Raw genomic sequence first — 57671 nt, 5'->3', positions numbered from 1 at the left:
CGTGCCCAGCGAGCCGAGCCCCACGAAGGCGGCCAGGTTGACGTTGGGATAGAAGGCGGCCTGGGCGCTGGCCACGTCGTGCCGGCTGGCCTGGGCGCGCAGCCGCGCGGCGACGATGTCGGGGCGATGCGCCAGCAGCGCCAGGGGAACATCCCGCGGCGCGGCGGGCGGCACGGCTGCCAGATCGGCCGGGCCGATGGTGCGCGCCAGGTCCGGGCCGGCGCCGGCCAAGGCCGCCAGCTGGTTGCGCAAGGCGGCGATGCGGGTGCGCACCTGCACGGCCTGCACGCGCGCCTGGGCGTGGGCGGACTGGGCCTGCCGGGCCTGGACCTGGGTGTCCAGGCCGGCCTCGAAACGTTCCTGGGCCAGGCGCGCCACGCTTTCGCGCTGCGCCACCGTCTCCTGCAGCACGGCCTGCTGCGCATAGGCGGTCTGCAGGTTGAGGTAGCTTTGCACCACGGCGCTGGCCAGCATGGCGCGGGCCGCCTGCGCGTCGGCCTGGGCCGAGGCCAGCCGCGCCTGCTCGGCCTGCCGCGCCTGGCGGCGCTTGCCCCAGAAGTCGATCTCGTAGTCGAAGTCCAGCGACAGGCTGTTGTCGGTGCCGACCGAGCCGGCCAGCGGCTCGGGGATCGCGCCGTTGGCCGTATAGCGCTGGCGCGTCAGCGTATAGGCGGCCGAGACTTGCGGCAGCTGCGCCGCCCGGGCCTGTCGCAGCGCGGCGTTGGCCTGGGCGATGCGGGCTTGCGCGGCCAGCATGCCGGGACTGCCGGCCATGGCCCGCGCCACCAGCGCATCCAGCTGTGGATCGCCGTAGCGCCGCCACCAGCGCAGCTCGGGCCATTGCACGGCGGTGTCGCGCAGGCCCAGCGCCTGGGCCTGCACAGGACTGGCCGGCGGCTGGCCGGGCTCCATGATCGCGCAGCCGGCCAGCACCAGGGCAAGCAGGGAAATCGGTAGGGCTTTCATGCTGACAATTGGCTTAAAATCATTGATCGGTCTGTATCTGACTAGTCAGTTAAATGGCGAAAAAAATAGGCCGAGGAAATCGGCGGACCTGGCCCTTCAGCCCGGACAGCTGCCGTTGGCGATCATGCGCCGCAGCAGGCCCGACAGGGTTTCGGCCTCTTGCACGGTAAAGCCGCGCAGGTGCGGGTCCAGCGCGCGCGCGAGCACCGGCGGGATCTGCGCACAGGTGGCCAGCCCGGCTTCGGTGATTTCCAGCCTGACCACGCGCCGGTCCTCCTGGCAGCGCACCCGCCTGAGCAGGCCCTTGCTTTCCAGGCGGTCCAGCGTGCGGGTGATGGCGCCGGTATCCACGCCAGCCAGGCGGGCCAGTTCGGCCGGGGTTTCGGCCTGGCGCTTGGCGATCAGCAGCAGCGGGCGCCACTGCATGGCGGTCAGGTCCAGCGGCGCCATTTCGCGGTCGACCATGCGCGTGATCGACTGGTAGACCTGCTTGACCAGCAGGCCGATGCTTTCCTCGGACAGGCAGTGCTGGTCCGTCTTGAACGGCGGCGATGAAGGGGCTGGGCGGGACATGGAGGGCAATTTAATTGCCTAGGCAGTAATTGTCAAGCGGCCTTGGCCCGGCTGGCCAGGCCGATGGCGAGCACGATCAGCAGCCCGCCGGCGATCATCCGCGGCGAGGGCACCTGCGCGAACAGCGCCCAGGCCACCGCGATGGCGTACACCGGCTCCAGGGCGATGATCACGCCGGCATCGCGCGCCTTGACCCAGCGCAGGCCCGAGACGAACAGAAAGTGCGACAGGCCGGTGCAGAACACGCCCAGCATGGCCAGCCAGAACCAGTCGCGCGGGGCCACGGCGGGCAGCTGGGGCAGGGCGAAGCCGGCCAGCGCCGCGCACACGAACAGGTTTTGCCACCAGGCCACCTGCACCGCATCCATGCCGGCCGCGCTGTGCCGGTTCAGCACGGCCAGCAGCGAAAAGGCCAGGCCCGAGGCCAGGCCCCAGGCCAGCCCGCGCGCGCCGGCGTCGGCCCAGTCGTAGCTGGGCACCACCAGCACCAGGCCGATGGAGACCAGCGCCAGCACGCCCCATTCGAGGGCGCGGATGCGTTCGCGGTAGAACAGCCCTTCGAGCAGGGTGGTGAAGGCCGGAAAGCTGGCAAAGCCCAGCGTGGCGACGGCGATGCCGCCCACCTTGACGGCGACGAAGAAGGTGACCCAATGCAGCGCCAGCAGCAAGCCGCTGGCTGCGAGCCGCCCCAGGCGGGAAGGATCCAGCCGCTGGCGCAGCCTGCGGCCCTGCCAGCGGGCCAGCGCCAGCAGCGCCGCCACGGCGAACAGTGCCCGGCCGAAGGTGATGACCGCCGCGTCGGCCTGGATGAGCTCCCCGAAAACGCCCGTCAGGCCGAACAGGACGGCGGCGATGTGCAGTTGGAGCAGGGCGTAGCGGCGGTTCATGCTGGTCCCATGACGCGTTGCGTCTCGGCAGGCGCCGCCCGCGAAGGCGGCCAACCTAAAATCATCGCATGAATCGATCCCGCACCCCGAGAGTCCCCCGGTGAACGCCAGGACCACCGGCATCATCCTGGCCGCCGCCGGCGCGATTCTCTTTGCCGGCAAGGCCATCGTGGTCAAGCTGACCTATCGCTACGACGTGGACGCGGTCACGGTCATCGCCTTGCGCATGCTGTTCTCGCTGCCCTTCTTCCTGGCCATCGGCTGGTACGAGGCCCGGCGCGCGCGCCGCGGGCAGCAGCCGCGGCTGAGCCGGCGCGATGCGGCGCTGCTGACCGGGCTGGGGCTGCTGGGCTACTACCTGTCGAGCTTTCTGGATTTCATCGGGCTGCAGTACACCTCGGCCGGGCTGGAGCGGCTGATCCTGTTCCTGTCGCCCACCTTCGTGCTGCTCATCACGGCGGCCTGGCTCAAGCGGCCCATCGCGCCGGCGCAGTGGCTCGCGCTGGCGCTCTCGTACGCGGGCGTGATCATGGTTTTCGCCCAGGATGTCTCCTTCGGCGGCGAGCACGTGGTGCGCGGCTCGCTGTTCGTGCTGGCCTCGGCGCTGACCTATGCCTTGTACCTGATCGGTTCGGGCGAACTGGTCGCCAAGGTGGGCTCGACGCGGCTGGTGGCCTATGCCATGACGGTCTCGTGCTTCGCCTGCCTGGTCCAGTTCTTCGTGGTCCACGGCACCTCGCAGATCGTCCAGCCCTGGGGCGTGTACGGCTGGTCCATGGTGCACGCGGTGGTCAATACCGTGCTGCCGGTCTTCATGATCATGTGGGCCGTGGCCCGCGTGGGCGCGCCGGTGGTCTCCCAGGTCGGCATGATCGGGCCGGTCTCGGTGCTGTTCCTGGCCGCCTGGATGCTGGGCGAACCCATCACCGCCTGGCAGCTGGCCGGCACCGCGCTTGTTACTGTTGGGGTTTTTTTCATCGCCGGGCCGCCCCAAGATGAAAAAGCGGCCCCCTCGGGGGGCAGCAAGCCGAAGGCGCAGCGTGGGGGAAAATTTACATTGAGTGTGCGCCGAAAGCGGTAAATTGCCGGTTTGCCCGCCACCTTCGCGCGGGAGCCGATCAAGGAGACATCCATGGCAGAAACAGTGAAGGCCATCCGCATCCAGCGGCATGGCGGCCCGGAAGTGCTGGAGCTGGTGGACGTGCCGCTGCCCCCGCCGGCCGAGAACGAGGTCACCATCCGCCAGCGCGCGGTGGGCCTGAACTACATCGACCTGTATTTCCGCACCGGCCTGTACGAGCATCCGCTGCCGCACGGCCTGGGCTTCGAGGCTGCCGGCGTGGTCGAGGCGGTCGGCGCCCAGGTCGGCCACCTGAAGGTGGGCGATCGCGTGGCCTATGGCCAAAGCCCGCTGGGCGCCTATGCCCAGGCCCGCAACGTGCCGGCGCACCAGGTGGTGCGCCTGCCCAAGGGCATCGATTTCGAGGACGCCGCGGCGCTCATGCTCAAGGGCCTGACGGTGCAGTACCTGTTTCGCCAGACCTACCGCCTGCAAGGCGGCGAGACCATCCTGTTCCACGCCGCGGCCGGCGGGGTCGGGCTGATCGCCTGCCAATGGGCGCGCGCGCTGGGCGTCAAGCTGATCGGCACGGTTTCCAGCCCCGAGAAGGCGGCCCTGGCGCGCGAGCACGGCGCCTGGGAAACCATCGACTACTCGCGCGAGAACGTGGCCGAGCGGGTCAAGGAGCTGACCGGCGGGCGCAAGGTGCCGGTGGTGTACGACGGCGTGGGCAAGGACACCTGGGAAGCCTCCCTGGACAGTCTGGAGCCGCGCGGCTTGCTGGTCAGCTTCGGCAACGCCTCGGGTCCGGTCGCGGGCGTGAACCTGGGCATCCTGGCGCAGAAGGGCTCGTTGTACGTGACCCGGCCCACCCTGGGCACGCACGTGGCCACCTTGGAGAAGCTGCAGGCGGCCGCCGACGAGCTGTTCGGCCTGGTCCAGAAAAAGAAGATCAAGGTACGCATCGACCAGCGTTATCCGCTGGCCGAGGCGGCCCAGGCGCAGGCCGCGCTCAGCAGCCGCAAGACCACCGGCGCGACCGTGCTGACACTGGACTGAACGCGGCCCGGCCCGGGCCGGCCGGGCGTGGCGCGCCGCCAACGACCGGCGGGCGGCGCCCGTATCGGGATATTGCGGCATGTGCCATGCCGGGCCGCCGCCCCAGGAAGGGGACGGCGGCCATTTACAGTCGCTAAGCCTTTCAGCGCATCCGTAACCCCGGCTGGCGGCCCGCCGGCCAATAATGGGGTCGCCATCCACTACGGAGAAAGCTGATGACGCTGAAGATGAAGACGCTGACCTTGACGTTCGTGCTCGCCGGCGCAGGCCTGGTGGCAGGCTGCTCCTCGCCCTCGGTCATTACCAAGACCGACGGATCGCGCACGGTCACGTCGGACGAGCCGGACTTCGATCGCTCCACCGGCACCTACCGCTACGAGGAAAACGGCCGCCAAGTGCAGGTCAACAAGGACAGGGTCGACCGCGTCGAAACCCTGGACTGACATCCGGCAGCGCGATGCGGCCGGCGCCGCCCCGGCGCCGCGGCAAACGGGCCCTGCGCAAGCCGGGCCCGTTCGTTTTTCGGCGGACGGGCAAGCAGCCCCTATTGCGCCTCGCGGTGATACTGCACCACGCGCTCGACCTCGTTGCGCGAACCCAGTACCACGCCCACGCGCTGGTGCAGCTTCTCGGGCTGGATGTCCAGGATGGGGCGGCAGCCGTCGTAGGCCGCGCCGCCGGCCTGCTCGACGATGAAGCTCATGGGATTGGCTTCGTACATGAGGCGCAGCTTGCCGGGCTTGCCCGGTTCGCGCGCATCCCAGGGGTACATAAAAATGCCGCCGCGGGTCAGGATGCGGTGCACGTCGGCCACCATCGAGGCGATCCAGCGCATGTTGAAATCCTTGCCGCGCGGGCCGGTCGTGCCGGCCAGGCACTCGTCGATGTAGCGGCGCACCGGCGGCGCCCAATGCCGCATGTTCGACATGTTGATGGCGAACTCGCGCGTGTCGGCGGGGATCTGGATGTCCTCGTGCGTCAGGACCCACGAGCCCATTTCGCGGTCCAGCGTAAAGCCCACCACGCCGTTGCCCACCGTCAGCACCAGCATGGTCTGCGGGCCATAGACGGCATAGCCGGCCGCTACCTGCTGGCGCCCCGGCTGCAGGAAATCGGCCTCGCCGACCGCGGCGCCGGCCACGTGCTGCGGCGCGCGCAGCACCGAGAAGATGGTGCCGATCGACACGTTCACGTCGATGTTGGACGAACCGTCCAGCGGATCGAACAGCAGCAGGTGCTCGCCCTTGGGATAGCGGTTGGGGATGGCGTGGATGGTCTCCATCTCCTCGGAGGCCATGGCGGCCAGGTGGCCGCCCCATTCGTTGGCTTCGAGCAGGATCTCGTTCGAGAGCACGTCCAGCTTCTTCTGCACCTCGCCCTGGACGTTCTCGCTTTGCAGGCTGCCCAGCACCCCGCCCAGCGCGCCCTTGCCCACGGCGTGGCCGATGGATTTGCAGGCGCGCGCCACCACCTCGATCAGCAGGCGCACTTCGGGGTCGACCGCCTTGGCCAGGCGTTGCTGCTCGACCAGGTATTGCGTAAGGGTTTTGCGTTTCATCGTTGTCGTCGGATTATCGCGTTGGCTAAACAGGGGAGGGCGCCGTTCAGATGTCCAGCGCCTTGGAGACGATCTCGCGCACGTTGCGCGACAAGCCTTCGTGCGCGCGCACCCGCTGCAGCGCCTGCTGCATCGGCGTGCGCAGGCGCGCCACGTGGCGCGACCAGTTGTCCAGCGCGCGCGCCAGGCGCGCGGCCACCTCGGGGTTGAGCGCGTCCAGCGCAAGCACCTGCTCTGCCCAGAACGCATAGCCCTTGCCGTCGTCGCGGTGCCAGCCGCCGGGGTTGTTCAGGCAGAACTGGAAGATCAGCGAGCGCGCGCGGTTGGGATTGCGCAGCGTGAAGGCCGGATGGGCCATCAGGCCCTGCACGGTTTCCAGGCTGGTGCTGCGCGCGGTGGCCTGCAAGGCGAACCACTTGTCCACCACCAGCGGATCGTGCTGGTAGCGTTCGTAGAACGCTTGCAGCAGGGCTTGCACGGCATCGCCGCGGCCTTCGTTGGCCAGGGCCGCGAGCGCGCCCAGCCGGTCGGTCATGTTGCCGGCCTGGCGGTATTGCGTTTCGGCCAGCGCCTGGTGCGCCGGCGCGTCCGCCGCCAGCAGGTGGGCCAGGGCCAGGTTCTTGAGGGCGCGCCGGCCGCTGGGGCCGGGAGCGGGCGTATAGGGCCCCTCGGTGCGGCTGTCCTCGTAGGCCCGCAGCCAGTCCGCCTGCAGGCGCCGGCCCAGCTCGGCGCGCACGAAGGCGCGGGCGGCGGCCAGCGCCGGCGGATCGATCTGGTCCATGCGCTCGGCCAGGGATTTTTCCGAGGGCAGCGCCAGGGCGCGGGCGCGATAGGCGGCATCGAGCTCGGGATCGCGCAAGGTGGCCTGCCAGGCCCGCACGAACAGCTCGTCCAGCGCCATGTCCTGGCCACGCTGGTGCCGGGCGGCGTTGTCCAGGACGCGCCGCACCGCCAGCTCCTGCCCGGCTTCCCAGCGGGCGAAAGGGTTGGGGTCGTGCGCGAACAGCAGGGCCAGCTGCTCGTCGGTCCAGTCGTACTCGACGATGACCGGGGCCGAGAAGTCGCGCAGCAGCGAGGGCACGGGCGCTTGCGCGATGTCCTGGAAGGTCCATTGGGCCGTGGCTTCTGTCAGCTCCAGCAGCACCGTGCCGGCCGGGGCGGCATCGCCCAGCGTCAGCGGGATCTCGCGGCCCTGCGGGTCGAGCAGGCCCAGGGCGAAGGGGATGTGCAGCGGCGGCTTGGCGGCCGATTTGGCCGCATCCAGCTTTTCGACGCCCACGGCGGGATTGCGCTGGGTCAGCGTGACCGTGCAGCGCCGCGCGGCGGCGTCGTGCGCGATGCGGACCTGCACGCGCGGCGTGCCGGCCTGTTCGTACCAGCGCCGGAACACCGACAGGTCGCGGCCCGGGTTCTGCCGCCGGTAGACCGATTCCATGGCGTCGACGAAGTCGTCGCAGGTGACGGCCTGGCCGTCGTGGCGGCGGAAATACTCGTCCATGCCCGCGCGAAAGCCCGCCTCGCCCAGCAGGGTGTGCTGCATGCGGATCACCTCGGCGCCTTTCTCGTAGACCGTGGCGGTATAGAAGTTGCCGATCTCCTGGTAGCTCTCGGGCCGGATCGGATGCGCCATGGGGCCGGCGTCCTCGGGAAACTGCGCGGCGCGCAGCGTGGCGACGTCGTCGATGCGCTTGACCGCCCGCGCGCTGGCCGCGGCCCTTGCATCCAGGCCGCGCGCCATCATGTCGGCGGTGAACTCCTGGTCGCGGAATACCGTCAGGCCTTCCTTGAGGCTGAGCTGGAACCAGTCGCGGCAGGTGACGCGGTTGCCGGTCCAGTTATGGAAGTACTCGTGGCCGATGACCGCCTCGATGGCCAGGTAGTTGGCGTCGGTGGCCGTGTCCGGGTCCGCCAGCACGTAGGCGGCGTTGAAGATGTTCAGCCCCTTGTTTTCCATCGCGCCCATGTTGAAGTCGCGCGCGGCCACCACCATGAAGCGGTCCAGGTCCAGTTCCAGGCCGAAACGTTCCTCGTCCCAGCGCAAGGCCCGCTCCAGCGATTCGAGCGCCCAGCCGGTCTGGTCCTCCGATCCCGGGTCGCTGTAGACCTGCAGCAACACCTCGCGGCCCGAGCGCGTGCGCAGCCGCCGTTCGCGGCAGGGAAGATCGCCGGCCACCAGGGCGAACAGGTAGCAGGGCTTGGGATGAGGGTCTTCCCAGACGGCTTCGTGGCGTGCGCCCGGCAATTCGCGCTCGGCCACCAGGTTGCCGTTGGACAGCAGCAGGGGATAGGCGCTGCGCTGGGCGCGCAGCGTCACGCGGTAGCGCGACATCACGTCGGGGCGGTCGGCAAACCAGGCGATGCGCCGGAAGCCTTCGGCCTCGCATTGGGTGAAGAAGGCGCCCCCGGAGACGTACAGGCCCATCAGGCTGGCGTTGCGGGCCGGATGGCACAGGCTGGCGATCTCGACCTGGGCGCTGTCGGCCAGCCCGCCGATGCGCAGCTCGCCGCCGGACAGCGTGTACTCGCCCTGGGCCAGCGCGCGGCCGTCCACCGCGACCGAGACCAGTTCCAGGTCCTCGCCCTGCAGCACCAGGGGCGCGGCGTCGTCCGGGTTCTTGCGCCGGACCTGCAGCCGCGCCAGCACCTTGGTGCTGTCAGGGTCCAGGTCGAACTCCAGTTCGATCCGGGGGATCTCGTAGGGATAGGGGCGGTAGTCGCCGCGGGCGATGGTGACGGGGGTATCCGTGCGCATGAGGCAATCTGTCCGAACGGTCCGGGAAAGCGCATTGTAGACCTGCGCGGTCTCGTTAAACTTTGAAGCGCAAGCGCTGTCCAAGCCTGGGTATCATGGGTTCGGGCGCACCGTGCGAAGCGCCCAGGAGCGATGCGATGTTCGATTCGGCCAAACGCAAGGCGGGCGTGCTGGCGTTGGCCGGCGCCTTGGGCGCGCTGGCGCTGGGGGCCGGCGCGCCGGCCGCCGGGGCCCAGGAGCTGGCGGCGCGGCAATGGCCGGCCGATGCGGTGGGCAAGACCTACCGTTTCGATGCGCCCGAGCCGGGCGTGGAGCAAACCCTGCAATACCAGAACCTGCGCGATACCGTGCGCGCGGCGATCGGCGCCACCGGCCTGGTCGAAACCCACGACGTGGCGGCCGCGCGTTTCGTGGTTTCTTTCAAGTATGGCAGCGAAAGGTCGACGGTCACGGTGGCCCGCCCGCGCGATCCCTTTTTCGATCCGTATTATCCGCGCGGCTATTACGGCCCGCACGGTTTCTTCGGCCACGGGCACCACGGCTGGGGGGTGGGAGCCGGCTACGGCTTTTACGGGCCGGCCTGGGAGCCGGTACGCACCCAGGTCGAGCGCGCCACGCTGACCGTGGAAATCCGCGACAACGACCGTAACGGCGCTGCCGTCTACCGCGCCGGCGCGGTGGCCACCGGGCGGCAGGCGGATCCGGCGCGGATTGCGCCCGCGCTGGTCCAGGCGATATTCGACGGTTTTCCCGCCAATAATGGCCGGACGCAGGAAATAGATTATCGCTAGCGCAGGAATCAGGCGGCGGCCCCGGCGGATCTGCCCGCCGGGCCGCGCCGGCGCTACTTGATGAGGAAGCTTTCGCGGCTGGCGCCTTGTTCTTCGGCGGCGGCCAGCCAGCGCGGCGGCTTGCCGCGCCCGCTCCAGGTTTCGCCGGTATCGGGATGGCGGTACTTGGGCGCGACCGGCTTTCTGGCCGCGGTGGCGCCGGCGGTCTTGCGCGGGCTGCGGCGGGGACGGGCCTTGCTGGAAAAGGCGGCGGCGATTTCTTCCGGCGTGATTTCGTATTCCCGCATCGATTTGACGATGGAATCGATCACCGGTTTGCGGCGGCGGTTCTGCAGGGCGTCTTTCTTTTTCTGCAGTTTGCTGATTTCACGTTCGAGTTTGGCTTGCAGGGCTGCGTAGGATTCGCGGGGCATTTATCATTCCTTGTTGGGGGAGGCCCGGTTTGCCGGGGTCTTATCTATCCTCGGGAGGAATTGTATAAGTAATGGGCGGCAATGTGCCGGGCGGGCCGGCTGGAAAATGTTTATTTTTGTATTAGACGGATCGGCACCTGTTTGCTTGATATTCACTTTGAATGGGATGTTATGGAAAATACAGCCTCCGGCGCCATGCGTAATTCCAACCATGCCGGTTTTCCGGTGGCCGCCATACAGATGGTTTCCACGCCCGGCGTGCAGGAGAATCTCGACCGCGCGGGCGCGCTGATCGCGCAGGCGGCGCAGGCGGGGGCGCAACTGGTCGCGCTGCCGGAATATTTCTGCTTCATGGGCCGCAGCGACCGCGACAAACTGGCGGTTTGCGAGGAGCCGGGCAGCGGACCGATCCAGGAGTTTCTCTCGGCCGCCGCCAGCGGCCACCGGATCTGGCTGGCCGGCGGCACGCTGCCTTTGCGCTGCCCCGATCCCGAACGGGTATTCAATACCCAGCTGGTGTATGGCCCGGACGGCGGCTTGCGCATGCGCTACGACAAGATCCACCTGTTCAATTTCAGCAAGGGCGAGGAGTCCTACGACGAATCGATCGCCATCCGCCCGGGCGGCCAGGTGCGCGCCTTCGACGCGCCTTGCGGGCGGGTGGGGCTGTCGGTGTGCTACGACCTGCGCTTTCCCGAGCTGTACCGGGCGCTGGGCGACGTCAGCCTGGTCCTGGTGCCGGCCGCCTTTACCTATACGACGGGACGGGCGCACTGGGAACTGCTGCTGCGCGCGCGCGCCGTCGAGAACCAGTGCTACGTGCTGGCCAGCGCGCAAGGCGGCAGGCATCCGAACGGGCGGCGTACCTGGGGCCACAGCATGCTGGTGGATCCGTGGGGAGAGGTGCTCGACGTCCTGCCCGAGGGCGAAGGCGTGGTTGGAGGTACCATAGACGCAGAACGCCTGCAGTCCGTGCGGGCCTCGCTGCCTGCCTGGCGCCACCGCGTCCTGTAATGGGCGATGCGCCGCCGGCGCGGCGGCAGCGCCACGATTCCAGGGCCCTGGCGCCCATTTAGCCGAACGAGTTGATGAAGCCTACCGATCCCGCCATTTCCAGCCTGGCTACCGCCAAATCCCTGCTGCTCGACCCCTGGGGCCTGACCGAAGCCGACATGGCCCGCGCGCTGGGCGAGATATTCACCCACAAGGTCGATTATGCCGACCTCTATTTCCAGTACACGCGCAGCGAGGGCTGGAGCCTGGAAGAAGGCATCGTCAAGACCGGCAGTTTCTCCATCGGCCAGGGCGTGGGCGTGCGCGCCGTCAGCGGCGAGAAAACCGCCTTCGCCTATTCCGATACCTTGTCGGCCGACGCCCTGCTGTCGGCCAGCCGGGCGGTGCGCACCATCGGCCGGCGCGGCGCCGGCAAGGCCAAGGTCGGGGCGGGCCCGGCGCTGCCGGGCGCGGCCCTGTATCCGGACCTCGATCCGCTGCTGACCCTGAGCGCCCCCGAAAAAGTGGCCCTGCTGGAGCGGGCCGAACGCATGGCGCGCGCCCGCGATCCGCACGTCATCCAGGTGATGGCCGGGTTGGGCGCCGAATACGACGTGGTGCTGGTGGCCGGCAGCGACGGGCGCCTGGCCGCCGACGTGCGCCCGCTGGTGAGGCTGTCGCTGACCGTCATCGCCGAACGCGCCGGCCGGCGCGAGATGGGCCATGCCGGCGGCGGCGGGCGTGCCGGCCTGGACTACTTCACCGACGACATCCTGCGCGGCTACGTCGAGCGCGCGGTGCACGAGGCCATGGTCAACCTGGAGGCGCGGCCCGCGCCGGCCGGCGAGATGACCGTGGTGCTCGGCTCGGGCTGGCCGGGCATCCTGCTGCACGAAGCGGTGGGCCACGGCCTGGAGGGCGATTTCAACCGCAAGGGCTCCAGCGTGTTTTCCGGCCGCATCGGCGAGCGCGTGGCCTCGCCGGGCGTGACGGTGGTCGATGACGGCACCCTGCCGGACCGCCGCGGCTCGCTGAACATCGACGACGAGGGCAACCCCACCCAGCGCAACGTGCTGATCGAGGACGGCATCCTGCGCGGCTACATGCAGGATTCGCTGAACGCGCGGCTGATGAAGACCGCGGCCACCGGCAACGGCCGGCGCGAATCCTTCGCGCATCTGCCGATGCCCCGCATGACCAACACCTACATGCTGGCCGGCGCCACGCCGCCCGAGGAAATCATCGCCTCGGTCAAGCGCGGCCTGTACGCGGTCAATTTTGGCGGCGGCCAGGTGGACATCACCAACGGCAAGTTCGTGTTCTCGGCCTCCGAGGCCTACATGATCGAGAACGGCAAGGTCACCTATCCGGTCAAGGGCGCCACCCTGATCGGCAGCGGCCCCGAGGCCATGAACCGGGTCAGCCTGATCGGCAACGACCTGGCGCTGGACAGCGGCGTGGGCACCTGCGGCAAGGACGGGCAGAGCGTGCCGGTCGGTGTGGGCATGCCCACCCTGCGCATGGACGGCCTGACGGTGGGCGGGACCGGGTAAGCCTGCCCGGGCCGCAGTGATGCGCGCGCAGGGTTTGGCCTGCGCCGATGGCGGGGCCGTAAAAATTCCGTGCTAATATCGGCCACTATGCAAAACGCGTTCGCCCGATTTTATTTTTACTTTTTTGGTTTTCCGATGCCGCTGGCGGAGGAAAGGGCGCGCCGTACCTGACGCATAACCCGATTCCCAAAAAAGCCGCCAGCTTGCTGGCGGCTTTTTTTATGCGCTGGCCCTGGCCCGACCCAACCCCTAGACAGCCTGGAGTTTTGCCGTGTCCCACAATACCGACGATCTGCGTATCCGAGAAATCAAGGAGCTTGCTCCGCCGTCGCACGCCATACGCGAGTTTCCCTGCAGCCCCGCCGTGGCCGACGTGGTGCACGGGGCGCGCCAGGCGCTGCATCGGATCCTGCACGGCATGGATGACCGGCTGATCGTCATTATCGGACCGTGTTCCATCCACGATCCGCGCGCCGCCCTCGAATACGCCCGGCGCCTGAAGGGCGAGCGCGAGCGCCTGGGCGCAGAGCTCGAGATCGTGATGCGGGTGTATTTCGAGAAGCCGCGCACCACCGTGGGCTGGAAGGGCCTGATCAACGATCCGGACATGGACGGCAGCTTCAACATCAACAAGGGCCTGCGCACCGCGCGCGAGCTGCTGATGCAGATCAACGAGCTGGGGCTGCCGGCCGGCTGCGAATACCTGGACATGATCACCCCGCAATACATCGCCGACCTGGTGTCGTGGGGCGCCATCGGCGCGCGCACGACCGAAAGCCAGGTGCACCGCGAGCTGGCCTCGGGCCTGTCGTGCCCGGTGGGCTTCAAGAACGGCACCGACGGCAATGTCAGGATCGCGGTCGATGCCATCAAGGCGGCTTCGCAGCCGCACCACTTCCTGTCGGTGACCAAGGGCGGCCACTCGGCCATCGTCTCGACCCAGGGCAACGAAGACTGCCACGTCATCCTGCGCGGCGGCAAGACGCCGAACTACGACGCGGCCAGCGTGGACGCGGCCTGCCAGGAGATCGCCCGGGCCGGGCTGGCCCAGCGCATCATGGTCGACGCCAGCCATGCCAACAGCAGCAAGAAGCCCGAGAACCAGCCGCTGGTGATGGACGACGTGGCGCGCCAGATCGAGGGCGGCGAGCAGCGCATCGTCGGCGTGATGGTCGAGAGCAACCTGGTGGGCGGGCGCCAGGACCTGGTGCCGGGCCAGCCCCTGGTCTACGGCCAGAGCGTGACCGACGGCTGCATCGACTGGGATGCCTCGGTGCAGGTGCTCGAGCGCCTGGCCAGGGCGATCCAGGCGCGCCGCGCGGCGCTCTCCAGCGGCAAGTAGGCGCGCCGGACATGGCCGGCGCGCCGGCGGCGCACCGGTATACTGAAGGTTTCATTCGCCGCGGCCCGGCCCTGCGGGCCGCAAGGTATCCAGACATGAACGCCCCCACAGAAGGCCAACGCCTGTCCCGCCCCGTGCCCGAAGGCATGTGGGCCGAACTCCAGGCCCGGTTCGGCGCCAGGCTCTCGCGCGCCCACGCCGTGCGCGAGCACCACGGCCGCGACGAATCGCCGTATCCGCCCATGCTGCCCGAGGCCGTGGTGTTCGCCGAAAGCACCGAAGAGGTGGCTTTCGTGGCGGCCCTGTGCAATACCCACCGCATCCCGCTGATTCCCTATGGGGCCGGCTCCTCGCTCGAAGGCCACCTGCTGGCCATCGAGGGCGGCATCAGCCTGGACCTGCAGGGCATGAACAAGGTGGTGGCGGTCCATGCCGAGGACCTGACCGCCACGGTGCAGGCCGGCGTGACGCGCAAGCAGCTCAACGAGGCGCTGCGCGAGACGGGCCTGTTCTTTCCCATCGACCCGGGCGCGGACGCCAGCCTGGGCGGCATGGCCGCCACGCGGGCCTCGGGCACCAATGCCGTGCGCTACGGCACCATGCGCGAGAACGTGGTCAGCCTCACGGTGGTCACGGCCCAGGGCAAGGTGGTGCGCACCGGCAGCCGCGCGCGCAAGTCGTCGGCCGGCTACGACCTGACCCGGGTGTTCGTGGGCAGCGAGGGCACGCTGGGCATCATCACCGAGGTGACGGTGCGCCTGTATCCGCAGCCCGAGGCGGTTTCGGCCGCGGTGTGCAACTTCGACACGCTGCAGGACGCCGTGCAGTGCGTGATCCAGACCATCCAGCTTGGCGTGCCGGTGGCGCGCGTGGAGTTCCTGGATGCGGCGGCGGTGCGCTCGGTCAACCTCTACAGCAAGCTGGCGCTGCGCGAGTCGCCCATGCTGCTGTTCGAGTTCCACGGCAGCCCCGCGGGCGTGCAGGAGCAGGCCCAGACGGTGCAGGAGCTGGCGCGCGAACTGGGCGGCAAGGATTTCGAGTGGGCCGAGCGGCCCGAAGACCGCAACCGGCTCTGGACGGCGCGGCACAATGCCTACTTTGCCGGCTTGCAGCTGCGCCCGGGCTGCCGCTCGAGCACCACCGACGTGTGCGTGCCGATCTCGCGGCTGGCCGAGTGCGTCGGGGCGGCCGCCCAGGCGCTGGCCAGCGCCAGCTTTCCCTCGACCATCGTGGGCCATGTGGGCGACGGCAATTTCCACGTGCTGATGCTGCTCGATCCGGACAGCCAGGCCGAATGGGAAGAGTCCGAACGCATCAACCACCGCATCGTGCGCCAGGCCATCGAGGCCGACGGCACCTGCACCGGCGAGCATGGCATCGGGCTGCACAAGATGCAGTTCATGGCCAGCGAGCACGGCGAGGACGCGCTGGCGCTCATGCGCAGCCTCAAGCATGCCTTCGATCCCAACAACATCCTGAATCCCGGCAAGATCGTCAGCTGGTAGACGCGCCGCGGGCTGGCCTGGCCCGCCGGTACTTGCCTAGGGTAAACCCAGGCGTGGCAAGCCCAGGCCGCCACGCTATCTTCTCTGGTTATGAATGCGATCGTTGAAACGGGAATGACGGCCGCCACGGCCGTGCCCACCCAGCAGGAACTGGTGGCGGCGCTGGGCGAGGTCGTCCCGGCGCACTGCCTGCTGTACCGCGAGGAAGACACGCGGCCCTACGAATGCGACGGCCTGTCGCTGTACCGCGCGCTGCCCAAGGCGGTGGTGCTGCCCGAGACCGAGGCCCAGGTGCAGCAGGTGCTCAAGCTATGCAAGCGGCTGAACGTGCCGGTGGTGGCGCGCGGCGCGGGCACCGGCCTGTCGGGCGGGGCCATGCCGCATGCCGAGGGCGTGCTGCTGGGCCTGGCCAAGTTCAACCGCATCCTGGGCATCGACCTGCCCAGCGCCACGGCGGTGGTGCAGCCGGGCGTGCGCAACCTTGCCATCTCCGAGGCCGCCGCGCCCTACGGCCTGTACTACGCGCCGGATCCTTCCAGCCAGATCGCCTGTACGATCGGCGGCAACGTCGCCGAGAACTCCGGCGGCGTGCATTGCCTGAAATACGGCCTGACCGTGCACAACGTGCTGCGCGTGCGCATGGTCACCATGGACGGCGAGATCGTCGAGCTGGGCTCGGCCGCGCCGGATGCGCCTGGCCCCGACCTGCTGGCCGCCTTCATCGGCTCCGAAGGCATGCTGGGCGTGGTGACGGAAGTCACCGTCAAGCTCGTGCCCAAGCCGGCGCGCGCGGCCGTCATCATGGCCAGCTTCGATTCGGTGCAGGCCGCCGGCGACGCGGTAGCCAAGGTCATCGCCGCGGGCATCATCCCGGCCGGGCTCGAAATGATGGACAAGCGCGCCATCCATATGGTGGAGCCCTTCGTCAACGCCGGCTACGACATGCAGGCCGAAGCCATCCTGCTGTGCGAATCGGACGGCACCGAGGAAGAGGTGTCCGACGAGCTGCTGCGCATGGAAGAGGTCTTTCGCAGCGTCGGCGCCACGCGCCTGCAGGTCTCGGCCGACGAGGCCGAGCGCCTGCGCTTCTGGGCCGGCCGCAAGAACGCGTTTCCCGCCGCAGGCCGCGTCTCGCCCGACTATTACTGCATGGACGGCACCATCCCGCGCCGCCACCTGGCCCGCGTGCTCTCTGCCATCCAGCAGATGGAGGACGAATACCGGCTGCGCTGCGCCAACGTCTTTCACGCCGGCGACGGCAACCTGCACCCGCTCATCCTGTTCGATTCGAACCAGCCCGACGAGGTCAGCCGCGCCGAGAAATTCGGCTCGGCCATCCTTGAGCTGTGCGTGCAGGTGGGCGGCACCGTCACCGGCGAGCATGGCGTGGGCATCGAGAAGATCAACGAGATGTGCGTGCAGTTCTCGCGCGAGGAGCTCGATCTTTTCAAGGGCGTCAAGCACGCCTTCGATCCGGCCGGATTGCTCAACCCCGAAAAGGTGATTCCCACGCTGTCGCGTTGTGCCGAGCATGGCAAGATGCACGTGCACGGCGGCGAATTGCGCTTTCCCGACCTGCCGCGTTTCTGAAGGAGCGAGCCATGGATTTCGTTCTCTCGGAACTGTGCGACCAGGTCATGACCGCCAGCGCCGCGCACCGGCCGCTGCAGGTGCGCGGCGGCGGCACCAAGTCCTTCTACGGCAACGGCCCGGTGCCGACCGGCCAGGACAGCCACCACGTGCTGGATATGACCGCTTATCGCGGCATCGTCAGCTACGAGCCTTCCGAACTGGTGGTCACCGCCCGCGCCGGCACGCCGCTGTCCGAGCTGCAGGCCGTCCTGGCCGAGCAGGGGCAGATGCTGGCGTTCGAGCCGCCGCACTTCGGCGGCGCCGCCACGCTGGGCGGCTGCGTGGCCAGCGGGCTGTCCGGGCCGCGCCGCATGGCCGCCGGCGCGGTGCGCGATTTCGTGCTGGGTGCGCGCCTGCTTGATGCGCAGGGCCGCGTGCTCCGGTTCGGCGGCGAAGTCATGAAGAACGTGGCCGGCTACGACGTCTCGCGCATGCTGGCCGGCTCGCTGGGCATCTTCGGCGCCTTGCTGGAGGTCTCCCTGAAGGTGGCGCCGCTGCCCCTGGCCGAGCGCACCTTGCGCCTGGAACTGGCCGAGGGTGCCGCGCTGGCGCAGCTGGGCGTCTGGCGCGCCAAGCCCCTGCCGATTTCGGCGGCGGCCTGGGCCGTGTCGGGGCAGGCCCCGCGCGGCGAGCTGACCGTGCGCCTTTCAGGCGCGCCCACCGCCGTCGATGCGGCCAGCCGCGTGCTGGGCGGACAGGCCATGGATCCGGCCCAGGCGCAGGCCTGGTGGCAATCGCTGCGCGAGCAGACCCATCCCTTCTTCCAGCCGCGGCCGCTGTGGCGCCTTGCCGTGCCGCCGACCACCCCGCCGCTGGGCCTGGGCCCCACGCTCATCGAATGGGGCGGCGGGCAGCGCTGGCTGGTTGGCGATCACGACATCCAGGCCGTGCGCGCGGCCGCGCAGGCGGCCGGCGGCCATGCCACGCTGTTTCGCGCGTCCGGGCACGACCAGGCCCTGGCCGGGGGCGTGTTCCATCCGCTGGCCCCGGCCGTGGCGCAGATCACGCGCCGGCTCAAGGAAGCATTCGATCCGCTCGGGATATTCAACCCCGGGCGCATGTATCCAGGTCTTTGAATCATGCAAACCAATCTTGCCGCCTGGGCGCGCGATGCCGAGTACGCCGAGCAGGCCGAGGAAATCCTGCGGCGCTGCGTGCATTGCGGGTTCTGTACCGCCACCTGTCCCACTTACCAGGTGCTGGGCGACGAACTGGACAGCCCGCGCGGGCGCATTTATCTCATCAAGCAGGTGCTCGAGGGCGAGGCGCCCACGCGCTCGACCCAGGTGCACCTGGACCGCTGCCTGACCTGCCGCAACTGCGAAACCACCTGCCCCTCGGGCGTGGCCTACGGGCACCTGGTGGACATCGGCCGCGCCGTGGTCGAAGAGCGCGTGCAGCGCCCGCTGGGCGAGCGCCTCAAGCGCGCCGCGCTGCGCAAGGGCCTGAACTCGCCGCTGTTCGAGCCAGCCATGCGGGCCGGCCAGGCCGTGCGCGGGCTGCTGCCCGAGGCCATCCGGCGCAAGGTGCCCGAGCGCCGGCCGGTCGGCGCGCTGCCCGATCCGGGCCGCCACAGCCGCCAGGTGCTGATGCTGGCCGGCTGCGTGCAGCCTGCGATGATGCCCAGCATCGACGCGGCCACGCTGCGGGTGCTCGATGCGGTCGGCATCGGCGCGCGCACGGTGGCCGGCTCGGGCTGCTGCGGCGCGATCAACTTCCACCTGGACGACCAGCCGGCCGGCCTGGCGCAGATGCGCGCCAACATCGATGCCTGGTGGCCGCTGATCGAAAGCGGCCAGGCCGAGGCCATCGTGATGAACGCCTCGGGCTGTGGGGCGATGGTGCACGAGTATGCCCATCACCTGCGCCATGATCCGGCCTATGCCGAGAAGGCGGCGCGCATCGTCGAGAAGGTGCGCGACGTCAGCGAGCTGCTGGCGCCGCACGCGGCCGAACTCAAGGCCAGGCTGGGCGGGGCGGCGCCGGCCGGCGAGCGGGTGGCTTTCCATCCGCCCTGCACCTTGCAGCATTGGCAGCACTTGCGGCCGGTCACCGAGAAGCTGCTGGCCGAGCTGGGCTTTGCCTTGCAGCCTTTCACCGAAAGCCATCTGTGCTGCGGTTCGGCGGGCGCCTATTCGGTGATGAACCCCGACATCGCCACCCAGCTGCGCGACCGCAAGCTGGCCAGCATCGCGCCGGCCGAGCCCCAGCGGATCCTGTCCTCGAACGTCGGCTGCATCACCCATCTGCAAAGCGGCACGCAAACGCCGGTGCAGCACTGGATCGAGGCCGTCGACCAGGCCCTGGCGCGCCAGGCGGCCTGAGCGGCGGCAAGTCCTAGGGCCGCAGCGCGATCCGCACGGCCCATGGCACCGTGGCGGCCAGCATCTGGCCGTGCGCCAGCCCCGGCAGCACGTGCAGCGCCGCCCGCCGGCCGCCGCGCGCGGACAGGGCCTGCACGAAGGCCTCGGCCTGGTCCTGCGTGGGCTCGCCGCCGGCGCAGGCGCCGCACCGCTGCCGCCGCAGCTTTTCCTCGCCGCCGACCAGCACGGTCAGGCTGGCGGCCGCAAGGCCGGCCGGCGCCGTGCGCGCGCGCTCGGCCATGAAGGGCGCATGCCACCACAGCGAAGGACTGGCGGCGACGTAGCGGTCGTAGCTGTGGGGCTGCGCCAGCAGGGCGTGCAGCACGAACAGGCCGCCGTAGGAGTGGCCGTACAGGGTGCGCCGGCGCGCATCGAGCGGCAGTTCGGCCGCCAGGCCGCGGTGCAGTGTTTGCAGAAACGCCAGGAAGGCATCGGCGCCGCCATTGCGCCGGGCCGGGGCGCGCGGGTCCGGCAGCGGGCCCGGCGCGCCTGGCGGCAGGGGCGTGTAGTCCCAGGCCCGGCTGCGCACATCGAAGCGGCCCGGCGCGTCGTAGCCCAGGGCCACGACGACCAGCCCATCGTGCGCCTGCATGGGCAGGGCCTGCAGGGCGGCCGTGCCGTCGAGCAGGTAGAGCACCGGCCACCCTTGCGCCGGCGCCGGCCCGGCCGGATGCAGGATGGCGACCTTCCAGGCGGCATAGCCGGCCGGATGCGGATACAGGCGGGTCTGGCGCAGCCCCGTCCAGGGGACGGCCGGGGCCATCGCCTGGCCGCCGGCCCGGGCCGCGGCGGCGGCCCGCGCCCAGGATCCGGCGCTGGCCATGCCCGCGGCCAGCAGCGCGCCGGTCACCAGCTTGCGGCGCCGGCGCATCAGAACGAGAGCGTGGCCGAGGCGAAGTACGCCCGGCCCGGCTCGTTGTAGCTGGCCGCGCCGGCATAGTCGGCCACCCCGGCGCGGTACAGCTTCTTGTCGAACAGGTTGTTCACGCCCACCGTGAAGGCCAGGTGGCGGTTCGCCGTATAGCGCGTGCTCAGGCCCACCAGCGCATAGGGCGAGATATCGCGGCGGTTGTCGTCCGGGATTTCGACGTTGCGCCGGGCCGTGTACGAGGGCGACTCCTGCTTGCCGTACCAGGTCAGGCTGGCCTGCAGCGCCCAGGCGTCGTTCACGCGCCAGTCCAGCGTCGAGTTGACGGTGAACTCCGGGATCACGCTCAAGGGTTCGCCGGTGCGCTTGTCCTTGGATTCGATCATGTAGGTGAAGTTGGTGTTCCAGTCCAGCGCGGGGGTCAGCGGCAGGAACACGTTGCCTTCCACGCCCTCGATCACCGCCTTGCCGGTGTTGACCCATTGCAGCACGCGCTGGCCGTTGTCCAGGCGATAGGCCGTCTCGTTGCTGGCCACGATCTTGTTGCGATAGTCGTTGCGAAAGTATGCCGCGCTGGCGCGCCAGCCGCCGGTATCGTAGGCCAGGCCGATCTCCTTGTTGACGCTGGTCTCGGGCGAGAGGTCGGCATTGCCTTGCAGGAAGCAGCCGTTGGCGTTGGTCTCGGCCTGGTTGCAGCCGAAGCCGCGGCTGTACAGCAGGTAGTTGGGGTTGGACTGGTACAGGTTGGGTGTCTTGTAGGCCCGCGCGATGCCGCCCTTGAGGGTCAGCCTGCCGGTCAGCTGGTAGGACGCGTTCAGGCTGGGGCTCCAGTGGGTGCCGAACTTGTCGTGGTGGTCCATGCGCAGGCCCGGCGTGACGGTGGCGCGCGGGCCGGCCTCGATGTTGTCCTCGATGAACAGGGCGTAGCTGTTGGCGCGCTGGCGGGTCTGGCTGCGGTCGAAGCCGCCGATGGCCCCGGGCGGCGGGTCCCAGAAGGTCGGGCGCATCGAGCCGGGGTCGTTCAGCGATTCGCGCAGGTATTCGGCGCCCACCGTCAGCACCTGGTCCAGGCCCAGCGTCAAGGGCACGTTGACTTCGCCGCTGGCGCGCCAGTTCTTCAGCCGCGCGGTGTACCAGCCTTCGCCTTCGGCGGGGGCCCCTTCCGGGCCGCCGGCCAGGCCTTCGTTCAGGCGCGAATTGCGCGTGCCCTCGTAGCCCACCGAGACGCGCGAATCGCCCCAGTCCCAGCGGCCGCGATGCGTCAGCCCCAGGGTGTTGCGATACATCACGTAGGTTTCCTGGCCGTACAGGCTGTCGATGAAGGCCGGGTTGCCGCCGCCGTTGTTCAGCATGGTGTCGCCGGCGTAGCGGTTGCCCTGGCGGCTGTAGCCGGCGTCCAGCTCCAGGCTCTGGCGGCTGTCCAGCGCCCAGCTCAGCAGGGCGTTGATGTCCCGGTTGACGAAGCCCTCGCGCCCGGCGATGCCGGTCTGGTCCTCGCTGACGTTGTGCGCGTTGATGTCCTGCGCGTCGGGGCGGGTCTTGCTGTAGCCGCCGTACAGGCGGAACGACAGCGTCTCGCTCAAGGGACCGCTCAGGCGGAAGTTGGCCCGGTGCGACTCGCCCTCGTCGCCGTCCTCGGGTTGGCTGGTGTAGTAGGTGACCGAGCCGCTGAGCCTGTCCGTGGGCCGCTTGGTGATGATGTTGACCACGCCGCCCATCGCCCCCGAGCCGTAGCGCGCCGCCGCCGGCCCGCGGATCACCTCGATGCGCTCGACCTCCTCGGCCGGCACCCAGTTGGTGTCGCCGCGGGTGTCGCGGTCGCCGTTCCAGCCGTAGCGCACCGGATTGCGCGAGGAGACCGGCTTGCCGTCGACCAGGATCAGGGTGTTTTCCGGGCCCATGCCGCGGATGTCCACCTGCCGGCTGTTGCCGCGGTTGCCGCTGGCGCTGTTGCCCGTCAGGTTCACGCCGGGCTCGCGCCGGATGATTTCGGACAGGTCCGTGGCCGGGGGGCGCTTGGCGATGTCCTCGGCGGTGATCACCGACACGCCCAGCGATTCCTTGATTTCCTCCTCCGCGGTGCCCAGCACCTGGACGGACTGCATTTGCGTAACGCCGGCCGTCTGCGCCAGCGCGGGGCCGGCGGCCAGGTACAGCAGGCCCGCCGCATAGCGGCGCCTGAAGGTCGGACGGAAAGAGTGGGGTGCGCTCATGGTCGGCTTCTCCTGGACGAGGGTTGCCGCCGAACAACAGTGCTGACGGCGGGCGGCCCCCGCGCTGCATGCTTGTGATTTAATTGATAACGATTTGCATTAACTGCGGTTCCGGTATTGTCAAGGCATCCGCCCCGGCGCGGTTTTGCCCCGGCACCGAAACCTTTTGTGCAATCGCCAACCTGCCTGCCAGCCATGTGCCCAGATTCCGCCTTGCCCGCCCGTCATGCCCGCGTGCCCGCCGACCGGCTGCACGCGCTCTCGCCGCACGCGGCCACCGACTACCGCCTGTCGGTGCCCCGGCGCGAGCAGCCGGTGCTGCAGGGCGTCTTCGACACCCTCACGCTGCCCAGCGGCCTGACCGTGCACCGCGTGGACGCGCGCGAACTCCAGGGCTCTGAGGTCCATGCCGTGCTCAAGGAGGGCCTGCGCATCGCGCTGGTGGTGGGCGGGCGCGCCCAGGTGGGCTTTGGCAACCTGTCGCTGCATCTGGGGCCGGGGGCGCGCCCCGGCGAGCCGGTCCTGGGCGCCATGGTGTCGGTGGCGCGACCCGAGCGCTTCTATCGCCGCGGCATGCGCGGCGCCGTCGAGCGCACCGTCTCCATCTCCGTGCCCTACACCTGGCTGGACGCCTGGCTGCCCCTGGATGCGCGCGGGCAGGCCATACGCGCCCATGCGCACACGCACCTGGCGGTCAAGACCTGGCCGCTGTCGGCGCAGGCGCTGGCGCTGGCCGAGCAGCTGCTCGTGCCCGCGCCGGTGGTGCCGGCCCTGTGGAATCTTTATGTGGAGTCGCGCGTGCTGGGCTTGCTGTCCGAGGCCTTTGGCTGCTGGGACCGTTCCCAGGCCCCTGCGCCCGAGGCGTCGGCGCGCCTGCGCCCGCGCGACCTGCAGCGCATGGCGCAGCTGCGCGACTGGCTCGACAGCGGCCAGGCCGATGGCCTGGGCCTGGCCGAGATCGCCATGCACGCCTGCATGAGCGTGAACACGCTGCAGCGGCACTTTCGCGCCGCCTGGGGCCGCACGGTGGTGGATTACCTGCGCGATGCGCGGCTCGAGCGGGCGCGCGCCGCGCTCGAGCGCGGCGGGCTGAGCGTGACGCAAGCCGCCTGGGATGCGGGCTACAGCAGCCCGGCCAATTTCGCCACCGCCTTTCGCCGCCGCTACGGCCTGGCGCCCGGACAGGTGCGCGCCGGGGCCTGACAGGCCCGGCCGGTCGGGCCGCCCCCGCTGCGGACGGCGGCCCTGGCCGCGCCTACTCCACCGCCTTGGCCATCTCCTCGAGCACCTTCTTGGCGTCGCCAAAAACCATCATGGTCTTGTCCATGTAGAACAGCTCGTTGTCCAGGCCGGCATAGCCGGCGGCCATCGAACGCTTGTTCACGATGACGGTGCCCGCCTTGTAGGCTTCCAGGATGGGCATGCCGGCGATGGGCGAGGACGGGTCGTTCTTGGCCGCCGGGTTGACCACGTCGTTGGCGCCCAGCACCAGCACCACGTCGGTCTGGCCGAATTCGCCGTTGATGTCCTCCATTTCGAAGACCTGGTCGTAGGGCACCTCGGCCTCGGCCAGCAGCACGTTCATATGACCGGGCATGCGTCCGGCCACCGGGTGGATGGCGTACTTCACCGTCACGCCCTTGTCCGCCAGCTTCTCGGCCAGCTCCTTGAGGGCGTGCTGCGCGCGCGCCACCGCCAGGCCGTATCCCGGCACGATCACCACGGTCTGGGCTTGGCCCATCAGGAAGGCCGCGTCCTCGGGGCTGCCCGGCTTGACGCTGCGCGCGGCCTGGCCGGCTGCGTCGGCGGCCGGCGCGGCGCTGCCGCCAAAGCCGCCCAGTATCACGTTGAAGAAGGACCGGTTCATGGCCTTGCACATGATGTAGGACAGGATCGCGCCGGAGGAGCCCACCAGCGAGCCGGCGATGATCAGCATGGGATTGTTCAGCGAGAAGCCGATGCCCGCGGCCGCCCAGCCCGAATAGCTGTTGAGCATCGACACCACGACCGGCATGTCCGCGCCGCCGATGGGGATGATGATCAGCACGCCCAGCACGAAGGCCAGCGCGGTCATGACGATGAAGGGCAGCCAGGCCTGGGTGGCCATGAACCACAGCCCGCAGCCCAGCATGGCCAGGGCCAGCAGCAGGTTCAGCAGGTGCTGGCCGCCGAAGACCACCGGCGCGCCCTGGAACAGCCGGAAGCGGTACTTGCCCGAGAGCTTGCCGAAGGCGATGACCGAGCCCGAAAAAGTGATCGCGCCCACGAAGGTGCCGATGAAAAGCTCCAGCCGGTTGCCGGCCGGAATGGGCTGGCCGGGCGCGGCGATGCCGAAGGCATGCGGCTCGGCCACCACCGCCACGGCGATGGCCACCGCCGCCAGCCCGATCATGCTGTGCATGAAGGCGACCAGCTCGGGCATCTTGGTCATCTCGACGCGCCGGGCCATCACCGCGCCGGCCGAGCCGCCGGCCAGCAGGCCCAGCAGCACCCAGCCCAGGCCCGGCGCGGCCGCCTGCAGGCCCGTGGCGCCGCCGGTCCCGCCCGGCGCAGGGGCGGACAGCGCCACGATCAGCGCGCCCGTGGTGAGCACGGCAATGGCCATGCCGGCCATGCCGAAGGCATTGCCCCGCCGCGAGGTCGAGGGATGCGACAGGCCCTTGAGCGCCTGGATGAAGCACACCGAGGCGAGCAGGTACAGCAGCGTGACCAGGTTCAGCGAGATCATCGTTGCGCCTCCTGCTTGCCGGCCGGCTGGCCGCCTGCCGGCGGGCGCGGCTTCTTGCGGAACATCTCCAGCATGCGGCGGGTGACCAGGAAGCCGCCGAACACGTTGACGGCGGCCAGCGCCACGGCAAGCACGCCCATGCCGCGCGCCAGCGGGGTATCGGTCAGGGCCGCGGCCAGCATGGCCCCGACGATGACGATGGCCGAGATCGCGTTGGTCACGGCCATCAGCGGCGTGTGCAGGGCCGGCGTGACGTTCCAGACCACGTGGTAGCCCACGTAGATGGCCAGCACGAAGATGATGAGGTTGATGAGGGTGGGATCGATGGCGTCCATGGTTCAGCCCTTGTGCACGATGCTGCTGTTTTCGCAGACCAGGCAGGCCGCGACGATTTCGTCTTCGCGCCGGATGGCCAGCGCGCCTTGCTTGTCGGTGACCAGGCCGGTGAACTCCAGCAGGTTCCGGGCGTAGAGCGCCGAGGCGTCGGTGGCCAGCAGCGCGGGCAGGTTGGTCAGCCCCACCAGGACCACCCCGTGCTTCTCGGCGATGCGGCCCGGCTCGGACAAGGCGCAGTTGCCGCCGCGCTCGGCGGCCAGGTCCACGATCACCGAGCCGGGCCGCATGGCTCGCACCGTCTCTTCGGTCACCAGCACCGGCGCCGGCCGGCCGGGAATCAATGCGGTGGTGATGACGATGTCGGCCTGGGCGCAGCGCTCGGCCACGCGCGCGGCCTGGCGCGCCATCCAGGCGGGCGGCATGGGCCGCGCGTAGCCGCCGGCGCCCTGGGCGATCTCGCGCTCCTCGTCGGTCTCGAAGGGCACGTCGATGAAGCGCGCGCCCAGCGACTCGATCTGTTCGCGGGCCGCCGGGCGCACGTCCGAGGCCTCGACCACCGCGCCCAGCCGCCTGGCCGTGGCGATCGCCTGCAGCCCGGCCACGCCCGCGCCCAGGACCACCACGCGCGCGGCCTTGAGCGTGCCGGCCGCGGTCATCATCATCGGCAGGATGCGTCCGTAGTGGCTGGCCGCCAGCAGCACGGCCTTGTAGCCCGCCAGGCTGGCCTGCGAGGACAGCACGTCCAGGCTTTGCGCGCGGGTGATGCGCGGCGCCCGCTCCAGCGCGAAGCAGGTGGCCCCGGTGGCCGCCAGCGATGCCAGCGCGGCCGTGTCGTAGGGATCGAGCATGCCCGCCAGTACCGTGCCCGGCCCCAGCCGCGCGAGTTCGTCGGCCTGCGGGGCGCGCACCTTCAGGACCAGGTCGGCCTGCCAGGCGTCCCCGGCCGGGACGATGGCCGCGCCCGCCTGCGCGTAGTCCTGGTCGGGATAGCGGGCGGCCTCTCCGGCGCCGGCCTGTATCCGGACTTCATGGCCGGCGGCCAGGTACTTGCGGACGGTATCGGGAACGATCGCGACGCGCGTCTCCCCCTCCCGGGATTCGCGCGGGATGCCTATGCGCATGGGGTCTCCTCACTGTCTGGGTGCCGCGGTGTGGCTTGTTCTGATCTGGGCGGCGGTGCCCAGTTATACCAAGACGGGGAGCAGGGCGTAAGAGGGGGCCGGCTCAGCGGCCGGCCGCATCCAGTTCGAGCAGCGCTTGCGCAAGCACGCGGGTGCCGTCGTGCAGCTGGGCCGGCGTGATGCTTTCTTCGGGGCAATGGCTGCGGCCTTGCAGGCAGGGAACGAACACCATGCCCGCCGGCCCCAGCCGGGCCAGGTAGGCGGCGTCGTGGCCCGCGCCGCTGGGCAGGACCAGGTGTTCGTAGCCCAGCTTCTGCGCGCCGGCCTGCACGGCCCGCATCACGCGGGCATCGCAGGCGGTGGGCGAGGAGCGGCTGAGTTCGCGCCGCGAGACGGTGCTGCCGGTGGCGGCCACGCCCGCCTGCACGCGCTGCAGCAGCCGGTCGGGGAAGGTCTCCAGCACGCCGTCGTCGTCGCTGCGTATCTCCAGCACCAGTTCGACGTGCCCGGGCACCGCGTTGGGCACGTTGGGCGCGGCCTCGATGCGCCCGACGGTGGCCACCACGTAGTGGGGCTGGCCGCTGAGCTCGCCGGCCAGCGTATAGGTCCCGTCGATGATGCGGGCGGCGGCCACCAGGGCGTCGCGGCGCAGCGTCATGGGGGTGGTGCCGGCGTGATCGGGCCGGCCCTGGACCGCCAGCGCCACGCGGCGGATGCCGACGATATGGCTGACCACGCCGATGGGGATGCCGCGCTGCTCCAGCACGGGGCCTTGCTCGATGTGCAGTTCCACGAACGCGGCGATGCTGCCGGGCGCGCGCGCGGCGGCCGGCAGCTGCGAGGGGTCCCCGCCGCAGCGCGCCAGGCCTTGGGCCAGGGTCTCGCCGTCGGGCCGCGCGCAGGCAAGCATGTCGGGCGTGAGCACGCCGGCCATGCCGCGGCTGCCGACGCAGGAAATGCCGTAGTCGCTGGGCTCCTCGGACAGGAAATCCACGACTTCCAGCGGGTGCTCGAGCTGGCGGCCCTGTTCGTTCAAGGCATGGGCGATCTCGATGCCGGCCAGCACGCCGATGATGCCGTCAAAGCGCCCGCCCTCGACCACGGTATCGCAGTGCGAGCCGGTCATCAGCGGCGGCAGCGCCGGCTGGCGCCCGGCGCGCCGGCCGATCAGGTTGCCGGCCGCATCCAGGGTCACGGACAGCCCGGCCTGGACCATCTGCTCGCGCAGCCACTGGCGCGAGCGGGCATGCAGCTCGCCGAAGGCCCGGCGCGTCCAGGGGCGCTGCGGCTCGGTGTAGCGGGCCAGCGCCTGCACGCGCTGCCATAGCCGCCCGGCATCGATGGCCAAGGGCGGCGCATCGCTCGTCGCTTGCTCGCCGGGCCGGTTCAAAGCTGTTCCCGCGTCCATTGGCCGATGGCGGCCACCAGCAGGCGCAGGTCCTCGCGCAGCCTGGCGTAGCCTTCGTTCGGACGCAGCGTGGTCTCGTCCATGTACAGCTTGCGGTTGATCTCCAGCTGCAGGCTGTGGCGGCCCGCGGCCGGATTGCCGGCCCGGCGCACGATCTCCACGCCCTTGTACGGGTCGTTCACGCCGACCTCGTAGCCGCGTGCGCGCAGCCATTGGGCCACCATTTCGCGAAAGGCCGGATCGCTGGTGCTGCCGTCCCGGTCGCCCAGCACGAAATCGGGATGCACCAGGCCGGGCTTGTCGGTGGCGTAGGCGCCGGCCACGCTGGGCATGGAGTGGCAGTTGATGTGCCAGACCTTGCCGAAGCGCGCCTGGGCGGCCGACAGCAGCTCGTCCAGCGCGCGATGGTAGGGCTGCCAGCAGGCCTGGATGCGGTGATGCACTTCCTCGTGGGACAGCTTGCGGTCGTAAAGCGGCGTGCCGTCATCGAGCATGCGCCAGATCAGGCCCTTGCCCAGGCGCACCTTGGCGCTGTCGGGCAGGGGCGTGGGCCAGGGCTGGTCCAGCAGCTGCGGGTCGATCTCCTCGCAGGCGCGGTTCGCGTCGATATAGCTGCGGGGAAAGCGGGCGGCCAGCATGGGCACGCCCTGTTCCAGCGCGCCGTCCCACAAGTCCGCCACCCAGGTGTCTTCGGCCGTGCGCAGCACGCCGTGGGCCACCGCCGGCGCGAAGTCGGGCGGATAGTCGGTGCCGCTGTGCGGGGAGTCCAGGACCAGCGGCAGCGCATCGGGCGATTCGGGATAGCCGTTGGGAACGATGAGCCGGTATGACAGGGGTTGGGTATGGGATCGCATAAGGGGGTGATACGGCGGGGGTGGAGCGCCGGCGCGCGCGGCGCGCCGGTTGGGAATGGGCCGCGCCGCGCGCCCCGGGAGGGCGGCGGCGCCCGGCATGGCGCCGGGCCAGGCGGCTTAGTCGATCTTGACGTTGGCTTCCTGGGCGATGCGCGCGTTGCGCTCGATCGTTTCCTTGATCTGCGCGGCGAACTCTTCCGGGGTGTTGCCCACGGGCGTGGCGCCCAGCGAGGCCAGGCGCTCCTTCAGCTCGGGGCTGGCCAGGGCCGCGATGGTGGCCTTGGACAAGGCCTCGAGCACCGGCGCGGGCAGGCCCGCCGGGGCCACCAGGCCGAACCAGGAAGGATCGTTGACGGCCTGCAGGCCGACCTCGGCGAAGGTGGGCACGTCGGGCAGGGTGGGCGTGCGTTCCGGGGCGGCCACCGCCAGGGCGCGCAGCTTGCCGCTCTGGGCATGGGGCAGGGTGGAAGGCAGGTTGTCGAACAGCACGTCCACCTGGCCGGCCAGCGTGTCGTTCAGGGCCGGGCCCACGCCGCGGTAGGGCACGTGCAGCAGGTCGGTTTCCGAGGCCATCTTGAACAGCTCGCCCATCATGTGCGAGACCGAGCCGTTGCCGGCCGAGGCATAGCTCAGCTTGCCGGGTTCCTTCTTGGCCAGTTCGATGAACTCGGCCATGTTCTGCGCCGGCACCTTGGGATGGATCGCCATGATGTTGGGCACGGCGGCCAGGGCGGTGATGGGGGTGAAGTCCTTCTGGGCGTCGAAGGGCAGGTTCTTGTAGACGGCCGGGTTGATGCCGTGGGTGCTGACCGTGGCCACGCCGATGGTGTAGCCGTCGGGCTTGGCGTTGGCGATGGCCGCGCTGCCGATCGAGCCGCCGGCGCCGCCGCGGTTCTCGACCACGATGGTCTGCTTGAGCTCGGCGCCCAGGCGTTCGGCCACCAGGCGGCCCAGCACGTCAGTGGTGCCGCCGGCGGGGAAGGGCACGATCATGGTGATCGGGCGGGTGGGATACTCGGCGGCCTGGGCGCCGGCCACACAAGCGAGCGCGGCGCTGCCGGCCACGCATAGTTTCAGAAGCCATTGACGGGATTGCATTGGTTTCCCCTTTTGAGGTGACTGGAAAGCGGACCGGATGGTCCATGCCGCCATTCTTGGCCGGGACCGGGCCATCGTGCAAACGAAAGATGCTCAATCAGGTATTCCATTTGGTAATGCTATAGTCGGGGTTTTCCCCTATCCCTGTGCGGCGAGATGCGTCGTTTCTGTCCTTCCACCACCGACCTGCTGGCCTTCGAGGCGACGGCCAGGCATGGCAGCTTCACCCGCGCGGCCGAACAGCTGTGCGTAACCCAGGGCGCGGTCAGCAAGCAGATCAAGAGCCTGGAGACATTCCTGGGCGTCAGCCTTTTCGTGCGCGGCCGGCACGGGTTGACGCTGACCGATGCCGGGCGGGGCTATCTGAACAAGATCGGCCCGGGCCTGCGCCAGATCGAGGCGGCCTCGCTGGCGCTGATCGCCAGGCAGGAGCTGGGCGGCACGCTGCACCTGACGGCCATGCCCACCTTCGGCGCGCGCTGGCTGATCCCGCGGCTGCCGGCCTTCAAGCAGCGGCGCCCGGACATACACGTCGAATTCCTGCCGCATCAGCAGGGCTACGATTTTTCCTGGCCGGAGCTCGATGCCGCCATACGTTTCGGCAGCGGCGACTGGCCGGGCAGCTTCTCGGACTACATCGTCGGGCGCGAAGTGCTGCCGGTCTGCCATCCGCGCCTGGCCGAGCAGTGCGCCCGCCCGCAGGACCTGCTGCGCCATCCCCTGCTGCACCACACCAGCGCCTTGCAGGCCTGGCCGGAGTGGTTCCGCGAAGCCGGCATCGATACGCCGCGCAGCCGCGAGGGCGCCTGCTTCGACCAGTATTCCCTGCTGACGCACGCGGCGATCGCCGGTCTTGGCATCGCCCTCATCCCCTCGTGCCTGGTCGAGGAGGAAATGCGCGACGGCAAGCTGGCCACCGCCTTGCGCCTGCCCATCCTGTCCAGCCGCGGCTATTACCTTTGCTATCCCGAATACAAGGCCGGATTGCCCGCCCTGGAGGCGTTTCGCGCCTGGCTGCTCGAGGCCGTCGCGCACGAGCGCGCGGCCCCGGCCGGCGATCCCGCCTAAAATAGCCGCACTATGCAAGCATTTCCGGAAGCAGGGCGGCAAAAAATGCCCCTACGCAAAAAGGCCCGCGTCGTCGTGGGCATGTCGGGCGGCGTCGATTCCTCGGTGACGGCGTGGCTGCTCAAGCAGCAGGGCTACGAAGTGGTCGGCCTGTTCATGAAGAACTGGGAAGACGACGACGACTCCGAATATTGCTCCAGCCGCCAGGATTGGCTGGATGCGGCCAGCGTGGCCGACCTGGTCGGGGTGGACATCGAGGCGGTCAACTTCGCCGCCGAGTACAAGGACCGCGTGTTCGCCGAGTTCCTGCGCGAGTATTCGGCCGGCCGCACGCCCAATCCCGACGTGCTGTGCAATGCCGAGATCAAGTTCAAGGCCTTCCTGGACCATGCCATGGGGCTGGGCGCGGACCTGATCGCCACGGGCCACTATGCGCGCGTCAGGCGGGTGGACACGCCGGCCGGCCCGCGCACCCAGCTGCTCAAGGCGCTCGATGCCAGCAAGGACCAAAGCTATTTCCTGCACCGCCTGAACCAGGCGCAGCTGGCGCGCACGCTGTTTCCGCTGGGCGAGCTGCCCAAGACCGAGGTGCGGCGCATCGCCGGCGAAATCGGCCTGCCCAACGCCGCCAAGAAGGATTCCACCGGCATCTGCTTCATCGGCGAGCGGCCGTTTCGCGAGTTCCTGAACCGCTACCTGCCCACGCAGCCGGGCCCGATCCGCACGCCCGAAGGCAAGGTGCTGGGCCAGCATCACGGGCTGGCCTTCCATACGCTGGGCCAGCGCAAGGGCCTGGGCATCGGCGGCGTGCGCGGCAGCCAGCGCGAGGACGGCACGGCCGACGCCTGGTACGCGGCGCGCAAGGACCTGGCCGCCAACACCCTGTACGTGGTGCAGGGCCATGACCATCCTTGGCTGCTGTCGCGCACGCTGCAGGCGCAGGACGCCAGCTGGATCGCCGGCGAGCCCCCGGCGCCGGCCGCCTATGCCGCCAAGACGCGCTACCGCCAGGCCGACGCGGCCTGCCGCCTGGCCCCTGGCGCCGGCGAGCGTTTCGCGCTGGATTTCGACCACGACCAATGGGCCGTGACCCCCGGGCAGTCGGCCGTGCTCTACGACGGCGAAGTCTGCCTGGGCGGAGGCATCATCGTCTGATCCCGCCGCCGCCCGCGCCGCCGGGCCGGGCCCGGCAGCCTTGCCGCGGCGCGCGCGCCAGTTTTCCTATCCCTGTCTTTTCAAATCTCTCTAAAGGAATTTCGTCGTGGATCCAGTCTTTATCGTCTGCCTGTTGATACTGGGCGCGGCCGTCGGTTTTGCCGCCGGGCTGCTGGGCATAGGGGGGGGCATGCTGATGGTGCCTTTCCTGACCATGTTGTTCACCTGGCAGAAGATGCCGCTGGACCTGGTGGTGCACGCGGCCATCGCCACCTCCATGACCTCCATCCTGTTCACCTCCGTCTCCAGCGTCTGGGCGCACCACCGCAAGGGCGCCGTGCGCTGGAAGATCGTGGCCATGATGGCCCCGGGCATCATCATCGGCGGCCTGGTCTCGGGAGGCGCGGTCTTCGCGGCGCTGAACACCGCCTGGCTGTCGCTGGCCTTCGCGCTGTTCGTGGGCTATTCGGCCATGAACATGCTGCGCAACCGCAAGCCGGCGGCCGCGCGCCAGATGCCCGGCGTGGCGGGCAGCTCGGCGGCTGGCGCCGGCATCGGCTTCATCTCGGGGCTGGTGGGCGCGGGCGGCGGCTTCCTGTCCGTGCCTTTCATGGTCTGGTGCAACGTGGCGCTGCACAACGCGGTGGCGACATCGGCGGCGCTGGGTTTTCCGATCGCGCTGGCCAACAGCGTCGGCTACATCTTCGCGGGCCTGAACGAAACGTCCGGCCAGCCCGGCATGCTGGGCTACATCTACCTGCCGGCCCTGGCCGCGCTGGTGGTGGTCAGCGTGCTGACCGCGCCGCTGGGCGCGAAGGTGGCGCACCAGCTGCCGGTCGGCACGCTCAAGAAGGTGTTCGCTTTCCTGCTGTTCGCCCTGGCGGCCTACATGCTGTACAAGGCCGGCGTGGCCTTCGCCGCAGGGGTGTAGGAGGGCCCCCCCCGAGGCGCTGCGCGCCTCCCCCCAGGGGGGCGCGCTGGCGGACCGGCGCAGCCGGCTCCGCGGCGCCCCGATGGGGTCGAGGCTGGCGTAGGGCTATCTCGTCAGGTTCGTGGTCAGGCCACGGGCGGGGCGGTGTCGATGAAGGACTGGCGGGCGGACAGCTTGGCGTACAGGCGCGCCAGGTTGGCGTGGCCGGCGCGCCAGTCGATCTGCGCGAAGCGCAGGTCCAGGTAGCCCAGCGCGCAGCCGACGGCGATGTCGGCCAGGCTGTAGTTCACGCCCATGCAGAACGCGTGATCGCCCAGGCTCTTGTCCATGGCCGCCAGCGCGGCGGTGACCTTGCCCTGCTGGCGGTCGATCCATTCCTGGCTGCGCTGCGATTCGGGGCGCTGGCTTTCCTTGAAACTGAGCACGCAGGCATCGAGCACGCCGTCGGCGATGGCTTCCCAGCACTTGACCGCCGCGCGTTCGCGGCCGGTTTGCGGAATCAGCCGGCTGACCGGCGAGAGCGTGTCCAGGTATTCGACGATGACGCGCGAGTCGAACAGGGCGCCGTTGTCTTCCATGACCAGGCAGGGCACCTTGCCCAGCGGGTTGGTGGCCTGGATGGTGGAGTCGGGGGCCCAGACGTTCTCGAGCTCGAGGCGGTAATCCAGTTTTTTTTCTGCCATCACGATGCGGACCTTCCGCACGTAGGGACTGGTCAGAGAGCCTATGAGTTTCATGTGTAAGGGAAGCAAGAAAGCCGGCGCCGCGAGGCGGGCGCAGTGCCGCGCAAGCCCGGGGCTTGCGGCAGTTCGATCCCTGAGTTTATCTTGGCGCGCCGCTTTATGGGCCCGGGGCCCGGCCACGGCCGGGTGATAAAATCGCTGATTCGATTTTTGTCGCGTTTTCACATCAATCATGCAGATCGCCTCCCAGCTCAGCTCCCTGAATGCCTTGTCCCCGCTGGACGGGCGCTATGCCTCGCGCGGCGACAGCCTGCGCGGCCTGCTGTCCGAGGCGGGCTTCATGGCGCACCGCGTCGAGGTCGAGGTCGCCTGGCTGGTGGGCCTGTCCGAGGCGGGCCTGCCCGAGCTGGCGCCGTTCTCCCCGGCCGCGCGCCAGCGGCTGCGCGCGCTGGTGGACGATTTCTCCGAGGCCGACGCCGCGCGCATCAAGGAGATCGAGCGGGTCACCAACCATGACGTCAAGGCGGTCGAATACTGGCTGAAAGAGCGCGTGGCGGGCGATCCCGAGCTCGAGCGCGCGGCCGAGTTCATCCATTTCGCCTGCACCTCCGAAGACATCAACAACACCTCGCATGCGCTGATGCTCAGCCGCGCGCGCGAGCGGGCCGTCGTGCCGCGCCTGCGCGAGCTGCACGCCAAGCTGGCCGAGATGGCGCAGGCCTATGCCGGCCAGCCCATGCTCTCGCGCACCCACGGCCAGCCGGCCAGCCCCACCACCGTCGGCAAGGAGTTCGCCAACGTGGCGGCGCGCCTGGGCCGCGCCATCGACGCCATCGAAAAGGTCGAGCCGCTGGCCAAGCTCAACGGCGCCACGGGCAACTACAACGCGCACCTGGCGGCCTATCCCGAGATCGATTGGCCGGCTTTCAGCGCCGGCGTGCTGCGCGGCCTGGGCCTGACCCAGAACGCGCACACCATCCAGATCGAGCCGCACGACTGGATGGCGGCCTTGTTCGATGCCATCGCGCGCGCCAACGTCATCGTGCTGGACCTGGACCGCGACGTATGGGGCTACATCGCCCTGGGCTACTTCAAGCAGCGCCTGAAGGAAGGCGAGGTCGGCTCCTCGACCATGCCGCACAAGGTCAACCCCATCGACTTCGAGAACTCCGAAGGCAACATCGGCCTGGCCAACGCCACCTTGCGCCACCTGTCCGAGAAGCTGCCGGTCTCGCGCTGGCAGCGCGACCTGACCGACTCGACCGTGCTGCGCAACCTGGGCGTGGCGCTGGGCTATTGCCTGGTGGCCTACGACGCCTGCCTGCGCGGGCTGAACAAGCTGGAACTGAACGCGCCGGCCGTCGATGCCGACATCGACGCCTGCTGGGAAGTGCTGGCCGAACCCGTGCAGACGGTCATGCGCCGCTATGGCCTGCCGCAACCCTACGAGCAGCTCAAGGCGCTCACGCGCGGCAAGGGCATCACCGAGCAGGCCCTGCGCGAGTTCGTCGCCGGCCTGGACCTGCCGGCCGAGCCCAAGGCGCGCCTGCTGGCCATGACGCCGCGCAGCTATGTCGGCCTGGCGGTTTCCCTGGCCAAGTCCTTGCAGGTATAGTGCCCGGGAGCCGCGGCGGCATGCCGGCCGGCGCGGCTCGTCTATCCGGAGCCTTGCGATGAAAAAACCCTTGCTCGCGCTGGCCGCTGCCTGTGCCTCGGCCGCCGCGCTGTTTCATTTTCCCGCCGCCGCCCAGTTCGCCAAGCCCGACGATGCGATCAAGTACCGCCAGTCGGCGTTCACGCTGATCTCTGCCCATTTCGGCCGCATGGGGCCGGTGGCCAAGGGCCAGGCGCCCTACGATGCCGAGCAGATCAAGGCCAACGTGCAGCTTCTGCAGACGCTGGCCGCCTTGCCGTGGGGGGCTTTCGGCCCGGGCACCGAGGGCGGCGGGGCGCGCGCCGAGGTCTGGAGCGACGAGCAGGGTTTCCTCAAGGCCCAGCAGCGTTTCGTCCAGAGCGTGGACAAGCTGGCGCAGGCGGCCGCGACCGGCGAGCTGGTCAACGTGCGCGCCGCCTTCGGCGACGTGGGCGCCAGCTGCAAGGCCTGCCACGACTCCTACAGGCAGCGGCGCTAGTAGTACATGCCTGCCGCGCCGGCCTGCTGCGCATCGATCCATGCCAGCAGCGCCGCCACGGCCGCGGCCAGCGCCAGCGCGCGCAGCCGCACCGCCAGGCCGTCCTCGGCCGCCGGCGTGCCGGGCGCCAGCTCGGCGGCCGGCGCATCGCCGTGGATCATCGGGCCGACCAGCCGCTTGCGGCGCACCAGGGCATACCAGGCCACGGCCGCCAGGTGCAGCGCGACCAGGGCGTAAAGCAGCCACTCGGCCTGCATGTGCAGGCCCGTCAGTCGGCTGGACAGCTCGCCGCTGATCCGGTGGGCCAGCGGCCCTTGCGTCAGGATGTCGTCGTTGGCGAACAGGCCCGTGCCGGCCTGCAGGCCGAACAGCGCCAGCATGGCCACCACCGACAGCGCGCCCAGGGGATTGTGGCCGGCCTGGCCTTCGGGGGCCTGGCCGCGCAGATAGCGCCACCACGCGCCGGGCCCGCGCACGAATTGCGCGAAGCGGGCATAGCGCGGGCCGAACAGGCCCCATAGCAGCCGGAACAGGATCAATCCGAAGGTGGCCAGTCCAAAGCGCACATGCCAGTCCATGTACATGCCGCCCAGCTTGACGGTGACCAGCGCGCCGGTCACGCAGGCGGCCAGCAGCCAATGGAACAGGCGGGTGGGCAGATCCCAGATGCGGACGGCGGCGGGCATGGCGTTATCGGCTGGGCAGCAGGGCGGTCAAGGCGCCCTTCAGGACGGGAGAGAAGATCGGGACGACATGATGCACGCCCTGCTTGTCCATGGCGTGCCTGAGGGTGACGCTCTGGCCGTTGAACGCCGAGGGCTGCGCGCCCTTGCGCACGTAGTGGGCCAGCAGCCGGTCCACCCCTTGCTGGGCGGCCATGACGGCCAGCGGCGAGGCCTCGCGGCCGGCCGTGTGCTCGTCCAGCACGCGGTGCAGGTCGTCGATGAACAGGCCCAGCGCGTTCGCGCCACGGCAGTCCGGGCGTTCGTAGCCCCAGGGCCGTTGCGGGCGGGGCGGACAGGAAGAGGCATTCATGCCGGCATCCTAGCGCATCGCGGTCATCCTGGACAGGCGCAGCATCTGCTAAGGTCGGGGCATGGCTGCGATCCGTCCTCTCCCTGCTTGCCGGCGCCTGCGCCGCCCCAAGACCGTGCCGCCCGCGTCCGGGCAGCAGGCGCCATGACCTGGCTGGTCGCCGCCGCCGCGCTGGCCGTCTTCGTGGCGCTGCGCTGGCGCCTGGTCACCTCGCTGCTGGGCAGGCTGCTGCTGTGGCTGGGCGTGGCCCTGCTGCTGTGGTGGGTGGGCGTGCGGCTGGGGCCCGAGGGCGCGCCGTGGCTGCTGGCCGTGCTGGCGCTCGCGCTGGTCCTGCTGTTCCTGGCCTACCTGCTCGAGCCCTGGCTGGCGCGGCGCCGCGGGCGGCCGCGCGGGCGAGGACGGCGCTAGCATGCTGCCGCTTGCAAGTTTCGCAGAACAAATTTAAGTTCATCGTCAGCATCGCGGAACTTCCTGCTTGGTCGCTTTTCAGAAGACGGCCTCCCGCAAACTTCTTCCTACGGATACTTGATGAGCGAGTCCGCGCCAGACCGTCGTTCCCCGTCCCCCCCGCAGGCCGAGGCCGCTGCGCCGCAGGCCGATCCCCATCCCCGCCGCCTGCTCAATACCGTCGATGTCATGGCCCTGGTCATCGGCATCGTCATCGGCGCGGGCATCTTCAGCGCACCGGCGCTGGTTGCGGGCTTTTCCCACTCGGTCGAGGCGATGCTGCTGGCCTGGCTGCTGGGCGGCATCATCTCGGTGGCCGGGGCCCTGTGCTACGCCGAACTGGCAACCTCCCATCCCAACGCCGGAGGCGACTACCATTTCCTGCGCCTGGCCTATGGCGAGAAGCTCTCGTTCCTGTTCGCCTGGGCCCGCCTGACCGTCATCCCCACGGGCTCCATCGCCTTGCTGGGTTTTGTCTTCGGCGACTACGCCACGCAGATATACAGCCTGGGCGAGTTCTCCTCGGCCTGGTATGCAGCGGCCATGGTCCTTGTGCTGACCCTGGTCAACCTGGTCGGGCTGCGCTCGGGCAAATGGACGCAGAACCTGCTGACCCTGCTGGAAGTGGGCGGCGTGCTGTTCATCATCGGCGCGGGCCTGTTCATGACGCCCGACCCGCAGGCCGCCGCTGCCGCCGCCGCCTCGCCCGAAACGCGCCAGGCCACGCAGTGGGGGCTGGTGCTGGTGTTCGTGATGCTGACCTACGGCGGCTGGAACGAGGCGGCCTACGTCTCGGCCGAGGTGGTCGGCCCCAAGCGCAACCTGCCGCGCGCGCTGTTCTGGAGCCTGGCCATCATCACGCTGGCCTACCTGCTGGTGAACCTGGCCTTCGTGCGCGTGCTGGGCCTGCAAGCCATGGGCGCGAGCGACGCCGTGGCGGCCGACATGCTGCGCGTGCTCATGGGCGAGCGCGGCGCCCAGGTCATCAGCGCGCTGATCGCCATCGCGGCGCTGACATCGGCCAACGCCACCATCCTGCTGGGCTCGCGCACCATCTACGCCTTCGGGCGGGACGAGCCCATGTTCGGCCTGCTGGGACGCTGGAACGCGCGCCACGACGGACCTACCAACGCGCTGCTCACCGTGGGCGCCATCTCGCTGGGCCTGGTGGGCCTGGGCGCGGTCACCCGCAGCGGCTTTTCGACCATGGTGGACTACACCGCGCCGGTGTTCTGGTTCTTCTTTACGCTGACGGGCATTTCCCTGTTCGTGCTGCGCCGGCGTTTTCCCGATCGGCCCCGGCCCTTCAGCGTGCCGTTCTATCCGGTCACGCCGCTGGTTTTCATCGCGGTATGCCTGTACCTGCTGTATTCCAGCGTGATGTATACCGGCGTCGGCTCGCTGGTGGGCATCGCGGTGCTGGCGCTGGGCGCCGTCCTGCTGTGTTTCCGGCGCTCCCGCGCCTTGCGCGGGTAAGCCGTTTCGTTTTTTCGTCAAGCAAGGAGTCTGTCGTGATCAAGCCCCTACACACGATTTATGGTTTCATCGCCGCATCGTTCTTCGTGGCCGGCAGCGCCCTGGCGCAAAACGCCCCGCAAGCGCGCACGCCCGACGTCATCTTCGTGCCCACGCCCCAGGAAGTGGTCGATGCCATGCTCAAGGTGGCCAAGGTCGGGCCCGACGACGTGCTCTACGACCTGGGCTCGGGCAACGGCATCATTCCGGTGACCGCCGCGCGCGACTATGGCGCCCGCGCCGTGGGCATCGACATCGACCCGCAGCGCATCGCCGAGGCCAATGCCAATGCCCAGGAGAACAAGGTGACCGACAAGGTCAAGTTCATCCAGGGCGACCTGTTCGAGCAGGACCTGTCCGAGGCCACGGTCATCTCGCTGTACCTGCTGAACTCGCTCAATCTCAAGCTGCGGCCGACGCTGCAGGCGCTCAAGCCGGGCACGCGCATCGTCTCGCACGCCTTCGACATGGGCGACTGGGAACCGGACGAAACCCTGGACGTGAACGGGCGGCGCGTCTATTTCTGGGTGGTGAAGTAGCCCCTCCAGGCGCTGGGCGCCTCCCCCCCAGGGGGGCGGCGCTGGCGGACCGGCGGAGCCGGATCCGCGGCGCCCCTGGGTTGGTCGGGGTGCTTGCGGGAGGCGGCGGCGTGTTCGGGCGGGATGCCTACGCTTGTTTACAGTGTGGCCATTATTGGGCGCGGCATTGCGGGCAGTTGCGGGGTTTCGTTGCAAGTCTTGCTAATTGGTCAGACTTTGCTCACTCGGGTGACAGATTGGCGGCGTACAGTGGAAGGCGGAATTTATCCAAGGAGACCTTCATGTTGCGCAATCTTCCTTTCTTTCGCCGCAGCGGCCTGGCTGCCGCAGCCCTGGCCGTGGCGGGCCTGGTGACCGCCGGCTGCAGTGCGACCGCCAATTCTCCCGACGCGCGGGCAACGCCCGCCGAGCAGCGCGCCCAGATCGACTCGGGCGCCGATGCGACCCTGACCCGCCTGTACCAGGCCGCGCCGCGTTCCAAGCAGCTGGTCCAGGATGCCAAGGGCGTGCTGATCTTCCCGTCGGTGCTGGGCGCCAGCTTCGTGGTGGGCGGCGAGTACGGCAAGGGCGTGCTGCGCGTGGGCGGCAAGCCGCAGGCCTACTACACCGTGGCCGGCGGCTCGATCGGCTTTCAGGCGGGCGCGCAATCGCGCGCCACGGTACTGCTGTTCATGACCGACGAGGCGCTGCAGCGTTTCCGCAACAGCGACGGCTGGACCATCGGCGCGGATGCCCATGTCGCGGTCGCCACCATCGGCGCCAACGGCAGCATCGACAGCAATACCGCCCGCCAGCCGGTGATCGGCTTCGTGCTGAACAATGCCGGCCTGGCCGCCGGCGTGGCCATCGACGGCTCGAAGGTGACCCTGGATACCGAGCTCTCGCGCTAAGCGCCCGCGGTATCCTGGTGAAGGCAGGACGGCATGGCCGTCCTGCTTTTTTTGCGCCCTTGTCCCGGCCGCGTGCGCCGGGCAGCTAGCGCGTGCCGGCCAGGGCCTTGCCGGCCTGGGGCGTGCGAAACACGGCAATGGCCTGCACCAGCGCCTGGGATTCGTGGCCCAGGTGCTGGGCCACTTCGTGCAGATCGCCCACCAGCGCCACGTTCTGCTGCGCCACGCCGTCCATGCGGGCCACCGCGCCGCTGATCTGGCGCACCCCGCCCGACTGCCCGGCGCTGGCCCGGGAAATTTCCTCCACCAGATCGTTGACGCGCCGCACGGCGTCCATGATGCGCTGCATGGCCGTGCCCGCCTGGCTGGCCTGCCCGGAACCTAGCGACATGCGCTGCACCGACTGGTCGATCAGCGCCTTGATCTCCTTGGCCGCCGCCGAGCTCTTGTGCGCCAGGTTGCGCACCTCGCCGGCCACCACGGCAAAGCCGCGGCCCTGCTCGCCCGCGCGCGCCGCCTCCACGGCGGCGTTGAGCGCCAGGATATTGGTCTGGAACGCAATGCCCTCTATCAGCGTGACGATCTCGGAAATCTTGCGCGAACTGCCATCCAGGGCCTGCATGGTGGCGTTGAGCTCGTCCACGATCTGGCCGCCCTGGCTGGCCAGCGCCTGGCTCTCGCGCGCCAGGCCGGTGGCGGCCTGCGCGCTTTCGGCGTTGCGCAGCACCGTCGCCGTCAGCTGCTCGACGCTGGCGGCCGTCTCCTGCAGTGCGCCGGACTGGGCCTCGGTGCGCGCGGCCAGGCTCTCGCTGCCCTGGCGCAGCTGGGCGATGCTGCGCACATGGTCGGCGGTCTTGCCGATCACTTCGGACGAAATGCCGATCAGGCTCTTGCGCATCAGGTCCAAATAGAAATAAAGATTGCGCATTTCGCCGGCCTGGGCAGGATCGATGTCGTTGACCAGGTTGCCCGCGGCGATCTGGCGGGCCAGCTCCTCGGCGCCCGCCAGCGGGGCGGTGATGCGCCGCGCCAGCCACATCGTGGCCAGCAGGTAGGCGGCGCACACGCCCGCGTGGCCGGCCCACAGCGGCCAAGCCCAGGCCGGATGCTGGCTGGCGGCCAGGTGGGTCGGAATCGCCGCCAGCGCGCACATGGCCACGGCCATTCGCAGCAGGGTGGCCTGTACGCCGCGGCGCAAGGGAGCGGCCAGCGCGTGCAAGGCGGCGCGCCAGCCCACCGGCACGCGCCGGCCTTGCCGCAGGGCGTAGCCGCCGCTGCGGCCTTCGCGGATTTGCGTGTAGAAGGCCTCGGCCTGGCGGATCTGCTCGGTGCTGGCCTTGACCCGCACCGAGGCGTAGCCCGTGACCACGCCGTTCTCCATGACGGGCATCGCATTGGCCAGCACCCAGTAGTAGCCCCCGTGCTTGTGGCGGTTCTTGACCACGGCCAGCCACGGCTTGCCCGCCTGGAGCGTGTCCCACATGTCCTGGAACGCCTCGGGCGGCATGTCGGGGTGGCGCACGATGTTGTGGGCCTTGCCGAGCAACTCCTCGCGGGAGAACCCGCTGATCTCGATGAACGCGGGATTGCAATAAGTGATCCGGCCTTTCAGGTCCGTCTTGGAAATCAGGTATTGCTCGTCTCCCACCACGAATTCCTGGTCGGTGACTGGAATATTTTGTTTCATTTATGAGCCGCTGTTACTTAGTGGTTATATCACTAAGCTAAACGCGGCAAAGCCTGGCGAATCCGCCGAACAGGAGGGAAAAACGGGGGGTATATCCGCGTTCCGCCGCGCGCCGGGCGTGGGCGTGGGCGTGGGCGTGGGCGTGGGCGTGGGCGTGGGCGTGGGCGTGGGCGTGGGCGTGGGCGTGGGGCGGCCAGGCGAGCCTGCGCCGGCCGGGCGCGGCAAAAAGACCGGCCGGTCCGCAGGACCGGCCAGGGGTGCGCAGCCCTGGCCGCCGCCCTGGCCGCCGCCGGCGGCGGGCAGGGCGCTATCGGAGCGCCGCCCCTAGCGGGCGCGGCGCAGCTTCTGCACGATCAGGATACAGGCGATGGCGGCGATCCAGAGCGAGAGTATCGTGACGCCGGCCATCCAGAAGGGCTCCAGGAATACGGCCGCCAGGCCCAGGCACACCAGCAGGACCGGTATGCCAAAAATCGCGAATCCCAAGCCGTCGATGCCGCGTCGCGACGCGCGCAGCGGATAGCGGCTTGCCTCGGTTGTTCCCATGTTCTTGTCTCCTCGCTGGGTCGAGTTGCTGTGAGGCGCCGGCAGGATGGGCCCGGCGGCGCGGGGTTTTCTTGTTGGTCGCGGCGGCGCGATGTGTCGTTGTTCGGGCGCCGCCGTCCCCGCAGCGGGGGACTTTATAGGCAGAGTCTGTGCTCGGGGACGGATGATGTCAAGTGCGGTCACCGCAGTGTAACTTGACAGTCACGTCGCGGCGGCATCATACGGACTCCCGTTTTGGTGCCAGCTCCGTGCCGCGTTCCACCCGTCCCGTTCCGCCGACCCTTCGTGCCATAAATGTCCTGGACCACGGCGGCAGGTGGGCGGCGGGCGATGCCGGGCGGCCCCGTACAGGGCCCGGTCGATGGCGCGCCGGCTGAACCGGCCCGGTCCCTCCGGCGGCAGGGCGGCCTGGATGTTGGCACTGGCGATGTGTGCCGGCGTGGCGGCCGGCGCCCGTGCATGCGCCGGCCCGCTGCTCGATTTCGACATTCCCGCCCAGCCGCTGGGCCAGGCCCTGTCCCAGTACGGCGCCATCGCGCGCCAGCCGGCGCTGGCGCCCAGCGCCCTGGTCGAGGGGCTGTTTTCCACGGCGGTGCATGGGCGCTATTCGGCCGAGGCAGCCTTGCAACGCCTGCTGCAAGGCACCGGGCTGATCGCCGAAAAATCGGTGTCCCCGTATGGCGAGGTCTTCCGGCTTACGCGTCCGGCGGCGATACGCCCGCCTGGCCCGGCCGGGGCCAACCCGCTGGCCGGCGAAAGCCTGGACGGCTATCCGGCGCTGCTCCAGGCCCGCGTGTTGCGCGCCTTGTGCAGCCATGCCCGGACCGTACCCGGGGATTACCGGGCACTGTTTCGTGTCCAGGTCGACGCCGGCGGACAGCTGCATCGGACCGATCTGATCGAATCCACCGGGGACCCGGCGCGCGACGCCGTGCTGGTGGCCGTCTTGCGGCAGGTGCGGGCCGGCCCGCCTCCCGCCTCGTCCGTGGATGTGCCCTACACCATGATGCTGCTGCCCGTGGCGCCGGGCGCCAGGCCGCCTTGCGCGGCCGGCGCGGGGAGCACGCCATGACCGGCAACGGACCGCCGACGCTGCTGGACTACCTGACGCAGCGCTACGCCAGCCTGAAGCTGCGGCTGACCCGCAAGCTGGGCAATGCCGACCTGGCCAGCGATGCGCTGCACGATACCTGGCTGCGCCTGCAGGACAAGGACGGCTCCTTGTCGCCGGGCAGCCCGGCGGCGTACCTGATGCGCGTGGCGACCAACATCGCGGTGGACATGCAGCGGGTGCAGAATCGCACCGTCTCCGGCGAGGAGGTCGACGCCCTGCTGGAAGCCATGGCCGATGCCGCGCCCGATCCGGCCCGGCAGGCGCAGGGGCGCAGGGATCTGGAGGCCGTCACCGAGCTGCTGGCCGCCATGCCCGAGCGCCGCCGCGTCATCGTGGTCATGGTGCACTGGCAGGACATGACGCGCCAGGCGGTGGCCGACCGGCTGGGCGTTTCCCGGCGCACGGTCGATTACGAACTGCAGCGCGCCCACGAACGCCTGGATGCGTTCTACGAGGCACGGCTGGCCGATGGCGAAGGCATGGCCAAGCCCCGGTCCGCCGGCGGCGCGGGCGCGGATGCCGGTGCATGACCCATAAAATTGCGCATTCGTGCGCGCCCGCACGTTTAACCAGTATGACTCGCTCCGATTTTGCACGGGCCGGCATTTCACGATGAAAAGTTCGCAGTCCCCGGGCAACGGCCCGGCTTCGTCCGATACCCTGCGCCAGCAGGCGTGGGAGTGGCTGCGCCGGCTGACCGCCGAGGACGTTTCCCATGCCGACATGCAGGGCTTCCGGCAATGGGTGCAGGCCCACCCGGCGCACCAGGCCGCCTACAAGGAGGTCAAGGTCCGCTGGGACAGCCTGAAGCCGTCCGCGGGCAGGCTGCTGCGCGAGCAGCCCGGCATGATCCAGGCCTATGAGCGCGCGCAACGTGCGCGCACGCGCCAGCGGCGCGCCTTCCTGGGCTTGGCGGCCGCCTCGGCCGGCGCCGTGGCCGTCGCGCTCGTCCACCCGCCCCTGGATCTGTGGCCGGCCGCGTCGGAATGGGGCGCGGATTACCGCACCGCCGCGGGCGAGCAGCGCGCGGTGGCCGTCTCCCCGGGGGTGCAGGTCACGCTCAATACCCGCACCAGCCTGCGCCGGGCGCTCGTCGACGGGCGCGTGGTCGGCGTGGACCTGCTGGCCGGCGAGGCGGCGGTCGAGCTGGCCGGCGGGTACCGTTTTACGGTGACGGCGGGCGTGGGCCGCAGCCAGGCCCAGACAGGGCAATTCGAAGTACGGCATCTGGACGGCCGCGTGTGCGTGACCTGCATTGCCGGCGCCACCCAGGTCATCCACCCGGCTGGCGCGCGCGTGCTGCACGCGCACCAGCAGATGGTCTATGACGACCTGGCGGCGGGCAGCCCCGTCGATATCGATCCCGAGATGGTCTCCGCCTGGCAGCGTGGCGTGCTGGTGTTTCGCCAGGCCCCGCTGGCGCAGGTCATCGACGAGATCAACCGCTATCGCACCAGCCGGATCGTGCTGATGAACGCGGCGGCACGCAGCCAGGCCGTCACGGGCAGCTTCGAGATCGCAGCCCTGGACCGGGCTGTCGCCCAACTGCAATACATGTTCGACCTGCGCGCGCGCTCCCTGCCGGGCGGGGTGCTCATCCTGGCCTGATACGCGGCGCCACGGCCCGGCGGCCGTCATCGGCAGCCGCCTCGACACGAAAAAATTGCGCGATCCGATGCGCTGGCACGTTTATCTCCAAGCGGGCGCGCCAGCACCGGACCGATGGCCGGGCTGGCGTCCTCCTGACACATGGGCTGCCGCGACCAGGCAGCCCTGCACGGACTGGACGAAGGGAAAGATGGCCATGGGCATGCAGGGACGGAGATCGAAGACGGGATTGCGCCGCAAGGCGGGGCGTTTTGCGCTGGCGCCGGCGGCACAGGCATTGGCAATCGCCCTGGCGGCTGCGGGGGCGGGCCTGGGCGCCGACGCCCAGGCGGCTTCCCGGGCGGGCGGGGCGTGGTTCGCCGTCCCGGGGGGCAAGAGCCAGCTTGCGCGCCAGCCCGGGGCGATGCAGGCGCGGCCGCACGCGCTGTCGCGCGGGCAGCAGATGGAGCGCGCCAACCTGCAGCGCGCGATGGATAGCGTCAACCGCGCGGCCGCGACGATCGCCGCCCGCCAGGCCGAGCAGGCGGCCGCGCGCGAGCAGGCGCTGGCCGCACCCTCGGACATCCCGGACGGCCTGGCCGAAGGGGGCTTGCAGGCCGATGCCGATGCGGGCTGGCTCAATGCCAAGGCGCCGACGCAGCGCAGGCACGGCCAGCACACCGAAGTGACCATCGAGCAGACCGGCCAGAAGGCCATCCTGAACTGGAAGACCTTCAACGTCAGCCGCGACACCACGGTGCGCTTTGACCAAAGCGCGGGCAACGATGCCAAGGACGGCAACACGTGGTCGGTGCTGAACCGCGTCAACGACCCCAGCGGGCGGCCCAGCCGCATCGCCGGGCAGATCCAGGCCGAGGGCTCGGTCTACGTGATCAACCGCAACGGCGTGATCTTCCATGGGTCGAGCCAGGTCAATACCCGCAACCTGCTGGCGGCCTCGCTCAAGCTGACCGACGAGCAGTTCCTGCGCGGCATCAACAATCCGGCGCGGATCGATGGAGGCGCCGGCAACGACGTCATCATCCCGCAGCTGGGCGAGTTTCCCGACTCCCTGAACTTCTTCGTGGGCGAGCCGCACGATCCCGGTCCCGTGCCGGGCGACGTCACGGTGCAGGCCGGCGCGCGGCTGCAGGCGCACGGCGCGGGCAAGATCATGCTGTTCGGTCCGAAGGTGAGCAACGCGGGGACGATTTCCGCGCCCGACGGGCAGGTGATCCTGGCCGCCGGCGAGAATGTCTACCTGAAATCGCCCAACGACGGCGAGCTGCATGCGGTGCGCGGGCTGGACGTGGCCGTGGCCGCGCCCGCGCCGCGCGCGTTCACCTACAACCACTTCAACGACGCGTTCGCCCGCGACGGCAACATCAGTTTCAAGCAGAAGATGCAGGACGAGATCCTGCCGGCCATGCGCGAGCGCGCCGCACAGGTGGGCTACGCGGTCGTCAACGACGGCGTGGTCACGGCCGAACGCGGCAACATCACGCTGCAGTCCATGGATGTCAACCAGCGCGGCGTGCTGCTGAGCACGACGGCGCTGAACAACCGCAACGGCTCCATCACGCTGCGGGCCTGGGGGCAGGGCTTTTACGCCTACTCCGAAGGCCAGGGCGTGCAGGAAATGCTCGGCTGGGACGCCGGCATGCTGACGCTGGCGCCCGGCAGCGTGGCGCGCATCCTGCCCGATCCGGACGACACCGGCGAGATCGAGCTGGCGGCGCTGGCCACGCGCTACGATCCGGGCCGCGTGTCGCTGTACGGCAAGATCGTGAACGTGCAGCGCGATGCCAGCGTGTGGGCGCCGGCCGGCGACATCGACGTGCGCTCGGCCAGCCTGCCCCTCGAAATACAGCAGGACTACCGGGCTGCCTTCGTGCTTGCCGAGCCCGACGGCAACCGCATCTACCTGGACAGCGGCGCCTTCCTGGGCGTGGGCGGCCTGCAGGACGTGCTGGTGCCGACCGAGCGCAACTTCGTGCAGGCCGAGTTCCGCATCAACGAGCTGCGCGACTCGCCGCTGAACCGCAACGGCTGGCTGCGCGGCCAGAAGTTGGTGATCGACCGGCGCAAGGCGGGCGTGTTCGCCGGCGGCCCGATGAGCGGCGTGCAATGGGTCACGGGCGAGGACGGCGAGATCGTGCCGGGTGCGTGGGTGGGCACGCGCCTGGGCGACATGACAGGCTGGGTGGGCGTGGGCAAGACCGACCTGCAGGAGCTGTCCACGCAAGGCGGCACCATCACCCTGGTCTCCAAGAACGGCGACGTGATCACGCGCCCAGGCGCCTTCATGGACGTATCGGGCGGCTCGGTGCGCTATACCGGCGGCTATGACCGGAGCACCATGCTGCGCGCGGCCAGCGGACGCATCTATAACATCGGCTCGGCGCCCGAGAACGAGATCTACGTGGGCGTTGCGGGCCAGTACGTGCGCGAGTCCGCGCGCTGGGGCGTGACCGAGGCCTGGTATTCGCCGCTGCTGGGCAGGCGCCGCTACGAGCGCGGCTATGCCGAGGGACGCGGCGCGGGCGCGATCGAGATCAAGGCGGGCCGCAACATCGTGCTCGAAGGCGACGTATGGGGCGGGGTATCGGCCGGCGAGCGGCAGGCTGCGCAGCAAGCGCCGCACGTGGGCGGGCGGCTGACCGTGGGCGCGAGCTCGGTGGCGGACACCACCTGGTCGCTGGGGCGTCTGTTCATCGGCTCGGCGCCCAGGCTGCTGCCCGGGGATTTTGCCGTCGATTCGCCGGAACTGCCGGACTGGTTCCGCTACCTGAGCGCGTCGGAGACGGGCCAGCCCAGCGACGGGCGGCTCAAGCAAACGTGGCTGTCCGACGAGGTGCTCAGCGCCTCCGGCCTGGGCGAGATCAATTTGTGGGTGACCGACGATTCGGCGATCGAGGCCGGCGCCTGGGTGGAGCTTTCGCCCGGCGCGTCGTTGACGCTGGGGCGCGTGGAAGGCAGCGAGCCGGCCATCGAAGTGGCCGGCACGGTGCGCGCGCCGGGCGGGTCCATCATCCTGGAAAGCGGCAAGCCGCTGACCTTGGCCGCCACGGGCCGCCTGGACGTGGCCGGCCAGTGGCTCGGCGTTCATCAGGAGGGTTCGGCGCCGCGGGCGCCGGCCATCCACGGCGGCAGCGTGTCCATCAACAGGAACCTGCCCCAAGGCCTGCTGCGGATCGAGAAAGGCGCGCTCATCGACGTCTCGGGCGGGGGGCAGGTATACCGCGACGGGGCGCGCACCGCGCTGCGGGCGGGCGACGCGGGCAGCATCCGGCTGGGCGGGCTGCGCCTGGACAGCGGGCTGGAGAACCTGGACTTGCGCGCCTATGCGGCCGGCTCGGGCGGCGAACTGGACCTGGTCGCGGCTGCCGATGTGCAGATCGGCGGCACCTTGGCGCAGGACGCCGGCGACGTGCTGCACCTGCCCGCCACCCTGTACGCGGACCGCGGTTTCCGCTCGCTGGTGGTGGACACGCGCGGCCATCGCATCACCGTGCCGCAGAACGTCACGGCGCGGCAGGATGTGCACGTGGTCAATCTGCTGCCGCAGGACTATGCGGACGCGCCCGCCGGCGCGCCGCTGCCGCCGCCGGGCCGCATCGGTCCGGCGCCGGCCCATGAGCGGCTGGCGCGCGAGCCCGGCGGCCTGTGGCTGTACGGCCAGGACGTGCGCATCGAGACGGGCGCGATACTGGCCACGGACCTGGGCGGCACGCTGCGTGTGAGCGGGGACGGTACGGCGGGAATGCAGGGCCAGGTGAACGTGCATGGCACGCTGCAGGCCCCCGCCGGCCGCATCGAGATCGACGTCCAGTCCCTGACGCTGCATCCCGGCGCCGAACTGCTGGCGCGCGGCGTGCCCGTCATCGAGCTCGACGGCGCGCGCGGCCGCCAGGGCAGCGTGCTGGCCGGTGGCCAGGTCACGCTGCAGGCCGAAAGCCTGAACCTGGCGCAGGGTGCGCTGGTGGACGTCTCGGGCGCCAGCGGCTGGATCGACGTGCCGGCCGGCGGAGGATTCGGCAGGCAGGGCCGGCTGCAGGCGGTGCGGGTCGATAGCGATGGCGGCCGCATCGAGATCCGAGGCCTGGGCATCGTCGAGAGCCGCCTGCGCGCCGAGGCGGGCGGGCCGGGCGCCGTGGGCGGTGCCTTGGCAATTGGATACGCTGCGCCCGCGCCGTCGGGCGGTGGCGCGAACCCGGCCAACCAAATCCTGGATCTGCTCAAGCAGCTGGATCCGGACTGCAGCGGCGTGGGCGATTGGTCCAAATGCACCTGGGCATTTGACGATCCCTACAAAGCGGTGGGCTGGGACATCAATCTGCTGGTCGGGTGGGGAACGCCCATCATACTGTCGCGTGAATTCGTCGACCTGGTCGTCGCTCACGCGGCCAGTCAGGGAACAGCCGGGTTCTTTCTTTCGGACAGCCGCCCCGCACCAGCCGCGTCCAAGCCGCTGAACCCCGCCGACTACGGCATCAGCGACACCGTGCTGGATCTGTTCCGCGACTATCACTTCGGCTCGGATGTCATGCGCGATGTATTCACGCCGCCGCGCGACGCGAGCCTGGTGGTGCGTGCCTCGGCGTTCGGGCAAGGCGGCATGGCCGACCTGGCGCTGCAGGGCGCCCCCACCGTGCCGATACAGATCGATCCCATCGTGCTGGCACTGGGCCGGTCGATTTCATTGGAGGGGCCCATTACGTCCGCCGGGGACGGCACGGTCATGCTGCGCGCGCCGTACATTGCCTTGGCTTCAGGGCTGGAGCCGGGTCAGCAGGCCGAGCTGGCTGGCGCGCAAGCCGGCCTGGCGGGACAGCTGTCGCTGCAGGCTGCGGTGATCCAGCTCGGTTCGAACGGGCTGGGCACGGCTGCACGCATCGGCGGCGACGGGCGCATCTCCGGTTTCGCGCGGACGCTGTTGCAGGCCGACGACGTGCGGCTTGCCGCCGGCTTGGCGGTGGACGGCGAACTGCTGGTGCGCGCCGGCCAGGTCTATCCGATGACGCTGGCCCGGCCCACGATACGTGCGGCCGATGCGATACGCATCGAGCAGCTGGACGGCGCGCCGGCGGCCATGCCGCTGTCGGCCGGCGGCAGCCTGCGCCTGCAAGCGCCCGTGATCGAGCAGGACGGCACGCTGCGCGCGCCGGCCGGCCAGATAGAGCTGGCCGCCACGCAGCGGCTGAGCCTGGGCGCGGACAGCCTGACTTCGGTGGCCAGTACCTGGATGGTGCCCTACGGCAAGCTGAGCAACGGCGAATACTGGCTGGACCCGGCGCTGGAAGGGCCGGGCGCCTCGGACAATCCCGCCGACCGCCAGATGGCGGCGCCGCCGGAAAAGCGCATCACGCTGGACGCGCCGCAGGTGGCGGTGACCGAAGGCGCGCTGGTGGATATTTCGGGCGGCGGCGATCTGCACGCCTGGGAGTTCGTGCCGGGTCCGGGCGGTTCGCACGACCTGCTGACGCGGCCGGGCATGTACGCGATCCTGCCGGGCTACCAGGGTTTGTCGCCGGGCGATCCGGACCTGATCGGCAGCTCCGCCGCGATACCGGACAAGGGCCCGGCCGAAGCCGGCCGGCAGGTGTGGCTGTCCGGCGGCGAGGGCCTGGCGCCGGGGTGGTACACCCTGCTGCCGGCGCGCTACGCGCTGCTGCCGGGCGCCTATGCCGTGCAGGACAGCGGCCAGGGCCGGCGCCACGTCGCGGCCGGCGCCGGCGGGGCCGCAGGCGCCAGGCTGGGCGACGGGTCGCTGCTGATGCAGGGCCGGGCAGGCAACGCGGCCGATGGGTCGAGCCAGTCCTTCGGCTCCTTGTGGCGGGTGCTGCCCGGCAGCGTGGTGCGCAGCTATACCGAATACAACGAGGCGAGCGCCAATGCGTTCTTCTCCTCGGACGCCTTCAAGCTGACCCAGTACCGGCTGAGCGGCCAGAACGTGGTCACCCCGCGCCTGCCGCGCGATGGCGGCGCCGTGGTCTTCAAGGCCGGCGAGCGGCTGCTGCTGGACGGCAGCCTGCGTTCGCAGGCCGCCGCCGGCGGCCTGGGCGGGCTGGTGGACATCGCCGGCGAGAAGATCGCCATCGTGGGCGCGGGCCGCGAGGCCGAGGCCTTGCGCGCCGACGGCTACCTGGTGGTGGACGCGGCCAAGCTGTCGGGCTTCGGCGCAGGCAGCCTGCTGGTGGGCGGCACCCGTTCGGGCGACCCGCAGGGCATGCGGGTGGACGTGACGGCCACGCACATCGTCGTGCGCAACGATGCCGGTTCGGTGCTGGCCGGGCCCGAAATCATCCTGGCCGCCGGCGAGGAACTGTCCATCGAGGCGGGCAGCCGCATCGCGGTGCAAGAAGGCAGCGGCGCGAGCGTGGGAGACCTAATCATGGCGCCGCGCCAGAAGGCGGTCTACACCGACCCGGACGGCAACCTGGACGACAACTGGGACGGCGTGATCGACGAGCAGGATGCCGCCGACGACGTGTTGACCACGCCGGCGGCCGATTGGGGCGCGCTGGTCCGCATCTCCAACGGCGCGCCTTCGCGCGTGGTGCGCGAGGGCGTGGACACGAGCCGGGGCGGACGCGTGAGCGTGGGCGCCGATGCGCAGCTGGCGGGCGGGGCGGCGCTGCTGATCGATGCCACCCGCACCACGGACCTGGCGGCCTCGGCGCTGCTCTCGGGCGCGGACCTGTCGGTGGCCTCCGGGCGCATCGGCTTTGGCGGCGGCAGCCAGGGCATGGTGCTGGACCAGGCGGCGTTGGCGCAGCTGGCGCGTTCGAACCAACTGACGCTGCGCAGCTACTCCAGCTTCGATTTCCACGATTCGGTCGACCTGTCGGCCGCCGGCCTGCAAAGCGTCGTGCTCGACGGCGCGCGGCTGGCCGGGCTGGGCGCCGACGTGCGGGTGCGAGCCGATACGCTGACGCTGCAGAACCTGTCGGGCATCGAAGGCGGCGCGCAGCCGGACGCGGGGCAGGGCGCGCTGAGCCTGCAGGCCCGGCGCCTGGTACTGGGCGCGGGCGAGAAGGCCATCCACGGATTTGCCGACGTCATGCTGCAGGCCTCGGACGAGATCGTCGGCGCGGGCCGCGGCGGGCTGGACGCGGGCGGCAGCCAGGTCACCGTGGCCGCGCCGCTGCTGACCGGCCGTGGCGGCGCCAGCCAGTCCTTGAGTACCCTGGGCCGGCTGCAGGTGCTTGCCAGCCATGACGCGCAAGCCCCGGCCGAGGCGCTGGCCGATAGCCTGGGCGCGAGCCTGTCGCTGAGCGGCGGCAGCATCGATTTCGGCGGCCATGCGGCGATGCTGGGCGGCACGGTGTCGCTGACCGCCACGGCCGGCGACCTGGTGCTGGCCGAGACGGCGCGCATCGATGTCGGGGGCCTGGCGCGCACGATGTTCGACCAGACCGAATACGCCGATGCGGGCCGCGTGAACCTGTCCTCGCTGGGTGGCGACGTGCGCGTGCTGGCCGGCAGCGTGGTGAACCTGGCGGCCATGGCCGGCGGAGGCGATGCCGGGCAGTTGTCGGTCACGGCCGGCAACGGCGGCGCGGTGGCGCTGCTCGGCACGCTGGACGCGCAGGCCGGCGCGGGCGGGCGCGCGGGCGCATTCACGCTGGACATCGACACGCTGCCGGATTTCGGCGCGCTGGCCGCGCGCCTGGACCAGGCCGGGTTCTCGCGGGCGCGGCACTTTCGCGTGCGCGAAGGCGACGTGCTGATCGACGGCGCGACCACCGTGCAGGACTTTGCCCTGACGGCCGATCGCGGCAAGGTGTCCATCCACGGCGTGGTGGACGCGCGCGCGCCGTACGGCGGCTCGATCCGCATCACCGGCGGCGCGGGCATCGTCGTGGGCGGACAGGCCCAGCTGCTGGCCGGCGCCACGGGCGAACTGGGCAGCGGGCGCGTAACGCTGGAGGCGGCGGGCGGGCGGCTGCAAGCCCCGGCCGGGCTGATCGACGTGGACGGCGGCCAGCAGGGCGTGGTGCGCCTGCGGGCGGCGCGCACGGCCGACAACGGCGAGGTGGCGGCGGACGCGATCGGCGTGCAGGTGCGCGGCGCACGCCTGGCGGTGCTGGAAGGCACGCGCATCTACGACAATGCGTCGGTCGATGCGGTCAAGGCGCAGGCCGTGGCCGAGGCGCAGGATTTCGCGGCACGCGGCGCGGCCATCGCCGCCCGCGTGGGCGGGGGCTGGGCGGTCATGCCGGGCATCGAGATCCGCAGCGGCGGCGACCTGTCCATGGCCTCGGACTGGAACCTGTGGACCGACTTCGCCGGCGCGCGCGCCGGCAGCCTGACGCTGCGCGCGGCGGGCAAGCTGGATCTTGCCGGCCACCTGAGCGACGGTTTTGACACGGCCGGCCGCGACGGCCTGCTGCAGGCCGGCGAGTCGTGGAACCTGCGGCTGGTGGCCGGCGCCGACCTGGGCTCGGCCGACGCGCTGGCCCTGCGGCCGCAGGCCTTGCTGGGCGCGGACCAGGGCACGATCACGGTGGGAGTGGCCGACAGCAGCAAGGATGCCGGCGACGGCGCGGGCCACCTGGTGCGCACAGGCACCGGGGACATCGCCGTGCGCGCCGGCCGCGACCTGCTGCTGGCGCATGCGGATTCGGCCCTCTACACGGCCGGGCGGCGCGACACGACGGTCTGGAGCGATTTCACCACGGCGGCGCCCGGGGCCGTCTACGGCGTGCATGGCGGGCACCTGGATGTCGGCGCGCAGGGCAGCATACGGGCCGAGCATTCCGGCCGGCGCTTCGTCGAATGGCTGCAGCGCCAGGGCAACGTCAATGCCGATGGCTACTTCGGTCCGTACAGCACCGGCTACACGCAGGAGCCGGCCGAGCAATCGAGCTGGTGGGTCGCCCACGGCGGCTTTGGCCAGGGCCTGGGCGTGCTGGGCGGGGGCAATCTGACGGTGGAGGCCGGCGGTGACCTGGACAACCTGGTGGTGGCGCTGGCGACCAACATGCGCATGCGCGGCGGGCGCAGCGCCGACGAGGCCATGCGCATGGAAGTGCGCAACGGCGGGACCATGGCGGTGCAGGCCGCCGGCGCGATCCGGGGAGGGCAGTACTACCTGGCGCGCGGGCAGGGGCGCATCGCCGCGGGCATGACCGACATCGGCCATCGGGTGGCCGTGAGCAAGTCGTATCAGCCTGCCCGGGAGTTCGACATTGCGCCCGTGTTCGCGCTAGGCGACGCGGAACTGGCCGTACGCACCACGGGCGAGCTGCGCGTGCAGGCCATCATCGACCCGCTGATGGTGCGCCTGGGCTACGACGGCAGGACGCCCGGCCCGGGCGGATCGACCGACCTGGGCGCCTACATGAGCGGCTACACCGACCGCACCTCGCTGGCCTTGACCTCGGTCGGGGGCAACGTAACGCTGGTCAACCAGGCCGACTTCGTGTTCCGCGACGTGGCGCTGCAGACCAGCACGACGGAGTTCGACGCGCTGGTCGGCAAGGGCGGCAATCTCTTTCCCCCGCAGTTGCGCGCCGCCGCGTTGAGCGGCTCGCTGGAGATCCAGGGGCCGATGTACGTCGTCCCGTCGGCGCGCCACGACATGCGGCTGCTGGCGCACCAGGACGTGCGGTTCAACACGCGCCAGGCCGAAAGCCTGCACGCGCTGGTGGGGGACAATCAACGGCCCATGCCGGTGGCCGAGATCATCATGTCGCGCGCCGTGCCCGGCATGATGCCCAGTCCGTACCTGCCGTTCGGCGGCAGCGGCTACGATCAGCAGATCCACATGGATGCGGCCCTGCGCAACGAGCCCGGCGCTTACATGAGCCCCTCGTTCTACAGCACGGCGTATTTCCTGCGCGTCGGCAACCCGCAAGTCCTGCCGCTGGCCGGCGACCACGAGCCGAGCCGCATCTATGCCGGATCGGGGTCGATCACGGGGCTGAACCTGTACGCTTCGGAGCAGACCTGGGTGCGTACCGGCGGCGACATCCGCAGCTTCAACGTCCAGGCGCGCAATCTGCGTCCCAGCGACACGACGCTATTGGAGGCCGGCAACGACATCGTGGCCATGCAGCCCGTCTACGGGCGCACGGTCGGCAACGGCGTTGCCGTGCAGGGGCCCGGCCTGCTGATGCTCTCGGCCGGCCGCGACGTCTATGCCGGCAGCCTGGGCGTCACGACCCTGGGCAACCAGCGCTACGACGACAACAACCGCCCCGTGCCGCTTTCCCAGGTGCTGGGCCTGCCCGAGCAGGGCGCGGCGATCACGGTGATGGCCGGGATGAACCGGGCGCCCGCCTACGAGGCCTTCGCCGACGCCTATCTGAACCCGCAGCGCGTGGCATCCATGCCCGGCTATCTGACGCAGCCGGTCCAGGGCGATGTGCTGCCCGTCTACCTGACCGACGCGGTGCAAGGCCGGCCGGACGGGCAGGACAAGACCGTGCGCCGCGGGCTGGTGTCGTACGTGGCGCAAGTCACCGGCCAGGAGCTGGCGCCGCTGCAAGCCTGGGAGCGCTTCAAGCAGCTGCCCGAACCGGCGCGCCAGCAGTTCCTGCGCCGGGTCTTCCTGCAGGAGCTGCGCGATGCCGGCCGCGACCAGAACCTGCCGGGCACGGGCGGGCTGCCGAAGAACGGCGGCTACAACCGCGGCTATGCGGCCATCGAGACGCTGTTTCCAGGCCAAGGCTGGCAGGGCGGCGTGGCGGCCACCAGCCTGACGCTGCGCACCCAGGCCGGCGGCGACATCCAGGTCCTGACCCCGGGCGGCGGCCTGCAGGTGGCGGCGCTGGGCGCCACCGTGGCGCCGGGCGCGGGCCTGGTGACGCTGGATTCGGGCCACATCAACGTGTTCGCCCGGGACAGCGTGACGGTGAACCGCTCGCGCATCCTGTCCTTCGTGCCGCAGGCCACCGGCCAGGGCAGCGACCAGATCATCTGGTCCAGCCGGGGCGACATCGACGCCGGCCGCGGCGCCAAGACGGTGCGCGTGCCCTCGGCGCCGGACATCGTCACCGACGAGGACGGCCACACGCGGATCCTGGAGCGCTCGGACATGAGCGGCAGCGGCATCGGCACGGTGGGCCAGGGCGACGTGGACCTGGTCGCGCCCGAGGGCACGGTCAACTTCGGCGACGCCGGCGTGCGGGTGGCGGGCAACTTCAACGTGGCGGCGCTGCAGGTGCTCAATGCGGCCAACATCGAGGTGCAGGGCGAGGTCACGGGCCTGCCCGAGGTGGCGGCGGTCAACACGGGCGCGCTGACGTCGGCCAGTTCGGCGGCCGCTGCCGCGGCCGATTCGGCCCAGGACGTCATCGCCCGCCAGCGCAGCGAATCGCGGCGCAACCTGCCCTCGATCATCAGCGTGCAGATCCTGGGCTTTGGCGAGGAAACGCCGCAACACGGCGCTTCGGCCGCGCCGCCGCCCGGGCAACAGGCCCATCTGCGCTACGACCGCGCCAGTCCGCTGCAGGTCGTCGGCAAGGGCGACGCGGTGTATCCGCAGCAGGCCGGACTGCTGACCGCAGCCCAGCGCCAGCGCATGCGGCAACCGCAATAGCCGCACGCACCTTCGGCTCTCTTGCGCCTGTCCCCGCTTCCGGGGGCAGGCCGGGGAGGTGTTCGCCGCGACTGACGGAAGTTCCCTATGGATATGAGCGTCTCGTTCTGCCATGCCGCGCCCGCGCAAGAGGGGTACGCGGGGCCTGCCGCCCGCGGCGAGGCGGCAGGCGGCGTGCTGCGCGACTACCTGGCCGCACACTACGGCACCTTGCATCGCCGGCTGGCGCATGACCTGGGCTGCCCGGATCTGGCCAGCGATTGCCTGCACGATGCCTGGCTGCGGCTGGGCGGGCCGGACTTGCCGTCTCCTGTGCTGCGGCCCGGCGCCTATGTGTACCGGATGGCGCGCAACCTGGCGCTGGACCGGCTGCGCAGCGAATCCCGGCTGCTGCCGCTGGAGGCGATGGACTGCGAGAGCCAGTCATGCGATCCGCTGCCCAGGCCGGACGAGGCAGCCGCGGCCCGTTCCGAGCTGGCCCGGTTGGACCGGGCGCTGCACGGCCTGCCGTTCCGGCACCGCTGCGTGCTGTTCGAGCTGCGGGTAGAAGAGCGCACGCGCGCCCAGGTGGCCAGGACCTACGGCGTATCGGTGCGCGGCGTGGACGCGCTGCTGCGGCAGACGCTGGCGCATTGCGCCGAGGCGATGGCGCTGAAATGAAGCGGCTTGCTGCCCCCCGCGAGGGGGGCCGCTTTTTGCCTTGGGACGGCCCGGCGGCAAA

The 57671-nt window shown here is 70.2% G+C and carries 45 protein-coding genes (1 of these 45 running past the window's edge); 26 read left to right on the top strand and 19 right to left on the bottom strand.

Going from position 1 to position 57671, the window contains the following annotated elements; translation table 11 throughout:
• From V8Z80_RS17870 to V8Z80_RS17860, 3 genes are all read right to left on the bottom strand, one after another.
• A protein-coding gene (locus V8Z80_RS17870) for an efflux transporter outer membrane subunit (protein ID WP_155197175.1) crosses the window boundary here: on the bottom strand, positions 1-966 show its 5' portion. It extends 465 nt beyond the left edge of the window; only the first 966 of its 1431 coding nucleotides appear in the window; the start codon lies at positions 964-966; the stop codon falls past the left edge of the window.
• Positions 967-1062: 96 nt separating this feature from the next.
• A complete protein-coding gene (locus tag V8Z80_RS17865) occupies positions 1063-1539 on the bottom strand; it encodes a MarR family winged helix-turn-helix transcriptional regulator (RefSeq protein WP_336062986.1) in 477 nt (158 codons plus the stop codon).
• A gap of 32 nt (positions 1540-1571) precedes the next feature.
• Positions 1572-2426: a DMT family transporter gene (locus V8Z80_RS17860; protein WP_336062985.1), complete on the bottom strand. Its 855-nt coding sequence runs from the start codon at positions 2424-2426 to the stop codon at positions 1572-1574.
• A 100-nt stretch (positions 2427-2526) separates the two neighbouring features.
• Here V8Z80_RS17860 and V8Z80_RS17855 point away from each other — a divergent pair, with 100 nt between their 5' ends.
• From V8Z80_RS17855 to V8Z80_RS17845, 3 genes are all read left to right on the top strand, one after another.
• Positions 2527-3507: a DMT family transporter gene (locus V8Z80_RS17855; protein ID WP_336062984.1), complete on the top strand. Its 981-nt coding sequence runs from the start codon at positions 2527-2529 to the stop codon at positions 3505-3507.
• Positions 3508-3558: 51 nt separating this feature from the next.
• Positions 3559-4545: a quinone oxidoreductase family protein gene (locus V8Z80_RS17850; RefSeq protein WP_336062983.1), complete on the top strand. Its 987-nt coding sequence runs from the start codon at positions 3559-3561 to the stop codon at positions 4543-4545.
• A gap of 215 nt (positions 4546-4760) precedes the next feature.
• Positions 4761-4988 carry a YgdI/YgdR family lipoprotein gene (locus V8Z80_RS17845; RefSeq protein WP_336062982.1) on the top strand — a complete coding sequence of 76 codons (228 nt, stop codon included), beginning with the start codon at positions 4761-4763 and terminating at the stop codon, positions 4986-4988.
• A 101-nt stretch (positions 4989-5089) separates the two neighbouring features.
• Here V8Z80_RS17845 and V8Z80_RS17840 read toward each other — a convergent pair whose 3' ends face one another.
• Positions 5090-6103, bottom strand: coding sequence for a class 1 fructose-bisphosphatase (locus tag V8Z80_RS17840; RefSeq protein ID WP_155197171.1), 1014 nt, complete (start codon positions 6101-6103; stop codon positions 5090-5092).
• A gap of 46 nt (positions 6104-6149) precedes the next feature.
• Positions 6150-8855, bottom strand: coding sequence for an aminopeptidase N (gene pepN / locus V8Z80_RS17835; RefSeq protein WP_336062981.1), 2706 nt, complete (start codon positions 8853-8855; stop codon positions 6150-6152).
• A 137-nt stretch (positions 8856-8992) separates the two neighbouring features.
• Here pepN and V8Z80_RS17830 point away from each other — a divergent pair, with 137 nt between their 5' ends.
• On the top strand, positions 8993-9646 hold the full coding sequence (locus tag V8Z80_RS17830) for a DUF4136 domain-containing protein (RefSeq protein ID WP_155197377.1): 654 nt from the start codon (positions 8993-8995) through the stop codon (positions 9644-9646).
• Between the two features lie 53 nt (positions 9647-9699).
• On the opposite strand, the gene V8Z80_RS17825 is transcribed toward V8Z80_RS17830, so the two are convergent.
• The gene (locus V8Z80_RS17825; RefSeq protein ID WP_155197379.1) at positions 9700-10059 is read right to left on the bottom strand and encodes an H-NS histone family protein; all 360 of its coding nucleotides are present in this window, start codon (positions 10057-10059) and stop codon (positions 9700-9702) included.
• 195 nt (positions 10060-10254) lie between these two features.
• On the opposite strand from V8Z80_RS17825, the gene V8Z80_RS17820 reads away from it, so the two are divergent.
• From V8Z80_RS17820 to glcF, 7 genes are all read left to right on the top strand, one after another.
• Positions 10255-11073: a carbon-nitrogen hydrolase family protein gene (locus V8Z80_RS17820; protein ID WP_155197380.1), complete on the top strand. Its 819-nt coding sequence runs from the start codon at positions 10255-10257 to the stop codon at positions 11071-11073.
• Between the two features lie 74 nt (positions 11074-11147).
• Positions 11148-12605, top strand: coding sequence for a metalloprotease TldD (gene tldD, locus V8Z80_RS17815; RefSeq protein ID WP_336062980.1), 1458 nt, complete (start codon positions 11148-11150; stop codon positions 12603-12605).
• A gap of 271 nt (positions 12606-12876) precedes the next feature.
• The gene (gene aroG, locus V8Z80_RS17810) at positions 12877-13947 is read left to right on the top strand and encodes a 3-deoxy-7-phosphoheptulonate synthase AroG (protein WP_336062979.1); all 1071 of its coding nucleotides are present in this window, start codon (positions 12877-12879) and stop codon (positions 13945-13947) included.
• A gap of 95 nt (positions 13948-14042) precedes the next feature.
• The gene (locus V8Z80_RS17805) at positions 14043-15452 is read left to right on the top strand and encodes an FAD-linked oxidase C-terminal domain-containing protein (RefSeq protein WP_155195714.1); all 1410 of its coding nucleotides are present in this window, start codon (positions 14043-14045) and stop codon (positions 15450-15452) included.
• Between the two features lie 90 nt (positions 15453-15542).
• Positions 15543-17042, top strand: a complete 1500-nt coding sequence (locus tag V8Z80_RS17800) for an FAD-linked oxidase C-terminal domain-containing protein (RefSeq protein WP_155195716.1) — start codon at positions 15543-15545, stop codon at positions 17040-17042.
• An 11-nt stretch (positions 17043-17053) separates the two neighbouring features.
• Positions 17054-18160: a glycolate oxidase subunit GlcE gene (glcE, locus tag V8Z80_RS17795; RefSeq protein ID WP_336062978.1), complete on the top strand. Its 1107-nt coding sequence runs from the start codon at positions 17054-17056 to the stop codon at positions 18158-18160.
• 3 nt (positions 18161-18163) lie between these two features.
• Entirely contained in the window at positions 18164-19408 is a 1245-nt protein-coding gene (gene glcF / locus V8Z80_RS17790; RefSeq protein ID WP_155195720.1) for a glycolate oxidase subunit GlcF, read from the top strand.
• A gap of 13 nt (positions 19409-19421) precedes the next feature.
• Here glcF and V8Z80_RS17785 read toward each other — a convergent pair whose 3' ends face one another.
• The gene (locus V8Z80_RS17785; protein WP_336062977.1) at positions 19422-20318 is read right to left on the bottom strand and encodes an alpha/beta hydrolase; all 897 of its coding nucleotides are present in this window, start codon (positions 20316-20318) and stop codon (positions 19422-19424) included.
• Positions 20318-22528, bottom strand: a complete 2211-nt coding sequence (locus V8Z80_RS17780) for a FepA family TonB-dependent siderophore receptor (RefSeq protein ID WP_336062976.1) — start codon at positions 22526-22528, stop codon at positions 20318-20320. The genes V8Z80_RS17785 and V8Z80_RS17780 overlap by 1 nt, the downstream gene beginning before the upstream one ends.
• A 213-nt stretch (positions 22529-22741) precedes the next feature.
• On the opposite strand from V8Z80_RS17780, the gene V8Z80_RS17775 reads away from it, so the two are divergent.
• Positions 22742-23731 carry a helix-turn-helix transcriptional regulator gene (locus V8Z80_RS17775; protein ID WP_336062975.1) on the top strand — a complete coding sequence of 330 codons (990 nt, stop codon included), beginning with the start codon at positions 22742-22744 and terminating at the stop codon, positions 23729-23731.
• 52 nt (positions 23732-23783) lie between these two features.
• Here the strand turns inward: V8Z80_RS17775 and V8Z80_RS17770 are convergent, their stop codons facing one another.
• The 6 genes from V8Z80_RS17770 to V8Z80_RS17745 form a co-directional block, all read right to left on the bottom strand.
• A complete protein-coding gene (locus tag V8Z80_RS17770; protein WP_336062974.1) occupies positions 23784-25256 on the bottom strand; it encodes an NAD(P)(+) transhydrogenase (Re/Si-specific) subunit beta in 1473 nt (490 codons plus the stop codon).
• Complete coding sequence (locus tag V8Z80_RS17765; RefSeq protein ID WP_155195728.1) at positions 25253-25591, bottom strand: NAD(P) transhydrogenase subunit alpha; 339 nt, start codon at positions 25589-25591, stop codon at positions 25253-25255. The genes V8Z80_RS17770 and V8Z80_RS17765 overlap by 4 nt, the downstream gene beginning before the upstream one ends.
• 3 nt (positions 25592-25594) lie before the next feature.
• Entirely contained in the window at positions 25595-26713 is a 1119-nt protein-coding gene (locus V8Z80_RS17760; protein WP_336062973.1) for a Re/Si-specific NAD(P)(+) transhydrogenase subunit alpha, read from the bottom strand.
• 103 nt (positions 26714-26816) lie between these two features.
• The gene (locus V8Z80_RS17755; protein WP_336062972.1) at positions 26817-28103 is read right to left on the bottom strand and encodes a Zn-dependent hydrolase; all 1287 of its coding nucleotides are present in this window, start codon (positions 28101-28103) and stop codon (positions 26817-26819) included.
• A complete protein-coding gene (locus V8Z80_RS17750; protein WP_336062971.1) occupies positions 28100-28975 on the bottom strand; it encodes an N-formylglutamate amidohydrolase in 876 nt (291 codons plus the stop codon). Before V8Z80_RS17750 ends, V8Z80_RS17755 begins: the two co-directional genes overlap by 4 nt.
• A 117-nt stretch (positions 28976-29092) precedes the next feature.
• The gene (locus V8Z80_RS17745; RefSeq protein ID WP_155195736.1) at positions 29093-30073 is read right to left on the bottom strand and encodes a Bug family tripartite tricarboxylate transporter substrate binding protein; all 981 of its coding nucleotides are present in this window, start codon (positions 30071-30073) and stop codon (positions 29093-29095) included.
• A 156-nt stretch (positions 30074-30229) separates the two neighbouring features.
• Between V8Z80_RS17745 and V8Z80_RS17740 the strand changes: the two genes are divergently transcribed.
• The 3 genes from V8Z80_RS17740 (at position 30230) to V8Z80_RS17730 (ending at position 33227) form a co-directional block, all read left to right on the top strand.
• The gene (locus V8Z80_RS17740; RefSeq protein WP_155195738.1) at positions 30230-31141 is read left to right on the top strand and encodes a LysR substrate-binding domain-containing protein; all 912 of its coding nucleotides are present in this window, start codon (positions 30230-30232) and stop codon (positions 31139-31141) included.
• 45 nt (positions 31142-31186) lie between these two features.
• On the top strand, positions 31187-32296 hold the full coding sequence (gene mnmA / locus V8Z80_RS17735; RefSeq protein WP_155195740.1) for a tRNA 2-thiouridine(34) synthase MnmA: 1110 nt from the start codon (positions 31187-31189) through the stop codon (positions 32294-32296).
• A 106-nt stretch (positions 32297-32402) separates the two neighbouring features.
• A complete protein-coding gene (locus V8Z80_RS17730) occupies positions 32403-33227 on the top strand; it encodes a sulfite exporter TauE/SafE family protein (protein ID WP_336062970.1) in 825 nt (274 codons plus the stop codon).
• Between the two features lie 125 nt (positions 33228-33352).
• Here V8Z80_RS17730 and V8Z80_RS17725 read toward each other — a convergent pair whose 3' ends face one another.
• Complete coding sequence (locus tag V8Z80_RS17725; protein WP_155195742.1) at positions 33353-33964, bottom strand: glutathione S-transferase N-terminal domain-containing protein; 612 nt, start codon at positions 33962-33964, stop codon at positions 33353-33355.
• A 178-nt stretch (positions 33965-34142) separates the two neighbouring features.
• Here V8Z80_RS17725 and purB point away from each other — a divergent pair, with 178 nt between their 5' ends.
• Together purB and V8Z80_RS17715 are read left to right on the top strand one after the other, a co-directional pair.
• The gene (gene purB / locus V8Z80_RS17720; protein ID WP_155195744.1) at positions 34143-35525 is read left to right on the top strand and encodes an adenylosuccinate lyase; all 1383 of its coding nucleotides are present in this window, start codon (positions 34143-34145) and stop codon (positions 35523-35525) included.
• A 58-nt stretch (positions 35526-35583) separates the two neighbouring features.
• Entirely contained in the window at positions 35584-36042 is a 459-nt protein-coding gene (locus tag V8Z80_RS17715) for a c-type cytochrome (protein WP_155195746.1), read from the top strand.
• Here V8Z80_RS17715 and V8Z80_RS17710 read toward each other — a convergent pair.
• Both V8Z80_RS17710 and V8Z80_RS17705 read right to left on the bottom strand, forming a co-directional pair.
• The gene (locus V8Z80_RS17710; protein ID WP_155195748.1) at positions 36039-36728 is read right to left on the bottom strand and encodes a cytochrome b/b6 domain-containing protein; all 690 of its coding nucleotides are present in this window, start codon (positions 36726-36728) and stop codon (positions 36039-36041) included. The genes V8Z80_RS17715 and V8Z80_RS17710 overlap by 4 nt on opposite strands.
• Positions 36729-36732: 4 nt before the next feature.
• Positions 36733-37077: a hypothetical protein gene (locus tag V8Z80_RS17705; RefSeq protein WP_155195750.1), complete on the bottom strand. Its 345-nt coding sequence runs from the start codon at positions 37075-37077 to the stop codon at positions 36733-36735.
• Between the two features lie 144 nt (positions 37078-37221).
• Here V8Z80_RS17705 and V8Z80_RS17700 point away from each other — a divergent pair, with 144 nt between their 5' ends.
• From V8Z80_RS17700 to V8Z80_RS17685, 4 genes are all read left to right on the top strand, one after another.
• Positions 37222-37485, top strand: a complete 264-nt coding sequence (locus V8Z80_RS17700; protein ID WP_155195752.1) for a hypothetical protein — start codon at positions 37222-37224, stop codon at positions 37483-37485.
• A 120-nt stretch (positions 37486-37605) separates the two neighbouring features.
• Complete coding sequence (locus V8Z80_RS17695) at positions 37606-39000, top strand: APC family permease (protein WP_155195754.1); 1395 nt, start codon at positions 37606-37608, stop codon at positions 38998-39000.
• A gap of 35 nt (positions 39001-39035) precedes the next feature.
• Complete coding sequence (locus V8Z80_RS17690) at positions 39036-39578, top strand: methyltransferase domain-containing protein (protein WP_336062969.1); 543 nt, start codon at positions 39036-39038, stop codon at positions 39576-39578.
• 281 nt (positions 39579-39859) lie between these two features.
• Positions 39860-40468: a BPSL1445 family SYLF domain-containing lipoprotein gene (locus V8Z80_RS17685; protein WP_155195758.1), complete on the top strand. Its 609-nt coding sequence runs from the start codon at positions 39860-39862 to the stop codon at positions 40466-40468.
• Positions 40469-40553: 85 nt separating this feature from the next.
• On the opposite strand, the gene V8Z80_RS17680 is transcribed toward V8Z80_RS17685, so the two are convergent.
• Both V8Z80_RS17680 and V8Z80_RS17675 read right to left on the bottom strand, forming a co-directional pair.
• Entirely contained in the window at positions 40554-42155 is a 1602-nt protein-coding gene (locus tag V8Z80_RS17680) for a methyl-accepting chemotaxis protein (protein WP_155195760.1), read from the bottom strand.
• A 324-nt stretch (positions 42156-42479) separates the two neighbouring features.
• Positions 42480-42701: a hypothetical protein gene (locus V8Z80_RS17675; RefSeq protein ID WP_155195762.1), complete on the bottom strand. Its 222-nt coding sequence runs from the start codon at positions 42699-42701 to the stop codon at positions 42480-42482.
• A gap of 412 nt (positions 42702-43113) precedes the next feature.
• On the opposite strand from V8Z80_RS17675, the gene V8Z80_RS17670 reads away from it, so the two are divergent.
• The 5 genes from V8Z80_RS17670 (at position 43114) to V8Z80_RS17650 (ending at position 57610) form a co-directional block, all read left to right on the top strand.
• The gene (locus V8Z80_RS17670; RefSeq protein WP_336062968.1) at positions 43114-43773 is read left to right on the top strand and encodes an STN domain-containing protein; all 660 of its coding nucleotides are present in this window, start codon (positions 43114-43116) and stop codon (positions 43771-43773) included.
• Positions 43770-44345 carry an RNA polymerase sigma factor gene (locus V8Z80_RS17665; protein ID WP_336062967.1) on the top strand — a complete coding sequence of 192 codons (576 nt, stop codon included), beginning with the start codon at positions 43770-43772 and terminating at the stop codon, positions 44343-44345. Before V8Z80_RS17670 ends, V8Z80_RS17665 begins: the two co-directional genes overlap by 4 nt.
• Positions 44346-44427: 82 nt before the next feature.
• Entirely contained in the window at positions 44428-45423 is a 996-nt protein-coding gene (locus V8Z80_RS17660; protein WP_336062966.1) for a FecR family protein, read from the top strand.
• Between the two features lie 277 nt (positions 45424-45700).
• Entirely contained in the window at positions 45701-56950 is an 11250-nt protein-coding gene (locus V8Z80_RS17655) for a filamentous haemagglutinin family protein (RefSeq protein WP_336062965.1), read from the top strand.
• 87 nt (positions 56951-57037) lie between these two features.
• The gene (locus V8Z80_RS17650; protein ID WP_336062964.1) at positions 57038-57610 is read left to right on the top strand and encodes an RNA polymerase sigma factor; all 573 of its coding nucleotides are present in this window, start codon (positions 57038-57040) and stop codon (positions 57608-57610) included.
• Positions 57611-57671: the final 61 nt, after the last annotated feature.

This window comes from Orrella sp. JC864, assembly GCF_037026685.1.
GTDB lineage: Bacteria > Pseudomonadota > Gammaproteobacteria > Burkholderiales > Burkholderiaceae_B > Orrella.
Note: the sequence above shows the minus strand (reverse complement) of the source record. Positions and strands in the feature narration are given on the sequence as shown.

Excerpts from the sequence above, each read along its gene's own strand:
- V8Z80_RS17865 (WP_336062986.1), bottom strand. The coding sequence starts at position 1,539 with ATGTCCCGCCCAGCCCCTTCATCGCCGCCGTTCAAGACGGACCAGCAC.
- V8Z80_RS17860 (WP_336062985.1), bottom strand. The coding sequence starts at position 2,426 with ATGAACCGCCGCTACGCCCTGCTCCAACTGCACATCGCCGCCGTCCTG.
- V8Z80_RS17850 (WP_336062983.1), top strand. The coding sequence starts at position 3,559 with ATGGCAGAAACAGTGAAGGCCATCCGCATCCAGCGGCATGGCGGCCCG.
- V8Z80_RS17845 (WP_336062982.1), top strand. The coding sequence starts at position 4,761 with ATGACGCTGAAGATGAAGACGCTGACCTTGACGTTCGTGCTCGCCGGC.
- V8Z80_RS17840 (WP_155197171.1), bottom strand. The coding sequence starts at position 6,103 with ATGAAACGCAAAACCCTTACGCAATACCTGGTCGAGCAGCAACGCCTG.
- pepN (WP_336062981.1), bottom strand. The coding sequence starts at position 8,855 with ATGCGCACGGATACCCCCGTCACCATCGCCCGCGGCGACTACCGCCCC.
- V8Z80_RS17830 (WP_155197377.1), top strand. The coding sequence starts at position 8,993 with ATGTTCGATTCGGCCAAACGCAAGGCGGGCGTGCTGGCGTTGGCCGGC.
- V8Z80_RS17825 (WP_155197379.1), bottom strand. The coding sequence starts at position 10,059 with ATGCCCCGCGAATCCTACGCAGCCCTGCAAGCCAAACTCGAACGTGAA.
- V8Z80_RS17820 (WP_155197380.1), top strand. The coding sequence starts at position 10,255 with ATGCGTAATTCCAACCATGCCGGTTTTCCGGTGGCCGCCATACAGATG.
- tldD (WP_336062980.1), top strand. The coding sequence starts at position 11,148 with ATGAAGCCTACCGATCCCGCCATTTCCAGCCTGGCTACCGCCAAATCC.
- V8Z80_RS17805 (WP_155195714.1), top strand. The coding sequence starts at position 14,043 with ATGAACGCCCCCACAGAAGGCCAACGCCTGTCCCGCCCCGTGCCCGAA.
- V8Z80_RS17800 (WP_155195716.1), top strand. The coding sequence starts at position 15,543 with ATGAATGCGATCGTTGAAACGGGAATGACGGCCGCCACGGCCGTGCCC.
- glcE (WP_336062978.1), top strand. The coding sequence starts at position 17,054 with ATGGATTTCGTTCTCTCGGAACTGTGCGACCAGGTCATGACCGCCAGC.
- glcF (WP_155195720.1), top strand. The coding sequence starts at position 18,164 with ATGCAAACCAATCTTGCCGCCTGGGCGCGCGATGCCGAGTACGCCGAG.
- V8Z80_RS17785 (WP_336062977.1), bottom strand. The coding sequence starts at position 20,318 with ATGCGCCGGCGCCGCAAGCTGGTGACCGGCGCGCTGCTGGCCGCGGGC.
- V8Z80_RS17780 (WP_336062976.1), bottom strand. The coding sequence starts at position 22,528 with ATGAGCGCACCCCACTCTTTCCGTCCGACCTTCAGGCGCCGCTATGCG.
- V8Z80_RS17770 (WP_336062974.1), bottom strand. The coding sequence starts at position 25,256 with ATGATCTCGCTGAACCTGGTCACGCTGCTGTACCTGCTCGCCTCGGTG.
- V8Z80_RS17765 (WP_155195728.1), bottom strand. The coding sequence starts at position 25,591 with ATGGACGCCATCGATCCCACCCTCATCAACCTCATCATCTTCGTGCTG.
- V8Z80_RS17760 (WP_336062973.1), bottom strand. The coding sequence starts at position 26,713 with ATGCGCATAGGCATCCCGCGCGAATCCCGGGAGGGGGAGACGCGCGTC.
- V8Z80_RS17750 (WP_336062971.1), bottom strand. The coding sequence starts at position 28,975 with ATGCGATCCCATACCCAACCCCTGTCATACCGGCTCATCGTTCCCAAC.
- V8Z80_RS17745 (WP_155195736.1), bottom strand. The coding sequence starts at position 30,073 with ATGCAATCCCGTCAATGGCTTCTGAAACTATGCGTGGCCGGCAGCGCC.
- V8Z80_RS17740 (WP_155195738.1), top strand. The coding sequence starts at position 30,230 with ATGCGTCGTTTCTGTCCTTCCACCACCGACCTGCTGGCCTTCGAGGCG.
- mnmA (WP_155195740.1), top strand. The coding sequence starts at position 31,187 with ATGCCCCTACGCAAAAAGGCCCGCGTCGTCGTGGGCATGTCGGGCGGC.
- V8Z80_RS17725 (WP_155195742.1), bottom strand. The coding sequence starts at position 33,964 with ATGAAACTCATAGGCTCTCTGACCAGTCCCTACGTGCGGAAGGTCCGC.
- purB (WP_155195744.1), top strand. The coding sequence starts at position 34,143 with ATGCAGATCGCCTCCCAGCTCAGCTCCCTGAATGCCTTGTCCCCGCTG.
- V8Z80_RS17715 (WP_155195746.1), top strand. The coding sequence starts at position 35,584 with ATGAAAAAACCCTTGCTCGCGCTGGCCGCTGCCTGTGCCTCGGCCGCC.
- V8Z80_RS17710 (WP_155195748.1), bottom strand. The coding sequence starts at position 36,728 with ATGCCCGCCGCCGTCCGCATCTGGGATCTGCCCACCCGCCTGTTCCAT.
- V8Z80_RS17705 (WP_155195750.1), bottom strand. The coding sequence starts at position 37,077 with ATGAATGCCTCTTCCTGTCCGCCCCGCCCGCAACGGCCCTGGGGCTAC.
- V8Z80_RS17700 (WP_155195752.1), top strand. The coding sequence starts at position 37,222 with ATGACCTGGCTGGTCGCCGCCGCCGCGCTGGCCGTCTTCGTGGCGCTG.
- V8Z80_RS17695 (WP_155195754.1), top strand. The coding sequence starts at position 37,606 with ATGAGCGAGTCCGCGCCAGACCGTCGTTCCCCGTCCCCCCCGCAGGCC.
- V8Z80_RS17685 (WP_155195758.1), top strand. The coding sequence starts at position 39,860 with ATGTTGCGCAATCTTCCTTTCTTTCGCCGCAGCGGCCTGGCTGCCGCA.
- V8Z80_RS17680 (WP_155195760.1), bottom strand. The coding sequence starts at position 42,155 with ATGAAACAAAATATTCCAGTCACCGACCAGGAATTCGTGGTGGGAGAC.
- V8Z80_RS17675 (WP_155195762.1), bottom strand. The coding sequence starts at position 42,701 with ATGGGAACAACCGAGGCAAGCCGCTATCCGCTGCGCGCGTCGCGACGC.
- V8Z80_RS17670 (WP_336062968.1), top strand. The coding sequence starts at position 43,114 with ATGTTGGCACTGGCGATGTGTGCCGGCGTGGCGGCCGGCGCCCGTGCA.
- V8Z80_RS17665 (WP_336062967.1), top strand. The coding sequence starts at position 43,770 with ATGACCGGCAACGGACCGCCGACGCTGCTGGACTACCTGACGCAGCGC.
- V8Z80_RS17660 (WP_336062966.1), top strand. The coding sequence starts at position 44,428 with ATGAAAAGTTCGCAGTCCCCGGGCAACGGCCCGGCTTCGTCCGATACC.
- V8Z80_RS17650 (WP_336062964.1), top strand. The coding sequence starts at position 57,038 with ATGGATATGAGCGTCTCGTTCTGCCATGCCGCGCCCGCGCAAGAGGGG.